The sequence below is a fragment of the Shigella flexneri 2a str. 301 genome (assembly GCF_000006925.2).
GTDB lineage: Bacteria > Pseudomonadota > Gammaproteobacteria > Enterobacterales > Enterobacteriaceae > ECMA0423.
Genome location: NC_004337.2, coordinates 2,216,151 through 2,273,821 on the forward strand (window position 1 = coordinate 2,216,151; position 57,671 = coordinate 2,273,821).

Consider the following 57,671-nt stretch of genomic DNA (forward strand, 5'->3'; position numbering starts at 1 on the left):
TCGCGGCGTTATTCATCCCGATACCGATCCGATTCTGCTAACGTTGATAGACACATTAGCGGGTGACGGATTCGGTAAACTTGCCCCTTCTACGCCACAACCGCCTCTGCCAAAAGATGTCACTTGCGAACTGGAACGTACCGCAATCTCTCTTCCGGCGGAGCTTACCTTAAATCGCTTTAACCCCAATGGACTAGCGCAAAGTCAGGTGTTACATCGGCTGGCAATACTGGAGATCCCAGGGATTGTACGCCAGCAGGGAAGCACACTGACACTTGCAGGCAACGGTGAAGAACGCTGGAAATTAACCCGCCCGCTTAGCCAGCATGCGGCATTGATTGAGGCCGCCTGCTTTGGTGCCACACTCCTGGAAGCCGCACGCCATAAATTAGAAGCCGATATGCTGGACGCGGGTGGAATCGGCAGCATTACCACATGTCTTAGCCAAGCGGCGTCAGCGGGTCTGGCGTCCTTCAGTCAACAATTACTGGAGCAACTCACATTATTAATCGCCCAGGAAAATCAATTTGCCGAAATGGGCCAGGCGCTGGAAGTGCTATATGCCTTATGGCGGCTGGATGAAATTAGCGGTATGCAAGGCGCGCAGATATTACAAACGACGTTATGCGCGGCTATCGATCGCACGCTGTGGCTGTGTGAATCCAACGGCAGACCGGATGAAAAGGAGTTTCACGCTCACTTGCATAGCTGGCAAGCGTTGTGTCATATCCTGCGCGATCTACATAGCGGTGTGCAACTCCCCGGCGTTTCGCTTTCTGCGGCGGTAGCCTTGCTGGAGCGACACAGTCAGGCGATTCATGTCCTGGCACTGGATCGCGGCGCGACTCTTGGTGCGCTGATGCGTCTGGAACATCCCAACGCTAGTGCCGAAGCGGCGCTGACGATGCTGGCGCAGTTATCCCCGGCACAATCCGGCGAGGCGCTGCACGGTTTGCTGGCATTAGCCCGTCATCAACTGGCCTGTCAGCCGGCATTTATCGCCGGTTTCAGCAGTCATTTAAATCAACTAAGTGATGCCGATTTTACCAATGCCCTGCCCGATTTACGCGCGGCAATGGCCTGGCTACCGCCACGAGAACGCGGGACGCTGGCGCATCAGGTGCTTGAGCATTATCAACTGGCGCAACTTCCCGTTTCGGCACTGCAAATGCCGTTGCATTGTCCACCGCAAGCCATTGCACATCATCAACAACTCGAACAGCAGGCACTGGCATCGCTGCAACACTGGGGAGTTTTCCATGTCTGAACTGAACGATCTTCTGACCACCCGTGAGCTACAACGCTGGCGATTAATTCTTGGCGAAGCGGCAGAAACGACGCTTTGTGGGCTGGATGACAACGCCCGGCAGATAGATCACGCGCTGGAGTGGCTGTATGGGCGCGATCCTGAACGGCTCCAGCGTGGTGAACGCTCTAGTGGATTAGGTGGCTCAAATCTCACCACTCCTGAGTGGATCAACAGTATTCACACGCTGTTTCCGCAACAGGTGATTGAGCGGCTGGAAAGCGATGCCGTACTGCGCTACGGCATTGAAGATGTGGTGACAAATCTCGACGTGCTGGAACGTATGCAGCCTTCCGAAAGCCTGCTACGCGCCGTTTTGCACACCAAACATCTGATGAACCCCGAAGTACTGGCTGCCGCCCGCAGGATTGTGCGCCAGGTTGTGGAAGAAATTATGGCGCGACTGGCAAAGGAAGTTCGTCAGGCTTTTTCTGGTGTCCGCGATCGTCGTCGCCGCTCATTTATTCCACTGGCGCGAAACTTTGATTTCAAAAGTACTCTGCGCGCCAACCTGCAACACTGGCACCCGCAACACGGCAAGTTGTATATCGAATTCCCCCGCTTTAACAGCCGCATTAAACGCCAAAGCGAGCAATGGCAACTGGTCTTACTGGTTGATCAAAGCGGATCGATGGTCGATTCGGTGATCCACTCTGCGGTGATGGCGGCCTGTTTATGGCAGTTACCCGGCATTCGTACCCATCTGGTGGCGTTTGACACAAGCGTCGTTGATCTCACGGCAGACGTTGCCGATCCGGTAGAGTTATTAATGAAAGTGCAATTAGGCGGCGGAACCAATATCGCCAGTGCCATGGAGTATGGTCGGCAACTTATTGAACAACCTGCAAAAAGCGTCATTATCCTCGTGAGCGATTTTTATGAAGGGGGTTCATCATCATTGCTGACGCACCAAGTGAAAAAGTGTGTCCAGAGCGGCATCAAAGTGCTGGGACTGGCAGCGCTCGATAGCACAGCAACACCTTGCTATGACCGCGATACGGCCCAGGCGCTGGTTAATGTCGGCGCACAAATAGCCGCCATGACACCGGGCGAGCTGGCATCATGGCTTGCGGAGAATCTTCAGTCATGAATTCACTACGTCCGGAATTATTAGAACTGACACCGCAGGCACTGACGGCGTTAAGCAATGCCGGTTTTGTTAAGCGCAGCCTTAAGGAACTGGAAAATGGCAACGTCCCGGAAATCAGCCATGAGAACAGCGCTTTAATCGCCACCTTCAGTGACGGTGTCCGTACCCAGCTGGCGAACGGCCAGGCACTGAAAGAGGCTCAGTGCACCTATGGGGCCAGCGGCATGTGCCGTCATCGCGTGATGCTGGTGTTAAGTTATCAACGACTTTGTGCTACCGCCCAGCCTACGGGAAAAGAAGAGGAATGGGATCCGGCAATCTGGCTGGAAGAACTGGCTACCCTTCCCGATGCCACCCGCAAACGCGCACAGGCGCTGGTCGCTAAAAGCATCACCATTGAGTTGTTCTGTGCGCCGGGTGAAATTCCCTCTGCCCGCTTACCGATGAGCGATGTGCGTTTTTATTCCCGCAGCAGTATTCGTTTCGCCCGTTGTGATTGTATTGAAGGCACACTTTGCGAACATGTCGTACTGGCAGTACAGGCCTTTGTCCAGGCAAAAGCGCAGCAAGCGGAATTGACTCATTTAATCTGGCAGATGCGCAGCGAACACGTCACATCATCTGACGATCCGTTTGCCAGCGAAGAAGGCAAAACGTGTCGTCAATATGTTCAACAACTAAGCCAGGCATTATGGCTGAGCGGCATCAGCCAGCCGCTTATTCACTACGAGGCCGCTTTCAGCCGCGCGCAGCAAGCAGCGGAACGCTGCAGCTGGCGATGGGTGAGTGAATCGCTACGGCAACTGCGCGCCAGCGTTGATGCCTTCCACGCCCGCGCCAGCCACTATCATGCCGGAGAATGCTTACGTCAGCTTGCGGCATTAAACAGTCGATTAAATTGCGCACAAGAGATGGCCCGGAGCGACAGTGTTGGTGAAGTTCCTCCTGTGCCGTGGCGCACGGTCGTTGGCTCTGGCATTGCCGGAGAAGCAAAGCTTGATCATCTGCGGCTGGTGTCTTTAGGTATGCGTTGCTGGCAGGATATTGAGCATTATGGTTTACGCATCTGGTTTACCGATCCCGACACCGGCAGTATTTTGCACCTTTCGCGCAGTTGGCCGCGAAGTGAACAGGAAGACTCACCGGCAGCTACGCGTCGGCTGTTTAGTTTTCAGGCTGGCGCACTGGCGGGTGGGCAAATTGTTTCACAAGCAGCAAAACGCAGTGCCGATGGCGAGCTGCTGTTAGCTACCCGCAACCGCTTAAGCAGCGTTGTACCGCTGTCGCCTGATGCCTGGCAAATGTTGAGCGCGCCGTTACGCCAGCCGGGCATTGTGGCTTTGCGGGAATATTTACGCCAGCGTCCCCCCGCCTGCATACGGCCTCTTAATCAGGTCGATAACTTATTTATTCTGCCGGTCGCTGAGTGTATTTCGCTCGGTTGGGATAGCAGCCGCCAGACGCTGGATGCGCAGGTAATCAGCGGCGAAGGTGAAGATAATCTGCTGACGTTATCACTGCCAGCCTCAGCCAGCGCGCCTTATGCCATTGAACGCATGGCGGCGCTTTTGCAACAAACAGACGACCCCGTGTGTCTGGTTTCTGGCTTTGTCAGTTTTGTTGATGGGCAATTGACACTGGAACCACAGGTAATGATGACAAAGACTCGTGCCTGGGCGCTGGACGCAGAAACTGCGCCTGTGGTGGTATCACTACCTTCTGCCAGCGTTCTGCCTGTGCCGTCTACTGCTCATCAGTTGCTGATGCGCTGCCAGGCGTTACTTATTCAACTGCTCCATAACGGCTGGCGCTATCAGGAACAGAGCGCTATTAATCAGGCAGAGTTGCTGGCGAATGACCTCACCGCGGTGGGTTTTTATCGGCTGGCACATGTGTTGGCACAATTTCGTAATACAGAAAGCGAGGCACGGGTAGAAGCAATGAATAACGGTGTTTTGCTTTGCGAACAATTATTCCCCATGCTTCAGCAACAAGGATGAAATAGTGCTTTTTACTAAGAGTTCTACTCCAGTTCCGGACTGCTCACGCCACGGTATTAGGCATATCCTATATAGCCCCTGGTGAGAGTCACCAGTTGGTAATGACTCCAACTTACTGATAGTGTTTTATGTTCAGATAATGCCCGAATGCAGCTCCACCGATTTTGAGAACGACAGTGACTTCCGTACCAGCCTTGCCAAATGTTGTCTCAGATTCAGATTATGTCGCTCAATGCGCTGAGTGTAACGCTTGCTGATAACGTGCAGCTTTCCCTTCAGGCGTGATTCATACAGCGGCCAACCATCCGTCATCCATACCGCGACCTCAAAGGCCGACAGCAGGCTCAGAAGACGCTCCAGTGTGGCCAGAGTGCGTTCACCGAAAACGTGGTCCACATCCGTCCTCCGTATCTTGTCATAGGTGTCAACCAGCCAGCGCTGACGTTTTTTAGCACAAAAATAGCCCCAATGTTCGTCCATTTCAGCGCAGACAATCACATCAGTGCCCGGTTGTATGCGCGAGGTTACCGACTGCGGCGTGAGTTTTTTAAGTGACGTAAAACCGTGTTGAGGCCAACGCCCATAATGCGTGCACTGGCGCGACATCCGACGCCATTCATGGCCATATCAATGATTTTCTGGTGCGTACCGGGCTGAGAGGCGGTGTAAGTGAACTGTAGTTGCCATGTTTTACGGCAATGAGAGCAGAGATAGCGCTGATGTCCGGCAGTGCTTTTGCCGTTACGCACCACGCCTTCAGTAGCGGAGCAGGAAGGACATCTGATGGAAATGGAAGCCACGCAAGCACCTTAAAATCACCATCATACACTAAATCAGTAAGTTGGCAGCATTACCCACCAGTTTCTTGATTAAATAAAATGGAGTTTTACATGAAGGCTTTCAATAAGCTGTTTTCCCTCGTTGTTGCATCTGTTCTGGTTTTCTCTCTTGCTGGCTGCGGTGACAAAGAAGAATCGAAGAAATTCAGCGCCAATCTGAACGGCACTGAAATTGCCATTACCTATGTCTACAAAGGTGACAAGGTGCTTAAGCAATCTTCTGAAACCAAAATTCAATTTGCCTCCATTGGTGCAACCACCAAAGAAGATGCTGCCAAGACACTTGAGCCGTTAAGCGCCAAATACAAAAACATCGCGGGTGTTGAAGAAAAATCAACCTATACCGATACCTACGCGCAGGAAAACGTGACTATCGATATGGAAAAAGTGGATTTTAAAGCCCTGCAGGGTATTTCAGGAATCAACGTTTCTGCTGAAGATGCCAAAAAAGGTATCACTATGGCGCAAATGGAACTGGTGATGAAAGCCGCTGGTTTTAAAGAAGTGAAATAATCTGTCGGCGGCCATGTTTCGCATGGCCGCCATACCCGTCTTAGCTTTTCTTCACATGCTGGCGCGCTGCCAGTCCACGCAGAAAATAACGTAAAAATTGATCGCCGCATTCGCGGAAGTTTTTATGATCCGGTGCGCGCATCATCGCTGTAATTTCCGGCATCGAAACGCGGAACTGCTGTTCGGTGAGGATAGCCAGAATGTCGGTAATGACTCCAACTTACTGATAGTGTTTTATGTTCAGATAATGCCCGATGACCTTGTCATGCAGCTCCACCGATTTTGAGAACGACAGTGACTTCCGTACCAGCCTTGCCAGATGTTGTCTCAGATTCAGATTATGTCGCTCAATGCGCTGAGTGTAACGCTTGCTGATAACGTGCAGCTTTCCCTTCAGGCGTGATTCATACAGCGGCCAGCCATCCGTCATCCATACCACGACCTCAAAGGCCGACAGCAGGCTCAGAAGACGCTCCAGTGTGGCCAGAGTGCGTTCACCGAAGACGTGCGCCACAACCGTCCTCCGTATCCTGTCATACGCGTAAAACAGCCAGCGCTGACGTGATTTAGCACCGACGTAGCCCCAATGTTCGTCCATTTCAGCGCAGACAATCACATCACTGCCCGGTTGTATGCGCGAGGTTACCGACTGCGGCCTGAGTTTTTTAAGTGACGTAAAACCGTGTTGAGGCCAACGCCCATAATGCGTGCACTGGCGCGACATCCGACGCCATTCATGGCCATATCAATGATTTTCTGGTGCGTACCGGGCTGAGAGGCGGTGTAAGTGAACTGTAGTTGCCATGTTTTACGGCAATGAGAGCAGAGATAGCGCTGATGTCCGGCAGTGCTTTTGCCGTTACGCACCACGCCTTCAGTAGCGGAGCAGGAAGGACATCTGATGGAAATGGAAGCCACGCAAGCACCTTAAAATCACCATCATACACTAAATCAGTAAGTTGGCAGCATTACCAGAATGTCATCGGTTTTCAGCGAAAACGCGATGCGTAATTTTTTCAGCACGATGTTGTTATTAATGCGACGTTCCGGCTCCAGTGCCGGAGCAGACTCATCCTTGCCGCGTTTTTCATAAATCAGGCCATTGAGGAATGACGACAAAACAATGTCCGGACAACGCTGAAAACCCTCTTCGTCTTCTTTACGTAGCCAGACGGCGATCTGTTCCGCGGTGGCTTCGACATTATCCAGCGCCAGAATACGCACCAGGTCATTATTATTGGCTTTCAAAATGTAGCGCACGCTGCGCAGAATATCGTTACTTATCATGAGGCCTTCAGGTGTTGATGAGGCAAAAAGCCATTTTAGCAGTCTTTTACAGGCCAATCGCCTCTTTTAAGCTTTTCAGATAACGGCGGCTGACCGGCACGGTTAAGCCATTACGCAAAATCAACTCGGCCTGGCCGTTATCTTCCAGACGAATCTCCTGTAAATGCGCGAGGTTAACCAGATACTGACGATGGCAGCGCAGTAGTGGTGTACGACTTTCCAAGGTACGTAATGTCAATTCGGTAAAGCCCTCTTTCCCTTCGTGGCTGGTAACGTAGACACCGCTCATCCGACTGCTGACAAATGCCACATCTTTCATTTGCAGCAAATAAATCCGACTATGCCCCGTACAAGGGATAAATTTCAGCGCCTGTTGATTTTCCGGTAACAGCGAAACATCCTGCTTGCTGCGCTCCTGACGCAATCGCGCCAGCGTTTTCTCCAGTCGCGCTTCATCAATTGGCTTCAGCAGATAATCAAAGGCATGTTCTTCAAAGGCTTTAATAGCGTATTCGTCAAACGCAGTGAGAAAAACAATATACGGGCGATGTTCCGGGTCAAGCATCCCCACCATTTCCAGACCACTGATGCGCGGCATCTGGATATCGAGAAACAGCACATCCGGGCGCAGTTTATGCACCGCGCCGATCCCTTCCACGGCGTTTGAACACTCTCCAACGATTTCAATATCGCTCTGCTCCTGCAAAAATATACGCAGGTTCTCCCGTGCTAACGGTTCATCATCGACAATTAAGACTTTAATCATGCCTCGTCCCTCCATGGTAGTCGTAACGTTATTCGGGTGTAACTATCAGGCTCACAGGCGACGCTTATTCCATAGTCATCGCCAAACCGTTCACGTAAACGCTTATCCACCAGATTCATCCCCAGCCCACTGGCATTGGTTACCGGTTGATACAAACCGGCATTGTCTTCGATCTCCAGCATCAAATGTTGCCCCTCACGTCGGGCGCTGATTGCCACTCGCCCTGTATCCAGCAGTTGTGATGTCCCATGTTTAATGGCGTTTTCCACTATCGGTTGCAGGGTAAACGCGGGCAATTGCTGCTGGGATAATTCTTGCGGAATAGCAATGTTGACCTGCAACCGCGACTGGAAGCGCGCCTTTTCAATTTGCAGATAAGCGTTCACATGTTCAATTTCGTCGGCGAGAGTAACAAACTCCGAAGGCCGCTTTAAGTTTTTGCGGAAAAAAGTGGAAAGATACTGCACCAGCTGGCTGGCCTGTTCGCTGTCGCGGCGGATCACCGCTTTAATGGTGTTAAGCGCATTAAACAAAAAATGAGGATTCACCTGGGCGTGAAGCAGTTTGATTTCTGACTGGGTGAGCATCGCTTTTTGCCGCTCATATTGCCCTGCAAGAATCTGCGCCGAAAGCAGTTGCGCAATCCCCTCGCCCAGCGTGCGGTTTATTGAACTGAATAACCGGTTTTTGGCTTCATACAATTTGATGGTGCCCATCACGCGCTGATTTTCGCCACGCAACGGAATTACCAGCGTCGACCCCAGTTTGCATTGCGGATGCAAAGAGCAACGATAAGGTACTTCGTTGCCATCAGCGTAGACCACTTCACCGGTTTCAATCGCTTTTAAGGTGTAAGTCGAAGAAATCGGTTTGCCGGGTAAATGGTGGTCGTCACCAATTCCGGTAAAGGCCAGCAATTTCTCTCGATCGGTAATCGCGACTGCACCAATATCCAGCTCCTGATACAGTACCTGAGCCACTTTCATGCTGTTCACTTCGTTAAACCCCTGTCGCAAAATGCCTTCCGTCGAGGCTGCCACTTTCAGCGCAGTGGCAGAAAAAGCCGAAGTGTATTTTTCAAACATCGCGCGTTTATCGAGCAATATACGCATAAACAGCGCCGCGCCGACGGTATTGGTGACCATCATTGGCGCAGCAATATTACTCACCAGACGCACCGCATCTTCATAAGGTCGGGCGATCGCAAGGATGATCAGCATTTGCACCATTTCAGCGACGAACGTGACGGCACCGGCGGTAATGGGGTTAAAGACTTTATCAGTGCGCCCGCGACGGATCAGGATGCTGTGTACCAGGCCGCCGAGCAATCCTTCAACGATGGTTGAGATCATGCAACTTAGCGCGGTCATGCCCCCCATCGAATATCGATGTAAGCCGCCGGTCAGACCAACCAGCCCACCGACGACCGGACCGCCGAGTAAGCCGCCCATTACCGCGCCTATCGCACGGGTATTGGCAATAGAATCGTCAATGTGCAACCCAAACCAGGTGCCCATGATGCAGAAGATGGAAAAGACGATGTAGCAGAGAAATTTATGCGGCAGACGAACCGTGACCTGCATTAACGGTATGAATAATGGCGTTTTACTCATTAACCACGCAATGACTAAAAAAACGCACATCTGCTGAAGCAGCAGCAACACCAGATTAAAATCGTACATACCCGCAAACCACACTTCCCTTTAAAACGCGTAACATACATTGCCTGCGTTTAACTTTCTTTGAACTCTTGCAGAAAAATGAGAATTCGTGAGTACGATCACTCAAAATCGCCTGGCAAAAATAAAATCACCCTATAGATGTAATGCCGATCAGTTAAGGATCAGTTGACCGATCCAGTGGCTGTGTAAGAATCCGGAAACGCTCACTTGTTTCCGGATTTTTTTATGCACATTGGACAGGCTCTTGATCTGGTATCCCGTTACGATTCTCTGCGTAACCCACTGACTTCTCTGGGGGATTACCTCGACCCCGAACTCATCTCTCGTTGCCTTGCCGAATCAGGTACTGTAACGCTACGCAAGCGCCGTCTTCCCCTCGAAATGATGGTCTGGTGTATTGTTGGCATGGCGCTTGAGCGTAAAGAACCTCTTCACCAGATTGTGAATCGCCTGGACATCATGCTGCCGGGCAATCGCCCCTTCGTTGCCCCAGTGCCGTTATTCAGGCCCGCCAGCGCCTGGGAAGTGAGGCTGTCCGCCGCGTGTTCACGAAAACAGCGCAGCTCTGGCATAACGCCACGCCGCATCCGCACTGGTGCGGCCTGACCCTGCTGGCCATCGATGGTGTGTTCTGGCGCACACCGGATACACCAGAGAACGATGCAGCCTTCCCCCGCCAGACACATGCCGGGAACCCGGCGCTCTACCCGCAGGTCAAAATGGTCTGCCAGATGGAACTGACCAGCCATCTGCTGACGGCTGCAGCCTTCGGCACGATGAAGAACAGCGAAAATGAGCTTGCTGAGCAACTTATAGAACAAACCGGCGATAACACTCTGACGTTAATGGATAAAGGTTATTACTCACTGGGACTGTTAAATGGCTGGAGCCTGGCGGGAGAACACCGCCACTGGATGATACCTCTCAGAAAGGGAGCGCAATATGAAGAGCTCAGAAAACTGGGTAAAGGCGATCATCTGGTGAAGCTGAAAACCAGCCCGCAGGCACGAAAAAAGTGGCCGGGACTGGGAAATGAAGTGACAGCCCGCCTGCTGACCGTGACGCGCAAAGGAAAAGTCTGCCATCTGCTGACGTCGATGACGGACGCCATGCGCTTCCCCGGAGGAGAAATGGCGGATCTGTACAGTCATCGCTGGGAAATCGAACTGGGATACAGGGAGATAAAACAGACGATGCAACTGAGCAGGCTGACGCTGAGAAGTAAAAAGCCGGAGCTTGTGAAGCAAGAGCTGTGGGGTGTCTTACTGGCTTATAATCTGGTGAGATATCAGATGATTAAAATGGCGGAACATCTGAAAGGTTACTGCCCGAATCAACTGAGTTTCTCAGAATCATGCGGAATGGTGATGAGAATGCTGATGACATTGCAGGGCGCTTCACCGGGACGTATACCGGAGCTGATGCGCGATCTTGCAAGTATGGGACAACTTGTGAAATTACCGACGAGAAGGGGAAGGGCCTTCCCGAGAGTGGTAAAGGAGAGGCCCTGGAAATACCCCACAGCCCCGAAAAAGAGCCAGTCAGTTGCTTAACTGACTGGCATTACCCTATAGATGCACAAAAAACGGGCAAAACTACCTGGTTCGCAAAACTGCGTCTAAAGTTAAACTGGGACCTCGCGAGCAAGGGTGAGACGATGGCGCTTTACACAATTGGTGAAGTGGCGTTGCTTTGTGATATTAATCCTGTCACGTTACGCGCGTGACGCAACATTTTTAAAAATCGACGAAGATCGTCCAGGAGCGCCGTTTTTCAAGGGTTGGATAGATGATTCGTTTACCATGTCGACGAACTTCGACGAATTTCGCCGATAAAAAGTGTCCCATACATGCCCCATTGATGCCCCATAAACAATATCAGGAATTGACACTGGTTATCCATACAGATAAAAATAACACCTGTACATAACTACAGTTACAGGAGGGTGTTATGCGTGTTGAGATCTGTATCGCTAAAGAAAAAATCACTAAAATGCCAAACGGTGCTGTGGATGCGTTAAAGGAAGAATTAACCCGACGCATCAGTAAACGTTATGACGATGTAGAGGTGATCGTAAAAGCCACCAGCAACGATGGCCTTTCTGTTACACGCACCGCAGATAAGGATTCTGCAAAAACATTTGTTCAGGAGACTCTGAAAGATACCTGGGAGTCTGCTGACGAGTGGTTTGTTCACTAATAAACACGTAAAATCGGTAACGGCTGGAAATCATTCAATACTCGCACTATCGAAAGTTTACCAGCCAACCGCAGCACGTCCTGCATACGTCGTGTCTGCGGTTTTTCTTTTTCGCTTACATTGTGTCTGGTTCTTCCGGCCACTCAATATCAGGTGCAGTTGATGTATCAACACGGTTCAGCAACACCCGATACTTCTTCCAGGCTTCCAGCAACGAGTTTTCTTCCTCCGTTGCGATCTCCAGATCTACAGCATCCTGAAGTGGCGCAATATGCTCACTGAATCCCTGGATGTAGAACTGTGTGGTGACGGTCTTCCAGCCATTCGGCTCCTGCTGTATCGAAGCATACCAGGCTATTTCAATATCGCTATGCTGCGGCAGCATTTAACCCCTTGTAATTCATCGCCATAATTGATTTAATTCACAAATAAAACTATAATATGGTGAAATTAATGAAAAAAAACACAGATGATGGGGCTAAAATTTACACACCACTTACCCTAAAGCTTTATGACTGGTGGGTTTTGGGAGTATCAAATCGGCTTGCATGGGGATGTCCTACAAAGGAACACCTTCTTCCACACTTTCTGGAACATTTAGGTAACAACCATCTGGATATTGGTGTTGGAACTGGGTTTTACCTTACTCACGTACCTGAGAGTAGTCTGATATCTTTAATGGATTTGAACGAAGCTAGCCTGAACGCGGCATCTACAAGGGCTGGGGAATCAAAAATTAAACATAAAATTAGCCATGATGTTTTTGAACCTTATCCTGCGGCGTTACATGGTCAATTTGATTCCATTTCCATGTTTTACCTTCTTCACTGCCTGCCTGGAAATATATCTACAAAAAGCTGTGTAATACGCAATGCGGCGCAGGCCTTAACTGATGATGGAACTCTATACGGAGCCACAATTCTTGGCGATGGAGTTGTGCACAATAGCTTCGGTCAAAAACTGATGCGCATTTACAATCAGAAAGGCATCTTTTCAAACACAAAAGATTCCGAAGAAGGCTTAACACATATACTCTCAGAGCATTTCGAGAATGTTAAAACCAAGGTTCAAGGTACTGTAGTAATGTTTTCCGCTTCAGGGAAAAAATAGCATCCAACCGCAGCACGTTCTTGCTTAAGACGTGCTACGGTTTCCTTTACGATTTGGGGTTGCGACTTTACCTCTATTGATAATGCATTCCGGCAGAACGTTCAAATATGAACGTACGATATTTAACTAACCGAAAAACAAAATATAGCACAGGCGAGACATTTACCATCTAAGAAAATAGTATCGTTTTTTTACAGTTAAATCAACATCACTTCCTTAAAATGAAAACAATAAATTTCAATCCTGAAACATTTTATTTCAGCTTATTATTCCCCAGTATCACATTTTATCAGGATATCCTTCTGCGAGGTTATTATGCTTCCTGTAAATAATCCCCCCCTATCCACTGGAAACGTCTCTTTTTACAGAACTACATCAATCGACAATGTTCACAATAATTATCTCTCCGAATGGGTTGAATGGACTAAAAACAGCATTTCCGGAGAAAACAGGGAAACTGCTTTTACCCGGCTCCAATTATGTCTGGAGAACAGTGAAACATCGTTGGACTTATCTTGTTTAGGTCTCAGATCTCTACCACGATTGCCTGACAATCTTGATGAAATTAATGTAAGCAATAACCAACTATCAATGCTCCCCGAGCTACCAAGGGCATTGAAAGAGCTGAATGCAAGCAGTAATCAATTATCTGCACTTCCTGAATTACCAGTGTCGCTGGAATATATAAATGTGAGTGATAACCATTTGTTCGCACTTCCTGAATTACCTGCGTCACTAGAATATATTAATGTAAGTGACAATCACCTGTCTGTACTTCCGAGGTTACCAATGTCATTGGAATTACTTGATGCAGCCAGAAATGCTTTGGAAGTAATACCAGATTTTCCAGAAAGAGATGATCATATTATAAGAATATTCTGGCTTAATCAGAACCGGATCACGGCAATTCCGGAAAGCATACTTGGCCCTGATGAATCCCCTAATGATTTTTATCAAAATCATTAAGTTAAGGTAGATACACATCTTGTCATATGATCAAATGGTTTCGCCAAAAATCAATAATCAGACAACAAAATGTGCGAACTCGATATTTTACACGACTCTCTTTACCAATTCTGCCCCGAATTACACTTAAAACGACTCAACAGCTTAACGTTGGCTTGCCACGCCTTACTTGACTGTAAAACTCTCACTCTTACCGAACTTGGCCGTAACCTGCCAACCAAAGCGAGAACAAAACATAACATCAAACGAATCGACCGATTGTTAGGTAATCGTCACCTCCACAAAGAGCGACTCGCTGTATACCGTTGGCATGCTAGCTTTATCTGTTCGGGCAATACGATGCCCATTGTACTTGTTGACTGGTCTGATATCCGTGAGCAAAAACGGCTTATGGTATTGCGAGCTTCAGTCGCACTACACGGTCGTTCTGTTACTCTTTATGAGAAAGCGTTCCCGCTTTCAGAGCAATGTTCAAAGAAAGCTCATGACCAATTTCTAGCCGACCTTGCGAGCATTCTACCGAGTAACACCACACCGCTCATTGTCAGTGATGCTGGCTTTAAAGTGCCATGGTATAAATCCGTTGAGAAGCTGGGTTGGTACTGGTTAAGTCGAGTAAGAGGAAAAGTCCAATATGCAGACCTAGGAGCGGAAAACTGGAAACCTATCAGCAACTTACATGATATGTCATCTAGTCACTCAAAGACTTTAGGCTATAAGAGGCTGACTAAAAGCAATCCAATCTCATGCCAAATTCTATTGTATAAATCTCGCTCTAAAGGCCGAAAAAATCAGCGCTCGACACGGACTCATTGTCACCACCCGTCACCTAAAATCTACTCAGCGTCGGCAAAGGAGCCATGGATTCTAGCAACTAACTTACCTGTTGAAATTCGAACACCCAAACAACTTGTTAATATCTATTCGAAGCGAATGCAGATTGAAGAAACCTTCCGAGACTTGAAAAGTCCTGCCTACGGACTAGGCCTACGCCATAGCCGAACGAGCAGCTCAGAGCGTTTTGATATCATGCTGCTAATCGCCCTGATGCTTCAACTAACATGTTGGCTTGCGGGCGTTCATGCTCAGAAACAAGGTTGGGACAAGCACTTCCAGGCTAACACAGTCAGAAATCGAAACGTACTCTCAACAGTTCGCTTAGGCATGGAAGTTTTGCGGCATTCTGGCTACACAATAACAAGGGAAGACTCACTCGTGGCTGCAACCCTGCTTACTCAAAATCTATTCACACATGGTTACGTTTTGGGGAAATTATGAGGGGATCTCTCAGTACTTGGCCTCAGTTCTGATAGCGTTGTCAATCTTAGAGAAAATCAACTATCTCCCAGAATAATGCAAACTTTGTTACAACAAACCGCCCAACCGGACTACCACGGCCCACGGATTTACTTCTCCATGAGTGACGGACAACAGAATACACTCCATCGCCCCCTGGCTGATGCCGTGACAGCATGGTTCCCGGAAAACAAACAATCTGATGTATCACAGATATGGCATGCTTTTGAACATGAAGAGCACGCCAACACCTTTTCCGCGTTCCTTGACCGCCTTTCCGATACCGTCTCTGCACGCAATACCTCCGGATTCCGTGAACAGGTCGCTGCATGGCTGGAAAAACTCAGTGCCTCTGCGGAGCTTCGACAGCAGTCTTTCGCTGTTGCTGCTGATGCCACTGAGAGCTGTGAGGACCGTGTCGCGCTCACATGGAACAATCTCCGGAAAACCCTCCTGGTCCATCAGGCATCAGAAGGCCTTTTCGATAATGATACCGGCGCTCTGCTCTCCCTGGGCAGGGAAATGTTCCGCCTCGAAATTCTGGAGGACATTGCCCGGGATAAAGTCAGAACTCTCCATTTTGTGGATGAGATAGAAGTCTACCTGGCCTTCCAGACCATGCTCGCAGAGAAACTTCAGCTCTCCACTGCCGTGAAGGAAATGCGTTTCTATGGCGTGTCGGGAGTGACAGCAAATGACCTCCGCACTGCCGAAGCCATGGTCAGAAGCCGTGAAGAGAATGAATTTACGGACTGGTTCTCCCTCTGGGGACCATGGCATGCTGTACTGAAGCGTACGGAAGCTGACCGCTGGGCGCAGGCAGAAGAGCAGAAATATGAGATGCTGGAGAATGAGTACCCTCAGAGGGTGGCTGACCGGCTGAAAGCATCAGGTCTGAGCGGTGATGCGGATGCGGAGAGGGAAGCCGGTGCACAGGTGATGCGTGAGACTGAACAGCAGATTTACCGTCAGCTGACTGACGAGGTACTGGCCCTGCGATTGCCTGAAAACGGCTCACAACTGCACCATTCATAATCACATCGCATAAACCACAGACCGGACTGACTCCGGAAAAACGGAGGCCCGCCCCCGGGCCTCCCCTGATTCATCCGTTTCCCTGTTCAGCCTGACAGCACGCCCCGGCTGCCGGATGACAGACTCCGCTTCGGTAAGCAAAGCGGTCTTCTGTGATTCCGCCAGTTGCGGCTTATTCATTACTCAACGTCAAACGCCCGAATTGAAGCCAAATCATCCAGACCGCTCAGCTCCTCTTTCATTTCACGCTGACGGCGATAAATCTCATCGTTGCGATCGACCTGCGCCTGCACCATTGCTGCCGCCAGTTCTTCCAGTTCCGGCATCGACAGTTTCACCTGCTGATTATCGGCATCGCTCCACGCCATATGTGTTTGTGCTGTGACAGATTTTGCCAGCATGACTACCGGGGACAGGCGGCCCAGTGAGTCGGGGCCAGCATTCCAGATACGACCGTTCCATTCAAACGTGAACGGCTTCGCCTCCTGTTCTGTGCGCCATGCTTCAATTTCCTGACGTCTGGCCTCTCTGGCCGCTTCCAGCATTTCTGGTGTCACAGTGAATGGGGCTATCTCACCCCATTTGCCACTTTGCAGTTCCTGCCAGATTTGCTGACCCGTCGGTGCGACATCATCAGCGGTGGCTGTGTAGGGGACTGCCTGGTCCCTGTCGTCAAAAAAAAACGTCACAGTCTACTGCGCCACTTTCGGTATAACGGGGATTAATGATTTTTTTAATTTCCACGGTGCATTCCTCTCGATGTGCGAATAAAAAGCCCGGGCATTGCGCCAGAGACATGTGCATCCGGCACCCCGGACAGGGCGCAATATGACCCCGGTAATGAATGCTCTGAACATCCCGTAATGAAAAATTGTGGGGATACTATATACGTTCCGGTGGGAGTACTGGGCACTGAAATCCCCACCGGTCCCAGTCGTGAGCCTCTGTATGACTGCCCCCTGACAAGTCTGATGACTTTATCACCGTCAGCTTCTCCCTGGTACGCAGCAATAATCAGCCCGCCAATGTCAGGGTCTCCCCATCTGTTGCGGACAGAGCTCGCCACGATTCTGTAAATAATATCTTCTGTGGTTATATTTATTTTCACCCAGCCAGTCAGTCTGGATATGGGCCAGTAGCAGTAGCGGGTGTGATAAATGGGGCCGTTAATGCCGTAAAAAGTAAGGGATTTGGCTCTGTACCGCGGTTCTGTTGTCTCAGGGCGTGCATCAGTCCACCGGATGCTGAGCACCCCTTCAAACCGTGTGTCGGGTATGATGATGCCGTAGGGGCCAGCAACGGAATATTCACCTGGCAGCGCATTCCTTACCCAGGCCAGGAAATCACTCTTAGTGTCAAAACGGATAACATCTTCAGGCAGAAAAGCACACCCAAAGCCGAATGCGCCGGGTATCGCCAGACGGCCTTTTGTCCGGTCGTAAATGTCGCTCTGTGCTTCCATCGTGGCCGCACTTTTCAGCCCCAGATTATCCCGGGACTTCTGTTGTGCCTTTTCGCCTGCTGCTGCGGTTTCAGACAGATGGTTAGCCGTTTTCAGAGTGCCGGTCAGCGCAGCATCAATGTCATTTTTGGCCTGCTCTGCTGCGCGGGCATAACCTGCGGCTGCCGCCACATCCTGCGCCGTCTGCTGTGCGTTTCCGGCTGCGGCCCCGGCGCTCTGCTGCGCCTGCGCCACCATTTCCTCAAAGCGTTTGACGACATCCGGTTTCAGGTCGCCCTCATCAGGAGCAATCAGAAAGTCATTCAGCGTGCCGGGCTTTGAGTCCTCATATACAGCAATGTCGCCAACGTTGTACTCGTTGCGCCAGTCCTGTTTCAGATACACACCATATTTTCCAGTCCGCGCATGGAAACAGTATTCACCATCGTTTCCTGCCATCACATCAGCAACAGTGTTCATCACCACTTCCGGGGTGTTTACCCGGGATTTCAGAATAATATGGTATCCGGACATGGGGATACCTGCGCCATCAGTCAGCGCACCTGATATCACTACAGACATTGTTTTTCTCGCGATAAATTAAATCAGGAAGAACCTTCCGGAGAGGCGGGCCATTCAATGGCGTTGTATGAGGATTTATCAGTGATGGTGCTGAAATCCATCGCCTGCAGCGATTTCGCGTAAATACGACAGGCTTTCAGCTTTTCTTTATCTTCGTCGCTGATTAACCCCAGCAGCAGGTCTTCTTCCCATTCCCCTGTCCGGGCACTGACCTGAGCCAGAAGGGCATCACGCTCATCTTCCGCTTTGAGTCTGTAGTCAAAGACAAATTCATCATTGCGGTAAAACCAGTAACCCGGCGCGGTAATCCGTCGGTTAGCGGTAATATCCGGAACTTCGATAACGCTGGCATTGCGTGGCTCGATGCCTGTCACATCCTTACCGACCCACACCACGCGACCATCTCCGGTGTAAGCTATTTTTATTGTGTCGCTGGCGAAATTCTTCAGCTCTTCATACCAGTTTTTTCCGTCTTCTGAAAAAAGCCAGGTGACCGAATATCGTTTTGTCATCTGATATTGTTCTGCTGTTTTCGGATTACCCGCAGTAATATTTTTTAAATGCAACATTGTTAAATACTCGCTACGTTATACCAGGTGCCATTAATCAGTTTTTGCAGTGGTCGGTAATACACACCGTCAACGTTATCCGCTGAGTTACGGCCGGTATCCGATATCGCCATCCCTGACAGCCCGTGTCCCGAAGGTGCGCAAAATCTCCACGAAACGGTGTTACTGCCGGGGCTGTAATACATTTCATGGCCATACCGTACATCCTGTACCCCCTCTGTTCGATATTTATAGCGGGCATCGAAGTTTCCGTAATTTAACGGAATTACCTGTCCGTTAACAGTGAACACTATGCTGTTATCCGGGTTTCTCTGGCTGAAAAAATGCCAGCCTGAATCATCACCAAGCTCTGCAACAACAGGCCTGGATGGATTACCCCACAAATAAAACGCTGCATTTTTCGGTAATGCTGCCAACTTACTGATTTAGTGTATGATGGTGATTTTAAGGTGCTTGCGTGGCTTCCATTTCCATCAGATGTCCTTCCTGCTCCGCTACTGAAGGCGTGGTGCGTAACGGCAAAAGCACTGCCGGACATCAGCGCTATCTCTGCTCTCATTGCCGTAAAACATGGCAACTACAGTTCACTTACACCGCCTCTCAGCCCGGTACGCACCAGAAAATCATTGATATGGCCATGAATGGCGTCGGATGTCGCGCCAGTGCACGCATTATGGGCGTTGGCCTCAACACGGTTTTACGTCACTTAAAAAACTCAGGCCGCAGTCGGTAACCTCGCGCATACAACCGGGCAGTGATGTGATTGTCTGCGCTGAAATGGACGAACATTGGGGCTACGTCGGTGCTAAATCACGTCAGCGCTGGCTGTTTTACGCGTATGACAGGATACGGAGGACGGTTGTGGCGCACGTCTTCGGTGAACGCACTCTGGCCACACTGGAGCGTCTTCTGAGCCTGCTGTCGGCCTTTGAGGTCGTGGTATGGATGACGGATGGCTGGCCGCTGTATGAATCACGCCTGAAGGGAAAGCTGCACGTTATCAGCAAGCGTTACACTCAGCGCATTGAGCGACATAATCTGAATCTGAGACAACATCTGGCAAGGCTGGGACGGAAGTCACTGTCGTTCTCAAAATCGGTGGAGCTGCATGACAAGGCCATCGGGCATTATCTGAACATAAAACACTATCAGTAAGTTGGAGTCATTACCGAAGTACTGTGCATAAATGCACTTTTGTTTTTAGTCCTCAGGTAATAAAACAGCGGCAGTTTTCCGGACCGCACTATAAGGTTGACTCCATCAGGGAGTCATGGACAAGTATCTTAAAACGCGCAGGTCTGAGACACAGAAAATCGTATCAATCCAGGCATACCTATGCATGCTGGTCACTTGCCGCAGGAGCTAATCCTAGTTTTATCGCAAGCCAGATGGGCCACACAAACGCACAAATGGTATTCAATGTTTACGGAGCATGGATGAAAGACAACAATCACGAACAGATAGAACTTCTTAACAGAAGACTATCTGAAAGTGTCCCATGCATGCCCCATAAGAAAGCGGGGTAAAATAAAAACTTGCAAAATCAATTGGTTTACCTTTAATCCCTGTCACGTTACGCGCGTGGCAGAGGCGTTACGGATTGCTGAAACCGCAACGGACAGACGGCGGTCATCGGCTGTTCAACGATGCCGATATTGACCGGATCCGCGAGATCAAACGCTGGATCGACAACGGCGTGCAGGTCAGCAAAGTTAAAATACTGCTCAGTAATGAAAATGTTGATGTGCAGAACGTCTGGCGCGATCAGCAAGAAACATTACTGACTTACCTGCAAAGCGTGAACCGCCCCGGGAATCCTGGAGACTAAACTTCCTGAGAAAGAGGTAAACAGGATGACTAAAAATACTCGTTTTTCCCCCGAAGTCCGTCAACGGGCAGTCCGTATGGTTCTGGAAAGTCAGGGCGAATATGACTCACAATGGGCGACAATTTGTTCCATTGCTCCAAAGATTGGCTGTACGCCGGAGACTCTGCGTGTCTGGGGTCGCCAGCATGAGCGGGATACCGGGGGCGGTGATGGAGGGCTCACCACCGCTGAACGTCAGCGTCTGAAAGAGCCGGAGCGTGAAAATCGTGAACTGCGCCGCAGTAACGATATCCTTCGCCAGGCTTCCGCTTATTTTGCGAAGGCGGAGTTCGACCGCCTCTGGAAAAAATGATGCCACTGCTGGATAAGCTGCGTGAGCAGTACGGGGGCGGACCGCTATGCAGCGAACTGCATATTGCCCCGTCAACGTATTACCACTGTCAGCAACAGCGACATCATCCGGATAAATGCAGTGCCCGTGCGCAGCGCGATGACTGGCTGAAGAAAGAGATACAGCGCGTATACGATGAAAATCACAAGGTATACGGTGTAAAGTCTGGCGTCAGTTGTTACGGGAAGGTATCAGAGTGGCCAGATGCACTGTGGCACGTCTCATGGCGGTTATGGGACTTGCCGGTGTTCTCCGGGGTAAAAAGGTCCGTACGACCATCGGCCGGAAAGCCGTTGCCGCAGGCGACCGCGTAAACCGTCAGTTCGTGGCAGAACGACCTGACCAGCTGTGGGTGGCTGATTTTACTTACGTCAGCACATGGCGGGGCTTCGTCTATGTGGCGTTCATCATTGATGTGTTTGCCGGATACATCGTGGGGTGGCGGGTCTCATCGTCCATGGAAACGACATTCGTGCTGGATGCACTGGAGCAGGCGTTATGGGCCCGTCGACCGTCCGGCACGGTCCATCACAGTGATAAAGGTTCTCAGTATGTATCGCTGGCCTACACACAGCGGCTTAAGGAAGCCGGATTACTGGCATCAACAGGAAGTACAGGCGACTCGTATGACAACGCGATGGCGGAGAGCATCAATGGTCTTTACAAAGCGGAGGTAATACACCGTAAGAGCTGGAAAAACCGTGCAGAAGTGGAACTGGCCACACTAACGTGGGTGGACTGGTATAACAATCGACGATTGCTGGAAAGGCTGGGCCACATCCCTCCGGCAGAAGCAGAAAAAGCTTATTATGCTTCCATCGGAAACGATGATCTGGCAGCCTGAGTTCACAGATAAAACACTCTCCAGGAAACCCGGGGCGGTTCAGCGGCAATCTACATAGCCTGCGAACGTGGATCAAAGAGCGCGGTCAGGATTACCCCGCCCAGACACTCACCACACATCTGTTTATTCCTCTGCGCCGACGGCTTCAGTGCCAACAACCGACTCTCCAGGCGCTGCTGGCGATCCTCGACGGCGTACTGATCAACTACATCGCCATTTGTCTGGCTTCGGCACGTAAAAAACAGGGTAAAGATGCGCTGGTGGTTGGCTGGAATATTCAGGATACCACCCGTCTGTGGCTGGAGGGCTGGATTGCCAGTCAACAAGGATGGCGCATTGATGTCCTCGCTCGCCCACTCGCTCAATCAACTACGCCCTGAACTATTCGAAGGCCGTACATTGCTGGTGTGGTGCGGTGAAAATCGAACCTCCGCCCAACAGCAGCAACTCACCAGTTGGCAAGAACAAGGCCATGATATTTTCCCACTCGGTATTTAATGATTCGTTAACAAATGCGCTTTACTGTACAATCCTTTCGTTAACATAAGGAGTGCATTATGCGCATAGCTAAAATTGGGGTCATCGCCCTGTTCCTGTTTATGGCGTTAGGCGGAATTGGTGGCGTCATGCTCGCAGGTTATACCTTTATTTTGCGTGCTGGCTAAGCGCCTGCACCAGCCTTTCAAACAGGCGGTCTGCGATGATCGCCGCCAGTGCCACCAGTAACGCCCCCTGGATCACATACGCGGTATTAAATCCGCTAAGCCCGATGATGATGGGCGTACCCAGCGTACTGGCCCCTACCGTTGAGGCGATCGTCGCCGTACCAATGTTGATAATCACCGAAGTTCGCACGCCCGCCAGAATCACCGGAGCCGCCAGCGGTAGCTCGACCTTACGCAGTCGCTGACCTCGACTCATTCCCATACCTTTCGCAACTTCTGTCACGCTGGGATCAATCGCTCCCAGCCCGGCAAGTGTCACCTGCAGGATGGGCAGCACACCGTAAAGGATCAAGGCGATAATCGCTGGTTGCAGACCAAAGCCGATCACCGGAACGGCAATCGCCAGCACTGCGACAGGCGGAAAAGTCTGTCCAACGGCGGCAATAGTTTCCACCAGTGGGCGAAATTCCGCGCCCCACGGGCGAGTAACAGCAATTCCAGCACCTGTGCCAATGATCACCGCAAACAAACTCGAAATTCCCACCAGCCAGAAATGAGCCAGTGCCAGAGCTGCAAAACTTTCTTGCTGATAAACGGGTCGTGGCAGTTGTGGGAACAAGGCAGCAAACAGCGGCTGGCTGTAAGGCAGCCAGAAAATCAGCGCCACAAAAAGAGCAATGAGCCAGAACAGCGGATCGCGCAACATCTTCATACGCTTACGCCTCCACCAGCAGATCCTGAAAATGCAGCGTGCCGCAAGGCTGGCCCTGCGTGTTCACCACCGGCAGCACCTCGCATCCCCGCGCGACAAACAGGGAGAGCGCATCGCGTAGCGTCATCTCTTCTGCCAGTGCCTCACCTTCTGCCCGTTCTTCGCGACGCACGTAATCCGCCACGCTACGTAACGAAAGCAGGTGCACCCCCAGTTCACTACGTCCAAAAAACTGGCGGACAAAATCATTCGCCGGACGAGTCAGCATCGTCAGCGGATTCCCCTGCTGCACCACTTCACCGTGATCCATCAATACCAGATGTTCTGCCAGCCGTAGCGCCTCATCAATATCATGAGTGACCAGCACAATAGTGCGCCCCAGCAAACGGTGAATGCGCGTCATCTCTTGTTGCAACGCGCCGCGCGTTACCGGGTCCAGTGCGCCAAAAGGTTCATCCATCAGTAAGACTTGCGGATCGGCAGCCAGTGCACGCGCCACTCCCACACGTTGCTGCTGACCACCGGAAAGCTGATGCGGATAACGCTCACGCAAATTTGACTCCAGCCCCAGTAGCGCCATTAATTCGTCGATACGATCGTCAATCCGCGCCCGCGACCATTTTTGTAATTGCGGCACGGTAGCGATGTTTTGCGCCACGCTCCAGTGGGGGAACAGGCCAATAGATTGAATGGCATAGCCCATCCGGCGGCGCAACTCCAGTACTGGCAGCGAGCGAATTTCTTCTCCGGCAAAGCGGATCACTCCGCTGTCATGCTCCACCAGGCGGTTAATCATTTTCAGGGTGGTGGATTTGCCGGAGCCAGATGTGCCAATCAGCACCGAAAAACTCCCTTCCTGAAAATTGAGATTGAGATCGTTAACGGCTTTTTGTGCGCCGAACAGTTTGCTGACATGGCTAAATTCAATCATTACGTTTCACCTTCAGCAGTGCGATAAGCAAATCGAACAGCGCGTCGGTAAGCACCGCCAGAACAATTACCGGGATCACCCCCAGCAACACTAAATCAATGGCGCTGCTTAGCAGCCCCTGGAAAACCAGCGCACCAAAACCGCCTGCGCCGATTAACGCCGCAATCACCGCCATACCTACAGTTTGCACCATCACCACCCGCAGGCTGCGCAGAAATACCGGTAACGCCAGCGGTAACTGAACATGCAGGAAACGCTGCGCCCCGCTCATCCCCATCGCTCTGGCGCTCTCCAGCACATCGCGCGGGATCTGGTTCAAACCGACTACCACGCCTCGCACCAGCGGCAGCAAGGCATAGAGCACCAGCGCAATCAGTGCGGGTGTCATTCCGGTTCCTGCTATGCCGAGCTTCCCCAGCCACGGAAAGGCCGTAACCAGCGCGGCAAGCGGCGCAATCAACAGGCCAAAGAGCGCCACCGAAGGCACGGTCTGAATGACATTGAGCAGAGAAAAAATTGCCCCCTGCCGCGCAGTGGAAAAGTAGCACCAGATGCCCAACGGCACACCAATCACTAACGCAGGCAGCACCGCACCAAACAGCAACGTCAGATGTTGTGCCAGCGCGTCGTCAAACACATCCTGACGGTTGGCGTATTCTTTCATTAGTGAGAGATCGTTAAGCGTGCCGGAGTACAGCAACCACAGCGGAATAATGGCAATCTGCATATGCAACAACCAGCGCCACAGCGGATGCGTGGAGATTCGGCGGATGGCATCGCTACAGGCCAGCAATGCCAGCGCCGCAGCCAGCCAGAAACCTCTGCCGAGGCTGGTACGCGCCAGCGCACTGCCATTTTGCGCCAGTTGGGTCGCCGCCTTTCCAGCTCCCCACACCAACAATACGAAGACGAATTGCGCCAGAATGAGTGCAAAAATGCTGCCTTTTTTAGCGGGGACAAAACAGGCTGTCAGCCAGGCGCAACCAACGCCCACCAGCATCCAGATCGTTTGCGGCCACAGTTGCCAGAGATGAAGCCCTTCACCCGAGACTAAACGATTAGGCGCGTAACTGATAAACGGCAGCGCCGCTGCGATTGCCGTCAGCAACAACAGCAGCGCCAGAACAGGATTAATACGTAGATAAGTCACGGGAAATTACTTCGCCCACCCTTTTTGTTTCAGGTAGTCGGCAGCCACTTTTTTGGCATCCAGTCCTTCCACTGCAATGCTGGCATTCAGTTGCTGCAATGTTTTTGCATCGAGGCTGGCGAAGACTGGCTGTAGCCACTGTGCCATTTGCGGATACTCCTTCAACACCGATTCACGCACCACTGGTGCAGGCGCGTAGATAGGTTGCACGCCTTGCGGATCGCTTAAGGTTTGCAGCCCCAGCGCCGCGACCGGACCGTCAGTGCCGTAAGCCATTGCGGCATTAACGCCAGAGGTTTGCTGGGCAGCGGCTTTAATCGTCACCGCCGTGTCGCCACCAGCCAGTGACAGCAACTGATCCTGACCGAGCTTAAAGCCATAGGCTTTTTCAAACGTGGGTAACGCATCGGCGCGTTCGATAAACTCTGCCGAGGCTGCCAGTTTGAAGGTGCCGCCCTCTTGCAGATAACGACTCAGGTCGGCAAGCGAAGTGAGTTTGTTTTTCTCTGCCACATCCTGACGCACGGCGATAGTCCAGGTGTTATTTGCAGGCGCGGGCGTCAGCCAGATTAACTTGTTGTGCTCCGCATCGAGCTTTTTGACTTTCTCGTAGCCCTGCCCGGCATTTTTCCACGCTGCATCGTTTTCATCTTTAAAGAAGAAAGCGCCATTGCCGGTATATTCCGGATAGATATCCAGTTCATCGGAAGTAATCGCCCCGCGCCCCACAGGAGTCGTTCCGAGTTGCACTTTATTCACCGTCGGTACGCCGTGGCTTTCGAGTACCTGCAAGATGATGTTGCCGAGCAGCGCGCCTTCGGTATCGATTTTTGAACCGACTTTAACGGGGGAAGCCGCCTGTAGCGGCAGGCTCACGGCTGCCAACATAACCAGTGAACCTGCCCAGAGCTTTAAGAGTGGCATGATGCTTTCCTCATTCTTTTACTGTTGTTTTCAGCGAATTAAGAGAAAAGCATAGTTGATAATGACAGAGTTAGCCTGAGCGGAAGGATTCAGTTGCAGAATCAGATAAATACTTAAGAGGCATATTCGGTCCGGCGTTTCCTGCCGGATGCGGCGCGAGCGCCTTATCCGGCCTACAAAGGGCGAAAATTCAGCAAGTTAAGATATGAACATCAGGCAAAGGGCGCAAACGTCGCGCCCTTACTAAAGCATTACAGCAACTCAAACTCGCCTTTCTTAACGCGTGCGGAATCAGTGCCGATAAATACATTGAACTTGCCAGGCTCGGCGTCATATTTCATCTGTTGATTCCAGAACTTCAGCGCCTCAATATCGATCGGGAAGCTGACAGTCTGAGTTTCGCCCGGTTTCAGGGTGATTTTCTCAAAGCCTTTCAGCTGTTTCACAGGGCGACTCATGGAAGCCGTCACATCCTGCAAGTACATCTGCACTACCGTGGCCCCCTCGCGCTTACCGGTGTTCGTCACCTGCACGCTGGCCGTCACTTTGCCGTCACGCTTCATGGTCGGCGCAGAAAGTTTCACATCAGAGACGGTGAAAGTGGTATAGCTCAGACCATAGCCGAACGGATAAAGCGCTCCGTTAGCTTCATCAAAATAACGCGAAGTATATTTGTTCGGCTTGTCGGCATTATACGGACGACCGGTGTTCAGATGGCTGTAGTACACCGGGATCTGCCCGACAGAACGCGGGAAGGAAATTGGCAGCTTGCCGGACGGGTTGTAATCGCCAAACAATACATCGGCAATTGCATTACCGCCTTCAGTCCCCGCAAACCAGGTTTCCAGAATCGCATCAGCCTGCTGATCTTCTTTCACCAGCGCCAGCGGACGCCCGTTCATCAGCACCAGCACCAGCGGTTTACCGGTGGCTTTCAGCGCCGCAATCAAGTCACGTTGGCCTTGCGGAATAGTGATATCGGTCCGGCTGGAGGCTTCGTGCGCCATCCCCTGTGCTTCACCGACTACAGCCACCACCACATCAGATTGTTTCGCCGTCTGCACCGCTTCATCAATCATCTCTTGCGGCGAACGCGGATCGACTTTGACCGCTTCTTCATACTGATTCAGGAAATCGATAATGCCTTTGTCACTGGTAACGTTCGCCCCTTTGGCATACAGCACTTTACCGTTTTCACCGACGGAATTTTTAATCCCGGTCAGTACGGTCACGGATTGATCGGCAACACCGGCTGCGGACCAGCTGCCCATCACGTCACGTTTACTGTCCGCCAGTGGCCCAACCACCGCAATGGTGGCCGATTTTTTCAGCGGTAACGTTTCGAGACGGTTTTTCAGCAACACCAGGCTTTCGCGCGCCACTTCACGCGCTTCTTTACGGTGCAGGCGGCTTTCGGCATTGGTATCCACCGGGTCAGACTCTTTCGGCCCCAAATGGCTGTATGGGTCGTTAAACAACCCCATATCATATTTAACGTTCAGTACATGGCGGGCAGCATCGTCCAGCTCTGCCATGGTCACTTTGCCGGATTTAATCAACCCAGGCAGATACTTCGAGTAGTACTCGTCGCTCATACTCATGTTGATTCCGGATTTCAGCGCCACGCGCACCGCATCTTCCGGGTCTGCCGCCGTGCCATGTTTAATCAGCTCTTTGATTGCACCGTGATCGGAAACGGTGATGCCTTTAAAGCCCCACTGGTCGCGCAGAACATCTTTCAGCAGCCAGGAATCGGAGGTGGCTGGCGTGCCGTTCAGCGAGTTCAGCGCCACCATCACCGCGCCGCTGCCTGCGTCCAGCCCCGCTTTGTACGGCGGCATATAATCATTAAACAGGCGCTGCGGACTCATATCGACGGTGTTGTACTCTTTACCGCCTTCTACCGCGCCGTATGCGGCAAAGTGTTTGACGCTGGTCATCACCGAGTAACGATCTGCCGGGCTTTTACCCTGCATCGCTTCCACCATGGTTTTACCCATTATTGAGGTGAGATACGTATCTTCGCCAAAACCTTCGGAAGCACGTCCCCAGCGCGGATCGCGCGAGACATCGACCATCGGTGCCCAGGTCATATTCAGGCCATCATCTGCCGCTTCATAAGCAGAGACACGCCCGACCGTTTTCACCGCATCGAGGTTAAAAGACGAGGCCAGACCGAGGCTAATCGGGAACACCGTGCGCTGACCGTGCAGCACGTCGTAAGCAAAGAAAAGAGGAATTTTCAGGCGGCTTAATTCCATCACCTGATCCTGCATGGCGCGGATATCCTGACGGGTTACGGTGTTGAAAATCGCCCCAACCTGACCGTCTTTGATCATCTCGCGGATCGCCTCTTTCGGATTATCCGGGCCTACGCTGATTAAGCGCAGCTGACCAATTTTCTCATCAACCGTCATTTTCTTGAGCAGATCGGTGACGAACGCATCCCGCGCTTCAGGCGTTAATGGATGGTTACCGAATAAATCATCCGCCAGTGCTGGCTGCAGGACCAGACTCACCGCGATTCCTACTGAACATAGCCATTTCATATGGATTTTTCTTCCTTTGTTGCCCGACGTGGCAGCGAAAATGGTGCAAAAACCGTAGTTTGCCATAAGCATGATGGAGAGAGAAAAAGAATGCTCAGTTTATTGTCTGAATTTTCAAAATATTCACTCGCTGAATTGTCATACAAGGCGCTATTCTAGTTTGTGATATTTTTTCGCCACCACAAGGAGTGGAAAATGTCTTCCATGACAACAACTGATAATAAAGCCTTTTTGAATGAACTTGCCCGTCTGGTCGGTCATTCACACCTGCTCACCGATCCCGCAAAAACGGCCCGCTATCGCAAGGGCTTCCGTTCTGGTCAGGGCGACGCGCTGGCTGTCGTTTTCCCTGGCTCACTACTGGAATTGTGGCGGGTGCTGAAAGCCTGCGTCACCGCCGACAAAATTATTCTGATGCAGGCTGCCAATACAGGCCTGACCGAAGGATCGACGCCAAACGGTAACGACTATGATCGCGATATCGTGATCATCAGCACCCTGCGTCTCGACAAGCTGCACGTTCTCGGCAAGGGCGAACAGGTGCTGGCCTATCCGGGCACCACGCTCTATTCGCTGGAAAAAGCCCTCAAACCGCTGGGACGCGAACCGCATTCGGTGATTGGATCATCGTGTATAGGCGCATCGGTCATCGGCGGTATTTGTAACAACTCCGGCGGCTCGCTGGTGCAACGTGGCCCGGCGTATACCGAAATGTCGTTATTCGCGCGTATAGATGAAGATGGCAAACTGACGCTGGTGAACCATCTGGGGATTGATCTGGGCGAAACGCCGGAGCAGATCCTTAGCAAGCTGGATGACGATCGCATCAAAGATGACGATGTGCGTCACGATGGTCGTCACGCCCACGATTATGACTATGTCCACCGCGTTCGTGATATTGAAGCCGACACGCCCGCACGTTATAACGCCGATCCGGATCGGTTATTTGAATCTTCTGGTTGCGCCGGGAAGCTGGCCGTCTTTGCGGTACGTCTTGATACCTTCGAAGCGGAAAAAAATCAGCAGGTGTTTTATATCGGCACCAACCAGCCGGAAGTGCTGACCGAAATCCGCCGTCATATTCTGGCTAACTTCGAAAATCTGCCGGTTGCCGGGGAATATATGCACCGGGATATCTACGATATTGCGGAAAAATACGGCAAAGACACCTTCCTGATGATTGATAAGTTAGGCACCGACAAGATGCCGTTCTTCTTTAATCTCAAGGGACGCACCGATGCGATGCTGGAGAAAGTGAAATTCTTCCGTCCGCATTTTACTGACCGTGCAATGCAAAAATTCGGTCACCTGTTCCCCAGCCATTTACCGCCGCGCATGAAAAACTGGCGCGATAAATACGAGCATCATCTGCTGTTAAAAATGGCAGGCGATGGCGTCGGTGAAGCCAAATCGTGGCTGGTGGATTATTTCAAACAGGCCGAGGGCGATTTCTTTGTCTGTACGCCGGAGGAAGGTAGCAAAGCGTTTTTACACCGTTTCGCCGCTGCGGGCGCAGCAATTCGTTATCAGGCGGTGCATTCCGATGAAGTCGAAGACATTCTGGCACTGGATATCGCTCTGCGGCGTAACGACACCGAGTGGTATGAGCATTTACCGCCGGAGATCGACAGCCAGCTGGTGCACAAGCTCTATTACGGCCATTTTATGTGCTATGTCTTCCATCAGGATTACATAGTGAAAAAAGGCGTGGATGTGCATGCGTTAAAAGAACAGATGCTGGAACTGCTACAGCAGCGCGGCGCGCAGTACCCTGCCGAGCATAACGTCGGTCATTTGTATAAAGCACCGGAGACGTTGCAGAAGTTCTATCGCGAGAATGATCCGACCAATAGCATGAATCCGGGGATCGGTAAAACCAGTAAACGGAAAAACTGGCAGGAAGTGGAGTAAAAATTACGGATGGCAGAGTATCGCCATCCGAATTCACTTAATCGTTCTGTGCCGTCTGCCCCGCCGCCGCCATTTGGGCGGCTTTTTGTTTTTTATAGCTCAACGCTGCTGCCGGCACAGGCATCACTTTACCGGTTTCAATCCAGGTACGCAGGCGGCTGGCATCGGCAAAATGGGTATATTTGCCAAACGCGTCCATCACTACCAGCGCCACCGGTTTATTATTGATAACCGTACGCATCACCAGACAATGGCCCGCCGCATTGGTAAAGCCGGTTTTGGTTAACTGAATATTCCAGTTATCGCGATACACCAGATGATTAGTATTGCGGAACGGCAGCGTATACGTCGGGTTAGAGAAGGTTGCCATATCTTCCCGGGTAGTACTTAACTGCCCGATCAACGGATATTGTTTGCTGGCAATGAGCAGTTTGGTTAAGTCACGGGCAGTTGAAACGTTATGCACCGACAATCCGGTAGGTTCAACAAAGCGCGTGTTGTTCATTCCGAGCGATTTCGCTTTCGCATTCATTGCCTTAATAAAGGCTTTGTAACCACCGGGATAATGGTGCGCAAGGCTTGCCGCCGCGCGGTTTTCTGAAGACATCAGCGCCAGCAACAGCATATCTTTACGGCTGATTTCGCTATTCAGTCGTACGCGCGAATAGACCCCTTTCATCTCCGGCGTCTGGCTGATATCCACTTTTAGTTTTTCATCCAGCGGCAGTCGTGCATCCAGCACAACCATCGCGGTCATTAATTTGCTGATAGACGCAATCGGACGCACCAGATCCGGGTGGTTCGAATAGATCACTTTGTTGGTATTCAGATCAACAATCATCGCGCTACCGGAGGCAATTTCCGGTTGTGAAGCGGTGGTAGCGGCTGCCGTTTTCGCAACGGCCTGCGGTGCAAAAGGCACAGCCAGCATCAGGGCCAAGCTAAATAAAGAAACTCGAAATTTCGGCATGATGAGCATTCAGATAGTGGTTCACGCGCACGGGTTGCGCACCGCCGGAGTAAGGATTTACTGAGGCTAGCGACGCCATCATAACGAGCAAAAAGTGCGATCGTCAAAGGAGAATCGTGAGTAAATGCTGCATTGCTGACATTTACGCCAGCAATGCAACGTCAAAGAACTTTCTAGAACAAACGATAACCGTAGCCCCATAGTATAACGGTTAGGGTGAGCAGCACTTCCAGTACCAGCACGCCAATCGCCAGCGTCGAACTGGAGAAGCTAAGGCCTTCCTCTTTGTTGATATTCAGGAAGCTCGGAATACCAAGGTAAAGCAGGTAGCCGGTGTAAAACAGCGCCACCGTGCCGACCAGCGCACACAACCAGACCAGTGGATAAAGCGCCACCAGACCGCTTAAAAACAGCGGAGTTGCAACGTAGCCCGCGAAGACCATGCAATGCGCAAGAGACGGACGCTGCGGGTAATTGCGCGCCATCCACCAGATGACCCGCCCCATCACCGCAACCCCAGCCAGCATAACGCCGTAAAACAAGACAGCCAGCGCCAGTCCGGTAAACCAGGATAACTTCAGGATAGTGCCATCGCCAAAATTCCAGCCAATCTGTGTAGTGCCAATGAAGGCGCAAATCACCGGAATCGCCGCCATCAGCAAAACGTGGTGGGTGTAATGGTGAGAAATCGTTTCGTTTTCGCGATTAATCACCTGCATTTCACGATCGGGATGGGAAAACAGTCCCCAGACATGGCTCATACCGCCCCCTTGTTGTGAGTTCATGAACCTGACAGTTCAAGTATAAGCCAGCTTGTGATTATTTTTTGTTCATCCATGTAATTTGCACCGTCTGATGTATGTCCTTTTTCAGCGTGAATGATTCACAGGGTGTATGCTTACAGGCAACCAAAGGGAGACAAACTGGCCTATGGATCTCAATACACTCATCTCACAATATGGTTATGCCGCGCTGGTTATCGGTAGCCTGGCGGAAGGTGAAACCGTGACTTTGCTGGGAGGCGTTGCGGCACATCAGGGGCTATTAAAGTTCCCACTGGTGGTACTTTCTGTGGCGCTTGGTGGCATGATTGGCGACCAGGTGCTCTATCTGTGCGGGCGGCGGTTTGGCGGCAAGCTGTTACGCCGTTTCTCGAAACATCAGGATAAAATTGAGCGGGCACAGAAACTTATCCAACGCCATCCGTATCTGTTTGTCATTGGTACGCGCTTTATGTATGGCTTTCGGGTGATTGGCCCGACGCTGATTGGTGCCAGCCAGCTGCCGCCGAAAATCTTTCTGCCGCTGAATATTCTCGGCGCATTTGCCTGGGCGTTGATTTTTACCACTATTGGTTACGCTGGTGGTCAGGTGATTGCGCCGTGGTTGCACAATCTCGACCAGCATTTGAAGCACTGGGTCTGGTTGATTCTGGTCGTGGTTCTGGTGGTGGGCGTGCGCTGGTGGCTGAAACGGCGCGGGAAGAAAAAGCCGGATAATCAGGCGTAAAGCAGTTGCCACAGATAAGCATTCACTCCACATCCGGCACCGGGTGTTCCATGCCTGATGCGACGCTGGTGTCTTATCTGGCCTAACCCATTGAAATATCCACGCACCTCACTGCGCTATTCTGGGTTGAACTGCGGATTCGCCAACATAAAGCCGCCATCCACTATCAACGACTGCCCTGTCGTGTAATTTGCGCCCTCCGAACAAAGCCACACCACCAGGCTGGCAATCTCATGCGTTGCGCCAAAACGCCGTAGAGGAATCGAAGGCTCCGCGTCGGGCTTCACGTCGCTATCATCCATGCTGTTCATTGGCGTGGCTATCGCCCCAGGCGCGACTGCGTTCACCAAAATCTTATGCCTGACCAACTCCAGCGCCATCGTTTTGGTTAACCCGCCGAGCGCATGTTTAGCGGCTGTGTAGGCGCTGGCATCCGGCAGCGGCGTATGTTCATGTACCGACGTAATGTTGATGATGCGACCGCCCTGCCCTTATTTCACCATCTGACGAGCCGCAATTTGCGAGCATAAAAATGCACCATCAACATCAACGGTAAAAATCTTGCGCCACTCATCAAAAGCCATATCAAGAAACGGCGCTTTGGTCATTGCACCCGCATTATTCACCAGCACATCAATACGCCCAAATCGCTGGATGAGTGTCTCCAGCGCCTGCGCACCTTCTGGCAGATTGCCGAGATCCAGTTGCACGATCTCCGCACGTACGCCGTGGGTAACCACCTCACGCGCGGTATCTTTTGCCCCTTCTTCATCTGAGTGCCAGGTAATGCCAATATCAAACCCCTGCTGCGCCAGTAATAACGCGCACTCTTTGCCGATCCCCGAATCGGAAGCGGTAATTATCGCGACCTATGCCATCGAGTTCTCCACTTAACGCTGAATAAACGTTAAGTATAGAAGGCGCATATCATCAGCGTTTGTAACCCCCGCCCAGCGCACCGGTGAGTCGAATGGAGGCATCCAGCCACTGCCCTTGCAATAACAGGCCATTGGCCCGCTCACGCAGCGCCGGGATTCTGGCTTCGCTGACGCGGGAACCAGCAATGATGCCCGCGTTAAAGCGGGCCTGCGCAAGACCTACCACACGCAAGGCATCGCGCTCAATTTGCGCCTGATGCTGGTTTTTCTCCGCCAGTGTCTGAACCTGACTGGCTGCCCGCGCCACGTCATTCACTGCTTCAACCACCGCTTTGTTGTAGCTGGCGATAGACAAGTTGCTTTCGGCTTTTGCGATATCGAGATTGGCGTTAAGACGACCACTATCGAAAATAGGTAGCGTCAGGCCTGCCGTAACGCCCATTTGCTGCGCGGAATGACGGAACAGATCGCTTAAGTGCAACGCATCCTGTTGCAGGAAGGCCATCAGGTTGATGTCAGGATAAAATGCCGCTTTTGCCGCATCAATAGTGCTTAACGATGACTCAACGTACCAGTGCGCCGCCTGCAAATCTGCCCGCCGGGCCAGTAAGGAGTACCCCAGTTCATCAGGAAGCTGGCTTGCCACTTTCGGCAACGCGACCGGTTTAAGCTTCAATGACTTAGTCTGGTGATTTGTGAGTGCATTTAACCGTGCCTCAATAATTTTCATTTTCCCCGCGACATCGTTGAGCTGCTGCCGGGTTTTGCTGGCATTAATATCGGTTTCCACACCGTCAACTGAAGAAGTAATCCCGTTCTGATATAGCTGGCGATCGGTCGCGATAATGGTGTTCTGCTCTTTTTCTATTTGCTGCAAGACCGTGTTTAACGCCGCCTGGGTTTGCCACTCCCAGTACAGGCGGGCTACGCTGCCAGCCAGCAATTGGCGGGTTTGCTCGCGTTCCGCCGCCCGTGCTTTAACCGTACCCAGGCGGGCAGTAACCTCCGCCCGATTCTTTCCCCAGATATCGAGATGCCAGCCCGCCGTTAAGCCAAAAGTTCCGTTGGTGTACCACGGACCGGTCGTACCTGCGGCCGGATCGTTCAGAGCAAACGGCCCCATTAGCCCTTCTGCCGACATTTTTTGCCGCTCCATATCCGCCGAAAAGTCGATCTGCGGACCATCCTGAGTGGCAACTGCCTTCGCCTGGGCTTCAGCTAGCTAAATGCGCTGTTCAGCCACCTGCATATCCGGTGCGTTCTGTAGTGCATTGTTAATTAATGAAGTGAGCTGATTATCGTGATACTCCAGCCACCATTGGCTGTCTGGCCAACCATTTTTCAGCGCCGTGGGTAATGCGGTGTCAACTTGTGCAGCGGGCGTTTGCTGGCTTAACGCCTGGCGGGTTTCATGCATAGGCGCACACCCGGCCAGCATCAGTAACAGCGGAAAACAGGCGATGGCTGGATAAAAGGAATCACGATTCATGGGGGAATAATCAGGTAAGAAACGGTGCGCGGAGATTACCGTGTGTTGCGATATATTTTTTAGTTTCGCGTGGCAATACATCAGTAGCAATAAAACGACATACCCAGAAAAATATAGACTAAGTAAATGATATCTTCCGATTTATCTTAATCGTTTATGGATAACGGCAAAGGGCTTCGTTTTTTCCTATACTTATTCAGCACTCACAAATAAAGGAACGCCAATGAAAATTATACTCTGGGCTGTATTGATTATTTTCCTGATTGGGCTACTGGTGGTGACTGGCGTATTTAAGATGATATTTTAAAATTAATTAATGTCATCAGATCCGAAAATAACGAGAATATTTCAGTCTCTCATCCTGTTGCGCTCCTGTCATGTGCATTGCTTCATATAATCACTGGCGCAAGGAGCGCGCAGGGGGCGACCAATCGCCGCCGCCCCCTGCCCCCCCGGGCTCTGGCGAACAAAATCGCCGCTGCGCGGTGCCCTCGGCTTATCCCTTACGGCTACCGGGTCGGGCGCGAGGTAACATCCCTGTAAAACGCGCCCTCAGCCCACATCCATGTGGGCTGCCCCGGCCTTCAGGGAACGCCTCGGCGATTTTGACGCCACCAAACAACCGTGCGGCCTATTGATAAAGAGCTAACACATTGTCAAAAACATCACTATGGTTTTTAGAGTTTCTCGATATCAATTGCCTGAATAGCCCTTGCAATATCAGGGGAGTTATTCAACACCCGAACATGCTGAAATAATTCCGTTGCTTCATCGTATTCTTTACGCAAATAACTCAACCACTGTTTAATCCGCGCAACGTGATATAACCCGGTATCGCCCTGCTTTTCCAGACGGGTATATTTTTGCAGCAAAGCAACCACCTCCGGCCACGGCATTCGCGGTTCGTTATATTTTACCACCCGGCTCAGGTTGGGAATATTGAGCGCCCCGCGACCAATCATCACTGCGTCGCAGCCGCTGATCGCCATGCATTGTTGCGCGCTCTGCCAGTCCCAGATTTCACCGTTGGCAATCACCGGAATATTCAGCCGCTGGCGAATCTCGCCAATCGCCTGCCAGTCAATATGCTCCGCGCGGTAACCCTGCTCTTTCGTCCGCCCATGCACCACCAGCTCCGTAGCGCCAGCCTGTTGAACCGCATCGGCGATTTCAAATTTCTTCTCACCGCTGTCCCAGCCCAGACGCACTTTCACGCTGACAGGCAAATGCGCCGGTACAGCTTCACGCATCGCTTTTGCCCCCTGGTAGATGAGTTCAGGATCTTTGAGTAACGTCGCCCCGCCGCCGCTACCGTTAACCGTTTTCGACGGGCAGCCGCAATTGAGATCCACGCCCCAGAAACCTAACTCCACCGCACGGGCGGCGTTCTCTGCCAGCCATTGTGGGAACTGACCTAACAACTGCACGCGCACCAGCGTACCAGATGGTGTCCGGCTGGCGTTTTGTAGCTCAGGGCAAATGCGATGAAAGACTTTTACCGGCAGCAGTTGATCCACCACGCGGACAAACTCGGTGATGCACAGATCGTAGTCGTTAACTTCGGTCAGCAATTCACGCACCAGAGAGTCAAGCACTCCCTCCATCGGTGCCAGTAACACACGCATATCATCACCCGCAAAAAAATGAGGCGCTATGTTAGCGCCTATGGTCAGCGGATTAAAGGTCTGCAAAGAGGGATTGCTGCAAACTGCAATCCCTCTCTATGCTTGATGTATGCCTGAGTTCGCTGCTCATTGCGTAATACCGGGTAGCGAAAAAATAAGCGCTGATTTCTTAATGTGATCGGTAGCACGTTTTACGAATTAATTGTATGATGAATCCATCTCATCTGGGGTGTTGATTATGAGTAAGACACTGAACATTATCTGGCAATATTTACGCGCTTTCGTCCTGATTTATGCCTGCCTGTATGCAGGCATTTTCATTGCTTCCCTGCTACCGGTAACCATTCCGGGCAGCATCATCGGGATGCTGATCCTGTTTGTCCTGCTGGCCTTGCAAATTCTTCCGGCGAAATGGGTCAATCCGGGGTGCTACGTACTGATTCGCTATATGGCGCTATTGTTTGTGCCGATTGGCGTAGGCGTCATGCAATATTTTGATTTGCTCCGCGCGCAGTTTGGCCCGGTAGTGGTTTCCTGTGCTGTCAGTACGCTGGTGGTTTTTCTGGTGGTGAGCTGGAGTTCACAACTGGTACACGGTGAACGTAAAGTCGTAGGTCAGAAAGGATCAGAAGAATGATGGCGAATATCTGGTGGTCATTACCGCTGACGTTGATTGTCTTTTTTGCCGCCCGCAAACTGGCGGCACGGTATAAGTTTCCCCTGCTTAACCCGTTGCTGGTAGCAATGGTGGTGATCATTCCTTTTTTAATGCTGACCGGCATCTCTTACGACAGTTACTTTAAAGGTAGCGAAGTGCTAAACGATCTGCTGCAACCGGCGGTCGTCGCGCTGGCCTATCCTTTATATGAGCAGCTACACCAGATCCGCGCGCGCTGGAAATCGATCATCACCATCTGTTTTATCGGCAGCGTGGTTGCGATGGTGACGGGGACTTCCGTGGCATTGTTGATGGGCGCTTCACCGGAAATCGCCGCGTCAATCCTGCCGAAATCAGTCACCACGCCTATTGCAATGGCGGTTGGCGGCAGTATTGGCGGTATTCCGGCAATCAGCGCAGTTTGCGTGATTTTCGTCGGCATCCTCGGCGCGGTATTTGGCCATACATTGCTTAATGCGATGCGTATTCGTACCAAAGCTGCGCGCGGTCTGGCAATGGGGACTGCCTCGCACGCCCTCGGTACGGCGCGCTGCGCCGAGCTGGATTATCAGGAAGGTGCATTTAGTTCGCTAGCGCTGGTGTTATGCGGGATAATTACTTCGCTGATCGCACCGTTCCTTTTCCCGATTATTCTGGCAGTAATGGGCTAAAATTTGCGATACGTCGCGCATTTTTGATGTAAGTTTCACGTGTTGCATAATTAATGAGATTCAGATCACATATAAAGCCATAACGGGTTCGTAAACTGTTATCCCATTACATGATTATGAGGCAACGCCATGCATCCACGTTTTCAAACCGCTTTTGCCCAACTTGCGGATAACTTGCAATCTGCACTGGAACCTATTCTGGCAGACAAGTACTTCCCCGCTTTGTTGACCGGGGAGCAAGTCTCATCGCTGAAGAGCGCAACGGGACTGGACGAAGACGCGCTGGCATTCGCACTACTTCCGCTGGCGGCGGCCTGTGCGCGTACGCCATTGTCGAATTTTAATGTTGGCGCAATTGCGCGCGGTGTGAGCGGAACCTGGTATTTTGGTGCCAATATGGAATTTATTGGTGCAACAATGCAGCAAACCGTTCATGCCGAACAAAGCGCGATCAGCCACGCTTGGTTGAGTGGTGAAAAAGCGCTTGCAGCCATCACCGTTAACTATACGCCTTGTGGTCACTGCCGTCAGTTTATGAATGAACTGAACAGCGGTCTGGATCTGCGTATTCATTTGCCGGGCCGCGAGGCACACGCGCTGCGTGACTATCTGCCGGATGCCTTTGGGCCGAAAGATCTGGAGATTAAAACGCTGCTGATGGACGAGCAGGATCACGGCTATGCGCTGACTGGTGATGCGCTTTCTCAGGCGGCGATTGCAGCGGCAAACCGTTCGCACATGCCTTACAGTAAGTCACCAAGCGGTGTCGCGCTGGAATGTAAAGACGGTCGTATTTTCAGCGGCAGCTACGCTGAAAACGCCGCATTCAACCCGACTCTGCCGCCGTTGCAGGGGGCGTTAATTCTGTTGAATCTCAAGGGTTATGATTACCCGGATATCCAGCGCGCGGTTCTGGCAGAAAAAGCCGATGCGCCGTTGATTCAGTGGGATGCCACCTCCGCAACGCTGAAAGCTCTCGGCTGTCACAGTATCGACCGCGTGCTTCTCGCTTAAGCCTGGTGCCGGATGCGGCGTGAACGCCTTGTCCGGCTTGCCAGCCCTCTCCTGGTGTCGAAATTCCCGGCAAACAGTTTGCCGTTTCTTGCGCAAAACCAGCGGGTAAAGTAGCCTGATGGAAATTTTCCTTAGCTCGAGTCTCCTGCATGTTAAAGCGCGTGTTCCTCAGCCTGTTAGTCCTGATCGGCTTGCTGCTGTTGACTGTGCTCGGCCTCGATCGCTGGATGAGCTGGAAAACCGCGCCTTATATCTACGACGAATTGCAGGATCTCCCCTACCGCCAGGTCGGCGTGGTGCTCGGCACAGCAAAATATTATCGTACCGGCGTTATTAATCAGTATTATCGCTACCGCATTCAAGGAGCGATTAATGCCTATAACAGCGGTAAGGTAAATTATCTATTACTGAGCGGCGATAACGCATTGCAAAGTTATAACGAGCCGATGACCATGCGCAAAGATTTAATCGCTGCTGGTGTCGACCCATCAGATATTGTTCTCGATTACGCAGGCTTTCGTACGCTGGATTCCATCGTGCGTACACGCAAAGTTTTCGATACTAATGATTTCATTATTATCACCCAACGTTTCCACTGTGAGCGAGCATTATTTATTGCGCTGCATATGGGGATTCAGGCTCAGTGTTATGCCGTACCGTCACCGAAAGATATGCTGTCAGTACGTATTCGCGAATTTGCCGCCCGTTTCGGTGCGCTGGCTGACCTTTATATTTTTAAACGTGAACCGCGTTTTTTAGGGCCGCTGGTCCCTATTCCGGCTATGCACCAGGTGCCGGAAGATGCGCAGGGGTATCCCGCCGTTACACCCGAACAGTTACTTGAATTACAAAAGAAACAAGGAAAGTAGTTATGGATGTACAGCAGTTTTTTGTCGTTGCCGTTTTTTTCCTTATCCCGATATTTTGTTTCCGCGAAGCATGGAAAGGCTGGCGCGCAGGCGCGATTGATAAACGGGTTAAAAATGCACCGGAACCGGTGTATGTCTGGCGAGCAAAAAATCCCGGACTCTTCTTCGCTTATATGGTGGCATATATTGGCTTCGGAATTTTATCTATCGGCATGATTGTTTATCTTATTTTCTATCGTTAATATTTTCTCTTTTCTGTTAATTATTGAGAATAATTATTACTTCACTCAATAAGCTGCGGATATAACATTCTGAACCGCAGCTATTTGTGAATCCTTTCACAGCTTAAATTTCCCCACGCGCATAGCCTTAATATCAGCACGCAATATTTATTTAGCGTTCGCCATAATTACTCATAGCATTAAGGAAGATCACATGCCGCAACAAAATTATCTGGATGAACTCACTCCGGCTTTTACGCCGTTACTGGCGATTAAAGAAGCCTCTCGCTGTTTATTATGTCACGACGCTCCCTGTAGTCAGGCTTGCCCGGCACAGACCGATCCGGGGAAATTTATTCGCTCAATCTACTTTCGTAATTTTAAAGGCGCTGCCGAGACAATTCGCGAAAATAATGCCCTCGGTGCCGTTTGTGCCAGAGTGTGCCCGACGGAGAAATTATGCCAAAGCGGTTGTACCCGTGCCGGTGTTGATGCTCCCATTGATATCGGCCGCTTACAGCGTTTTGTTACTGATTTTGAACAACAAACCGGGATGGAAATTTATCAGCCCGGTACTAAAACGCTCGGCAAAGTCGCGATTATTGGCGCAGGTCCTGCCGGATTGCAGGCCAGTGTGACACTGACAAACCAGGGTTATGACGTCACGATTTATGAGAAAGAAGCGCACCCCGGTGGCTGGTTGCGTAACGGTATTCCGCAATTCCGGTTACCGCAATCAGTGCTGGATGCAGAGATCGCCCGTATTGAAAAAATGGGCGTGACCATTAAGTGCAATAACGAAATCGGTAAAACACTCACCCTGGAGCAACTGAAAGCGGAAAACCGCGCGGTACTGGTCACCGTGGGGTTATCAAGCGGTTCCGGGCTACCGCTGTTTGAGCATAGCGACGTTGAGATTGCCGTCGACTTCCTGCAACGTGTACGACAGGCGCAAGGCGATATCAGCATTCCACAAAGCGCATTAATTATCGGCGGCGGTGATGTCGCGATGGACGTAGCCAGCACGCTGAAAGTTCTCGGCTGTCAGGCGGTAACTTGCGTAGCACGTGAAGAGTTAGATGAGTTTCCGGCAAGCGAAAAAGAGTTTGCCAGCGCCCGGGAGCTGGGCGTTTCGATCATCGATGGATTCACGCCAGTAGCCGTGGAAGGCAATAAAGTCACGTTTAAGCATGTACGGTTATCAGGCGAACTGACGATGGCGGCAGATAAAATTATTCTCGCCGTCGGTCAGCATGCCAGACTGGATGCCTTTGCGGAGTTAGAGCAGCAGCGTAACACCATCAAAACACAAAATTATCAGACCCGCGATCCGCAAGTCTTTGCTGCTGGCGATATTGTTGAGGGTGACAAAACCGTGGTCTATGCCGTGAAAACCGGGAAAGAAGCCGCCGAGGCGATTCATCACTATTTAGAGGGAGCTTGCTCATGTTAACGAAAGATCTTTCGATTACTTTTTGCGGCGTGAACTTTCCCAACCCGTTCTGCCTCTCTTCTTCGCCGGTAGGCAACTGCTATGAGATGTGTGCCAAAGCCTACGACACAGGTTGGGGCGGTGTGGTGTTTAAAACGATCGGCTTTTTTATCGCCAACGAAGTCTCGCCGCGTTTTGATCATCTGGTGAAAGAAGATACCGGTTTTATCGGCTTCAAAAATATGGAGCAGATTGCTGAACATCCGTTGGAAGAGAATCTGACCGCCCTGCGTCGGCTGAAGGAAGATTACCCGGACAAAGTATTGATCGCTTCGATCATGGGGGAAAATGAGCAGCAATGGGAGCAGCTGGCGCGGATATGATCGAGTGTAACTTCTCCTGTCCGCAAATGACTTCTCATGCGATGGGTAGCGATGTCGGGCAGTGAAACGGGGTTCCACGCTGCCAATGCTGGCGAAGATGACGCCGAATATCGGTGATATGTGCGAAGTGGCGCTGGCGGCGAAGCGCGGCGGCGCAGATGGCATTGCGGCAATTAACACCGTTAAATCCATCACCAATATCGATCTTAATCAGAAAATCGGTATGCCGATCGTTAACGGTAAATCGAGTATTTCCGGATATTCCGGTAAAGCGGTAAAACCGATCGCCCTGCGCTTCATTCAGCAAATGCGCACCCATCCAGAACTGCGCGATTTCCCAATCAGCGGTATCGGCGGCATTGAAACCTGGGAAGATGCGGCGGAGTTTTTATTGCTCGGCGCAGCAACGTTACAGGTCACCACCGGCATTATGCAGTACGGCTATCGCATCGTAGAAGATATGGCGAGCGGGTTATCGCATTATCTCGCCGATCAGGGATTTGATTCGTTGCAGGAGATGGTAGGTCTGGCGAATAACAATATTGTCCCGGCGGAAGATTTAGACCGCAGTTATATTGTCTATCCCCGTATCAATCTTGACAAATGTGTTGGCTGTGGACGCTGTTATATTTCCTGTTACGACGGCGGTCACCAGGCGATGGAATGGAGCGAGAAAACCCGCACACCGCATTGTAATACCGAGAAATGTGTGGGTTGTCTGCTTTGTGGTCACGTCTGCCCGGTGGGTTGTATTGAGCTCGGGGAAGTGAAGTTTAAGAAAGGCGAGAAAGAACACCCGGTAACGTTGTAAAACCAGAGACGCATCCGGCAATATCCGCAATCACATCACTTCTTACGCGCGTATTTCAGTGAATCCAGCGCTACGGCGAAGATAATAATCGCCCCTTTGATGATGTACTGCCAGTATGGGTTTACGCCGATATACGTCAGGCCATAGTTGATGACGGTAAAAATAATTACCCCGGTCACCACGCCAATCACCGTCCCCACACCGCCGCTGAACGATACACCGCCTACCACGCACGCCGCGATAGCATCCAGCTCATACATAAAGCCGAGGTTGTTGGTGGCAGAGCCGATACGTCCGGCTTCTAACATCCCGCCAAAGGCATAGAACACGCCAGACAACGCGTAGATCATCAGCAGGTTCAGGCCGACGTTGACACCAGATATTTTTGCCGCTTCCGGGTTACCGCCAATGGCAAAAATGTTCTTACCGAAGCGGGTTTTGTTCCACAACACCCAGACGAACGCCACCGCAATCAACGCGTAGAAGGTGATGTAAGAGAGACGGAAACTCCCCAGCGCGACAAAGCCCTGAGCAAAGGTAGAGAAGCCACTGTCAAAACCAGAAATTGGCGACGCCCCGACAAAGTCGTAATAGAGCGAGTTGATGCCATAGACGATGATCATCGTGCCGAGCGTGGTAATGAACGGCGTCACGTTGAGATAAGCGATAATCAGACCGTTGATCAAACCGATCACCGCACCAATGGCACAGACAATCAGAATAACCAGCGCAATCGGCATCGTCGCCATTTCCGGGAACACTTTGTTGGCGTTATCCATGGACTGCAATAATGTCGCAGCCACCACTGCCGCCAGCCCTACCTGACGACCAGCAGAAAGATCGGTCCCCTGGGTGACAATTAACCCTGCCACACCGAGCGCGATAATAATACGCACCGATGACTGGGTGAGAATATTACTTAAGTTCAACAGACTTAAAAATGTTGGGTCCTGGAAAATAATAATCGCCAGCAAAACTAAAAGAACGACGTAAATACCGCCCTCTTTCAGGTAAGTAAGAAAACTTTTCTTATTTAACGCACTCATGGGAAGCCCCTAATCTTAAAGGTGCAAAGACGCAAGACGCAGAATTTCGTTTTGCGTTGTTGTTTTTGTATCGACAATTCCGGAAACGAGACCATTGCTCATGACCAGAATACGGTCTGTTATCCCTAACAACTCAGGCATTTCAGAGGAGATAATAATAATCCCCTTGCCTTTCTTCGCCAGTTCGGCAATTAACTGATAAATTTCAAACTTCGCCCCGACATCAATACCGCGCGTCGGTTCATCGAGCATTAATATTTCTGGTTGCGTTAGTAGCCAGCGACCAATAATCACCTTTTGCTGATTACCACCGGAGAGCGAACCAATTTGCGTCCGATGACCCGGCGTTTTTACCCGCATCGAATCAATCACCCACTGGGTATCGCTTTTCATCCGCGAGTTATCCAGTAAACCAACTTTATTTTTGTAGTTGCGAATATTGGAAATTAACGAGTTAAAACCAATATCCAGATAGGCATAAATTCCCGTTGAGCGGCGCTCCTCAGTTACCAGTGCAAATCCGTGGTTTATGGCTTCGTTGGCATTATGGTTATTGATCTGTTTGCCGTGCAACGTAATGGTGCCAGCCGATTTCTCGCGAATACCAAATAACGTCTCAACAATATCGGTACGTTTCGCCCCCACCAGCCCGGCAATACCGAGGATCTCCCCTTTATGCAGATCAAACGAGACATCGCGAATCGACGGCTGGCGCAGTGACGTTAGGTTACGCACCTCGAGGATGACTTCGCCCGGCTTGTTTTCTTTGTCAGGAAAACGCTGATTAAGAGAACGCCCAACCATCATGGCGATGATCTTGTCCATCGTCAGTCCTGCCAGCGGTTCGGTGGCGATCCACTGACCGTCGCGCAATACGGTAACTTCATCACATAACTGGAAGATTTCTTCCATTTTATGCGAGATATAAACAATACCGCAGCCGCGCTCTTTTAATTTACGAATAATAGTGAACAGATGATTGACCTCTTTTTCGGTTAACGAAGAAGTCGGTTCATCCATAATCACAATTTTCGCGTTATAGGAAAACGCTTTGGCGATTTCGATCATCTGCATTTGCGAAACGGATAATGTGCCGACGCGCGCACGCGGATCGATATCAATATCCAGTTCATCAAAAATCGCTTTGGTTTCGCGGTACATTTTGTCCTGATCGACAAACATGCCTTTGGTGGGATATCGCCCCAGCCACATGTTATCCATCACCGAACGTTGTAATACCAAGTTTAACTCCTGGTGTACCATCGAAATACCATTTTCCAGTGCCTCTTTGGCGGAATGGAAATCGATCTCTTTACCCTGGAATAAAATGGTGCCGGAGTCTTTTTGATAAATACCAAACAGGCATTTTAATAATGTCGATTTTCCTGCACCGTTTTCCCCCATTAATGCATGGATAGAATGTGGCCGGACTTTTAAATTAACGTTATCAAGTGCCTTAACACCAGGAAAGGACTTGTTGATACCGCTCATTTCCAACAAGTATTCCCCGGAAGACGGAGTCGTTGAGCTGACCATATAATTTTACCTTGTTGGCCATACAATAAGGGCGCAGTAAACGACTGCGCCCAATCAGTCTTATTTCTTGCTGAATTCAGCCAAGTTGTCTTTATCTACGCCAACATAAGGTACGCGGACCACTTTGTTGTCGATTTTCCAGTTGGTGCCATCAGCCGCACCTTTGCCATCGGCCAGGTTTTTCGCCAGATCAAAGGTCGCTTTCGCCTGGTTGTTAGCATCGTTCAGTACTGTGCCCGCCAGTGCACCGGATTTCACCAGCGCCAGCGCTTCTGGCAGCGCATCGACGCCAAACACCGGAATGCTGGACTTGTTGTGTGCTTTCAGTGCTTCTACCGCGCCCATTGCCATCGCATCGTTGTTGGCGATAACCACTTCGATTTTGTTGGCGTTCGGGCCAGACAGCCAGGCGTCCATCTTATCTTTCGCCTGAGCGGTGTCCCACATTGCGGTATCTAACTGTAACTGTTCAGTTTTGATGCCTTTATCGTTCAATTCTTTAATCACGTAAGTGGTACGTGCTTCTGCATCCGGATGGCCCGGTTCACCTTTCAGCAGTACGAACTGAATCTGACCGTCTTTGTTCAGATCCCAACCCTGATTCGCCGCCCAGTGTTTAGCAATCAAATCGCCCTGAATAATGCCGGACTCTTTGGAGTCAGTGCCAACGTAGTAGGCTTTGTCGTAGCTATCCAGCGCCTTACGAGACGGTTCTTTGTTGAAGAAAACCACCGGCACGTTTTGCCCACGCGCTTTCTCAATCACCGTACCCGCAGCTGCCGGGTCAACCAGGTTGATTGCCAGTGCCTTCACCCCTTTCGCCAGCAATACGTCGATCTGATCGTTCTGCTTGGACTGGTCATTCTGAGAATCATTCATCAGCAGCTGAACATCTGGCGCGGCTTTCGCATCTTGCTCAATAGCCTTGCGCACTACAGACATAAAGTTATCGTCGTACTTATAGATTGTTACACCAATGCGAGTATCAGCAGCGTGTGCAGCGGCACCGAATAACATGCTGGCCATCACAGCAGACAGGGTTAACACCTTCTTATTCATGGTATCTCCGGTTTTTCTTATGCAGGGTAGTGCTTGAGATAAATGCTCGGCGGGGCAGTAGAGTTAATGAAGTGTTACTGAACGCCGAAGCTCACTTTTTAAAATTCGTTCTTCCATGCCCGGTAACGCTCCAGAAAACGGCTTTAATTGTTGTTATGACGCTATTACCTCGGTGAAAGTGATTATTCACTGTTACATACGGGTTACAACATTAAAACGGTGCAATCATAGCTATCACATTGTTAAGATACTGTGAAATCACTCACAGATTGAAAGCGGTTACATCGCCTGATTTGTTGAGTTAGTGATCGCCGCCGCATTCTGGCGCGTTGCGACAGAATGGCGACGCACTAACGTCGGCATAAAACAGTGGCTGGCACGAGGATCAATATTGCCTGCTGCCCCCTGCAAGGCCAGTTCGGTGGCTAATTTAGCCATTGAAGCAATGGGATAACGCACGGTCGTTAATTGCGGGTCGGTGTAACGGGCGATGGGAATATCATCGAAACCGATGATTGAGAGATGTAACGGAATCGCAATGCCATTATCTTTTAATGCTGTCAGTGCGCCAGCGGCCATATTGTCGTTATAAGCAAATACAGCGGTAAGTTGTAGATTGCGCCCCAGCAGTTCAACCATCGCCGCCTCACCGCCCGGCATGTCCGGCGTACCAGTGCCAATCCAGCTTTCCGGCGGAATAATATCCTGCTCTTTCAACGCACTCATCCAGCCTGCTTTACGCATGGCGTCATCTTCAATGCCGTGGCTGGAAGAAAGATAACCAATACGTTGATGACCGTTATTCAGCAACATGCGCGTCGCCATTCGGGCACCGCTGAGATTATCCAGGCAAACGCAACGATGGGCGTACCCCGGCACAACGCGGTTGATTAACACCATACCGGGAATGTTATCCATAAATTGCGCCAGTTCATCGTCACTCAATGCTTTTGAGTGAACAATCAACGCATTACAACGCTGGCGAATTAACACCTCAATGGCGTGACGCTCTTTTTCCGCTTCATGATAGCTATTGCCGATTAGCACGTATTTCTGATGCTGCTGGGCGACCAGATCCACCGCTTTTACCAGCGCGCCGAAAAACGCATCAGAAACGTCCATCACCACCACGCCAATGGTGTCGCTAACCTGAGTTGCCAGCGCCTGGGCATTGGCGTTTGGCCGATAATCCAGCTCACTCACGGCTTTCATTACTGCTTCACGCGTGTCGGCACTGACCAGCGTGCTGTTATTGAGCACCCGGGAAACCGTTGCCACAGAGACGCCAGCCTGACGCGCTACATCACGAATGGTGATCATATTCACTACCTGTTATGAGATTGCAGTAAATGACTGCTTGCTGGCGGCTATTTTGTCAGCACTGAATACAGGACTTCGTGAATCGAGTCACAGCAATGGAAACGGTTACAGCCGTTTTGTTAACGAATGTAATCCAGATCGTTATCTTGATGTTTTAGATATTGCCGGTCCGGCAGCACGCAAAGTTAACTGACGCCAGAGCCATTCCACCGGCCCCTGGCGGAAGTAACGCAGCCAGATAACAGAGAAGAGGATATTCGCCAGCCATACCGGAATAACAAACGCCAGCAGCTCCAGGCGGTCAAAATGCATAAACAAACCGAGGTGGTAAAAAAGCGTGGTACAAATCAGCGTTTGCAATAGATAGTTGGTCAGCGCCATCCGTCCGACGCAGGCGATCGCAAGCACCAGCTTAAAGCGGCTCAATTGCGGCCAGAAGCCATAAAACAGCGACGCATAGCCAATCGCCTGAAACGGCGCACTCAGTTCCCGCGGCATTTGAAGTAAGAAGGCACACCAGCGATACGCCCAGTCCAGCTGCCATTGCAGGGCGATGGCAGGAAGGTTAATGGTCACCCCAATCGCCACCAGCACAAAACCAGTACGACGATAGTGACGTAAGCTGAACTGCCCTTTCAGCCAGCCGCTGCGCATCAGCGCCGCACCAATGAGCATCATCCCTGCCAGTTGCCAGCCATACTGTGCGCCCAGTGCCAGTAAACTGTTGCCAACACCATCGGCACGATTACTGATCGCTTCAACGCCGCCGTGAAGCTTCCAGTATTTTTCATACAAAATAGCCGATGCATCCGGCGTCCAGGCGCGGCTGGTCTGGCTGTCGGAAATCAGCCCCAATAACAGCAAAACGCCAAGCCCCACCAGCCCGTAAGCCAGCAGAATATCGCCGTCCCAGAACAATAAACCGTGAATAAAGCCCAACAAGACTAACAGCGTTAACCGCGACTGGATCCAGCGTCTGCCACGGGGCAGCAACATTTGCAGGCCAGCACCAAACAGCAGCGCAAAAAGCGTGAGGAATTTCACCTGGCCGATGAGATCGAGAAATGCCCAGGTCCATGCATCCTGCGGCGTAATAGCATCGTACCAGGCGGGATTGAGATAAGCCGCCTTTGGTAGCCCAAAGGCGCTGATGTTTAATAGCAGGATCCCCAGAATGGCGACGCCGCGAACAAAATCGAGCGTGACGTTGCGCTCCATGGTTCCTGCCTTTTAATCAGTTGTGATGGCGCACAGCGCGCAGAAACTCGTGGCGCGTATTCTGACTGGATTTGAACAATCCACCAAGAGAGGTCGTTGTCGTGGCACTGGTTGCATCGCGGATGCCACGCGCCTTCACGCAGTAATGCACCGCGTCGATCGAGACAGCCACGTTATTGGTGCCCAGCAGCGTTTGTAGCGCAATAAGAATTTGCTGCGTCAGACGTTCCTGCACCTGCGGACGCTGGGCAAAGAACTGCACGATACGGTTAATTTTTGACAGACCGATCACCGAATCTTTCGGGATATAAGCCACCGTCGCTTTGCCATCGATGGTAACAAAATGGTGTTCACAGGTACTGGTCAGAGTGATATCGCGCACGGTGACCATTTCATCGACCTTCATTTTGTTTTCAATGAGGGTGATTTTCGGGAAATTGGCGTAATCCAGACCGGAGAAAATTTCATCGACATACATTTTAGCGATGCGATGCGGCGTTTCCATCAAACTGTCATCAGCCAGGTCGAGATTCAGCAGCTGCATGATTTCGGTCATATGACCAGCAATAAGGCTTTTGCGCGTTTCGTTATCCATTTCATGCACGGGCGGGCGCAGCGGTGTTTCCAGTCCTCTCGCAACTAACGCTTCATGAACCAGGGCCGCTTCTTTACTGAGTGATGGCATTTATGATTTCTCCTGCAGGTGTGACGCCTCCACCCTGCGTGGGGGCAAAGTTATTAAGCTGATTTACAGCTTGATTATTGTGCGTGAGGCGGCGCACATAATCCAGTATTCACAGCGATAATTATTGTAATTGCCGCTGCCTTTCATCAGCAGATGTTAAAACATCGTTATGCAAATACGGAAGTGAAAGTTACTCACAGCACATTGAATAAACGGTATGATGAAGAAATTGCAAACAACACAACAAGGAGCCACGCATGGAAATGCTCGAAGAGCACCGCTGTTTTGAAGGCTGGCAGCAACGCTGGCGACACGACTCCAGTACCTTAAACTGCCCGATGACGTTCAGTATCTTTCTCCCCCCCCCCCCTCGTGATCACACCCCGCCACCAGTGCTGTACTGGCTTTCCGGATTAACCTGCAATGACGAGAACTTCACCACCAAGGCGGGTGCCCAGCGGGTAGCGGCGGAACTGGGGATTGTACTGGTGATGCCAGACACCAGCCCGCGCGGCGAAAAGGTTGCCAACGACGATGGCTACGATTTAGGCCAGGGCGCAGGCTTTTATCTTAATGCCACGCAACCGCCGTGGGCGACGCATTACCGGATGTATGATTATCTGCGCGATGAATTACCGGCGCTGGTTCAGTCGCAATTTAATGTCAGCGACCGCTGCGCCATTAGCGGTCACTCAATGGGTGGTCACGGTGCGCTGATTATGGCGCTGAAAAATCCGGGTAAATACACCAGCGTTTCGGCCTTTGCGCCCATTGTGAATCCGTGCAGCGTCCCGTGGGGAATCAAAGCGTTTAGCACCTATTTAGGTGAGGACAAAAATGCATGCTGGAATGGGATAGTTGCGCGCTGATGTATGCCAGTAACGCGCAGGATGCGATCCCGACGCTTATCGATCAGGGCGATAATGATCAGTTTCTTGCCGACCAGTTGCAACCTGCGGTATTGGCAGAAGCCGCGCGCCAGAAAGCGTGGCCGATGACGCTGCGTATTCAGCCGGGATATGATCACAGTTACTACTTCATCGCCTCTTTTATAGAGGATCACCTGCGCTTCCATGCGCAGTATTTACTGAAGTGAAAGTCCGCCCGGTTCGCCGGGCATCTTCTCATCAGAAGCGATAATCCACTGCCATAAAGTAACGACGTCCGTCTTCGTTATAGCTGTAGTCGTCACGACTGAGATCCTTGTCGCCAAGGTTCAGCACGCCTGCGCGCAGTTTGACGTCTTTAGTCACCTGCCAGGCCGCGCCGGTATTCCAGATGGTATAACCGCCCGGTGTTTTAGCCGTCGCGCTGTCGGCGCGTTTCTGCCCGGTATAGTGACCAGAAACATAGAATGACCAGTCTTCCAGCGCCAGCGGTTTCCAGTCCAGCGTACCGTTAGCAGTATGGAACGGCAGATCGGATAGCGGTTTGTTTTCGCCGTTGCTGACATCACGACCATCGTTGTAGGTGTAGTTGATCGACAGTTTCCATTCATCGTTGAACGGAATTTTCAGTTCGGTTTCCACGCCCTGAATACGAGCTTTGTTAACGCTGTAGTAGCTAAATACCGGTATGCGCCGTCCGTTAGCGCCCGTCTCAAAACCAACAAAGTTTTGGTAGCCCGGTGCAGCGTTGACGTCAGACGTACGGCTGATGCTGATACGATCTTTCACATCGTTACGGAAAACGATAACGCTGGATTCACCCCCTTCCAGCCAGCCTTCTTCACCCATGTAGTAAAGCCCCAGCTCCCAACTTTCGCTGGTTTCTGGTTTCAGATCCGGGCTACCCACAATCTTACATGCGCCACGGCAGGAATTGCTCGTCCAGTCAGGGCTAAGTTGCAACAGAGAAGGTGCTTTAAATGCCGTCGCCCAGCCCCCTTTCACCGTTACGGTGTCGGTGGCGTTATAAACCATGTAGGCACGCGGACTCCAGTGTTCACCGTAGGTTTCGTGATCGTCCATACGCACGCCGGTCGTCAGCGCCAGCGGCTCGAAGATCCGCCATTCATCTTCCACAAACAGCGCGTACTGGCTGGCAGACGTTTTGGAGCTGGTTCCCCCGGTCAGGTTCACCGCATCGCTAAGTTTGTCGTGACGCCATTCACCGCCAACCGTGAGAAACTGATTAATCGCCGTCAGCGGCAACGTGTATTTGCCGTCGACCGTATTGCTTTCGGAAGTTATCGGGCTGCTGTTGCCAGGGTTTTTGTTCTCGACTTTCTCACCGTAGGATTTCAGTTCGCTGGTGCCGTAATCCCAACGCCCATTATGGCTGACGCAGTAGTTCTGGCGTTCCAGGCGGTTTTTGTCCAGCGAATCGGAATCACGATCCTGACGGTCGAAACCGTATCCGGCAGTAAAATCGTGATTTTGATTCGGTGTCTAGGCAAATTCGACATTGCCGTCGCGGCTGGAGAATCCTTCAATACGCGGCGTTTCTCCGGTATCGGTGGTCGTTGAGTTTTGCGGGTCATCCTTTTCACGTTTTGCCAGGCTGCCGTAAGCTTTCATTCCCAGCACACCATCAATTAATGGTCCACTGGTAAAGAACTGACCGTTATAGGTATCACCGCGATCGCGATGTTCCTGAATGGTGGTATCGACGGTAACGGTACCCGACCATTTCTGACCGATTTTTTTGGTGATGATATTCACTACACCGCCGAGCGCATCGGAGCCGTATAGCGACGACATCGGGCCACGAACCACTTCAATACGTTCGATGGAATCGACCGGGATCCAGTTCAGATCGAAATCATTGTGGCGGAAGACGGCATTGCGGGAGTTAACGCGTTTACCGTCGACAAGAATCAGGGTGTAGCTGCTGTCCAGACCACGAATACTAACGCCCTTACGGTTATCCCCTTCGTTCGTCAGTTGTACGCCAGGCACTTCTTTGAGGACATCCTTCAGATTCTGTACCGGTTTTCGCTGCAGGTCTTCCTGGGTAATGACGCTGATACTGGCGGGTGCATCTTTAAGATTTTGTTCCACGGAAGATGCAGTGACAACCATCGTTTCGCCATCATCATCGACCGCTAACACAGGCCATGCACAAGAAATAGCGGACAAACACAGCCCGACCCGTACGAAAGGGTTCAACCTAAACATTCCATATCTCCATGAGGTAACTACGAAAATAAAATGGGTATCGCTCACATCTTCTTTACGTCCCCTTGCGTACGGCAGCATCGCGGTGGACTTATTTGTATGCAGGTGATCATCCCAGAAAGCCGGAACAGCCTCTGATTTGTCAGCCTTTTTTGATTGCGTCGTAACGATAATGCAAACGATAACAATTATCAATCCAAATGTTAAATTTTATATCCGCATGATTTGTCAGGGAAATGGAATTGAAAAAGCCCTCTCGGTTGAGAGGGCTTAGCAAGGAAGGGAGGAAACTTATTTCTTATCGTTCTGCGGGAACTTCATTTCGCTGTAGCGTACGAAGTGAGTTCCTTTAATCAGCTTGTAGCCGAACCAAATAATCAGGAACAGCGGGATACCAATATACGTTGCCGCTACGCCGCCCCAGTCAATGGTATCTTTCAGGAACGCTTCGTAGTTCTGGCCCAAAGTGATAATCAGACACAGAATGAATGCGAAGATCGGCCCCAGTGGGAAGAAACCTGAACGGTACGGCAGATCGTTAATGTCGTGTCCCTGCAATACGTAACCGCGACGGAAGCGATAGTGGCTAATGGCAATCCCCAGCCAGGCGATAAAACCCGTCATCCCGGAGGTGTTCAGCAGCCACAGGTATACCGTCTGGTTGCCAAACATGGAGGTCAGGAAGCACAAACCGGCAATCACCGTCGTCGCATACAGCGCATTACGCGGCACGCCACCACGCGACAATTTAGCGAAAATGCGCGGCGCTTTACCGTCACACGCCAGGGTGTACAGCATACGAGTAGACGCATACATACCGGAGTTACCTGCTGACAGCACCGCCGTCAGAATAACTGCGTTCATCACCGCCGCCGCAGAGAGCAGACCCGCGTGCTGGAACACCAGGGTGAACGGACTGACGCTGATGTCTTTAACATCGTTACGCAGCAGGCTCGGATCGGTATACGGAATAATCAGGCTGATAATCAGGATCGCGAACACATAGAACAACAGGATTCGCCAGAATACCTGACGTACCGCGCGTGGAATGTTTTTCGCCGGATCTTCGGACTCGCCTGCAGCAATACCGATCAGCTCGGTTCCCTGGAAAGAGAAGCCGACAATCATAGCTACGCCGATCATCGCCGCAAAACCACCAGCAAACGGCGCTTCGCCGATTGTCCAGTTGCTCCAGCCCGCAGGCTGCGCGCCTTTGAAGATACCGATAATCATCAGCACGCCAACGATGATAAAGACAATAACTGTCGTGACTTTGATCAGTGAGAACCAGTATTCCGCTTCACCAAAGCCGCGAACAGAGATGTAGTTCAACAGGAAGATAACGCCGAGGAACAACGCACTCCAGATCCAGCCCGGTGTATCCGGGAACCACCAGCTCATGACCAGCTGTGCTGCAACCAGGTCAACGGCAATAGTCACCGCCCAGTTGTACCAGTAGTTCCAGCCCAGCGCGAAGCCAAAGCCTTCTTCAACATAGTTCTGACCGTAAGTGGCAAACGAACCGGAAACCGGCATATATGCAGCCAATTCACCGAGACTGGTCATCAGGAAGTAAACCATCAGGCCAATCAGCATATACGAGAGCAATGCCCCGCCCGGACCTGCCTGAGAAATCGTTGCGCCAGAGGCAACAAAAAGACCTGTACCGATGGAACCGCCAATGGCAATCATCGTCAGGTGACGCGCCTTTAATTCACGGCGTAAGCCCGGCGCTTCTGTAGTTTTAGTTTCGGAACCCATACAAAAATGCTATCCATCTTAAAAATGATGGCGCGATTGTAGCAGACGATTGGCAATCCTTCCGGCAGAAATACACGGTTATAAGACACCTTCATGATCGCCCAGGGATTATAAGTAAAGCAGCCAATCTCTTTTCTGGCGAATGCATGCTGAAGGCGCTGCGTCACGAAATCGACACAGCACCAGCATGTTCTTGTACAGCAACTTAACGCGGCACATTTGCGGGATCGCAATAGTCCAGAAAGCGCCGTAGCGCGTTGGAAAGGTGTTTTTGCCGATGATGTATACGCCACAACGTACGCATCAGGCGCGGCAGAGGGACCGCAACTTCACTTAATGTGCCTGCCTGCAATTGATCTTCAATCACACGTCGCGACAGGCAACTAATTCCCAACCCATGACGCACCGCATGTTTGATTGCCTCGGAGTTACCTAATTCCATCGCCATCTCAAACTTCGGTAAATGTGACAGCAACAGATAATCGACAATATCCCGCGTGCCGGAACCGCGTTCACGCAGGATCCACGGCGCAGCGGCCAGCTGTTCTAAGGTGACCGGACCACGAGCCAACGGCGAAGTCGGCGCGGCGAAAACCACCAGCTCGTCTTCCAGCCACGGTTCAGAAATGATTTCAGTGCTGTGGCACGGTCCTTCAATAAAGCCAATATCAACGCGGAAATCCAGCACCGCTTGCATCACGTCCTGGCTGTTCCCAACGCTAAGTTCAATCGGCAACTGCGGATAATCATGGCGATAACGGGCGATAACTGCAGGCAGAATGTAGTTACCGATGGTACTACTGGCATAGATACGAATCGCGCCGTTGTCTTCGCGAAACAGTTGTTCGATTTCAACCGCCTGTTCAAGCAGTGCCAACGCTCGCGGATAGAGCAGCCGCCCGTGTTCATTAACAACCAGTCTTTTCCCCACGCGATCAAACAGTTGAACGCCAAGCTGCCCTTCCAGGTCAGTCAAGGCTGCGCTCACTGCTGATTGCGACAACGCCAGCATCACCGACGCCTGGGTGGTTGATCCACTTTTCAATACTTCTGCAAAAACTTCCAACTGCCGGAGGGTGATGTGCATAGTCGCTTACCACTTATAAAGATTAATTATAAATATATAATCAATTTTATTTTTAAACCAGTTAGTCGTAACCTTATGCCCGGTTAAAGGAGAGGGTTATGACGAATATCACCTTACAGAAACAACATCGTACACTGTGGCATTTTATTCCGGGGTTAGCCCTGAGTGCAGTTATCACCGGGGTCGCCCTGTGGGGTGGTTCCATTCCCGCGGTTGCGGGTGCCGGGTTTAGTGCCCTCACCCTCGCAATCTTGTTGGGGATGGTTTTAGGCAACACCATCTATCCGCACATCTGGAAAAGCTGTGACGGTGGTGTGCTGTTTGCCAAGCAATATTTATTACGTCTGGGTATCATTCTTTATGGCTTCCGTCTGACGTTCTCGCAAATTGCCGATGTCGGTATCAGTGGGATCATCATTGACGTGCTGACGCTGTCCAGTACCTTCCTGCTGGCTTGCTTCCTGGGGCAGAAAGTGTTTGGTCTGGATAAGCACACCAGTTGGTTGATCGGTGCCGGTAGCAGTATCTGTGGTGCTGCCGCGGTACTGGCGACTGAGCCGGTAGTGAAAGCGGAAGCCAGTAAAGTAACCGTGGCTGTTGCAACCGTTGTTATCTTCGGGACCGTCGCGATTTTCCTCTACCCGGCGATATATCCGCTGATGTCTCAATGGTTTAGTCCGGAAACTTTCGGTATCTACATTGGTTCTACTGTGCACGAAGTGGCGCAGGTGGTGGCGGCAGGTCATGCCATCAGCCCGGATGCAGAAAACGCAGCAGTTATTTCCAAAATGCTGCGCGTGATGATGCTGGCTCCGTTCCTCATCCTGCTGGCGGCGCGTGTTAAACAGCTGTCTGGGGCGAACAGCGGCGAGAAAAGCAAAATCACTATTCCGTGGTTTGCCATCTTGTTCATCGTAGTTGCCATCTTTAACTCGTTCCACCTGTTACCGCAGAGCGTGGTGAACATGCTGGTAACGCTGGATACCTTCCTGCTGGCAATGGCGATGGCGGCGCTGGGTCTGACCACTCACGTCAGCGCGCTGAAAAAAGCTGGGGCGAAACCTCTGCTGATGGCACTGGTACTGTTTGCCTGGCTGATTGTTGGTGGTGGTGCGATTAACTATGTGATTCAAAGCGTCATCGCATAAACCACTACTTCTTGCTCCTGTTAACCCGCTATCATTACCGTTTTCCTCCAGCGGGTTTAACAGGAGTCCTCGCATGAAATACATTGGAGCGCACGTTAGTGCTGCTGGCGGTCTGGCAAATGCCGCAATTCGCGCCGCCGAAATCGACGCAACCGCGTTTGCCTTGTTCACCAAAAACCAACGTCAGTGGCGTGCCGCACCGCTCACGACGCAAACCATCGATGAATTCAAAGCCGCCTGTGAAAAATATCACTACACATCGGCGCAAATTCTTCCCCACGACAGTTATCTGATCAACCTCGGACATCCGGTCACTGAAGCTCTGGAAAAATCGCGCGATGCCTTTATAGATGAAATGCAGCGTTGCGAACAACTGGGGCTTTCTTTGCTCAACTTCCACCCTGGCAGCCATCTGATGCAGATTTCAGAAGAGGATTGCCTTGCGCGTATTGCCGAATCCATCAACATTGCGCTGGATAAAACTCAAGGTGTAACAGCGGTGATTGAAAACACCGCCGGTCAGGGCAGTAACTTAGGGTTTAAATTCGAACATCTCGCGGCGATTATCGACGGCGT

General features: G+C 51.2%; 46 protein-coding genes, 8 pseudogenes and 13 other annotated features (2 of these 67 cut by a window edge). Of the genes and pseudogenes, 25 read left to right on the plus strand and 29 right to left on the minus strand.

All coding sequences use genetic code 11. The annotated features are described in order from the left end of the window. The 3 genes in view from yehM to yehQ are tightly spaced (each overlapping or abutting the next) and all read left to right on the plus strand, a layout consistent with a single transcriptional unit that may run on beyond the window. On the plus strand, nucleotides 1-1,267 hold the 3' portion of the coding sequence (gene yehM / locus SF2189) for a hypothetical protein (RefSeq protein NP_708008.2). It extends 1,013 nt beyond the left edge of the window; 1,267 of the gene's 2,280 nt are visible here — the last part of the coding sequence; the start codon falls outside the window, past its left edge; it ends in the stop codon at nucleotides 1,265-1,267. Further along, nucleotides 1,260-2,396 carry a hypothetical protein gene (yehP, locus tag SF2190; RefSeq protein NP_708009.2) on the plus strand — a complete coding sequence of 379 codons (1,137 nt, stop codon included), beginning with the start codon at nucleotides 1,260-1,262 and terminating at the stop codon, nucleotides 2,394-2,396. The genes yehM and yehP overlap by 8 nt, the downstream gene beginning before the upstream one ends. Next, the gene (gene yehQ, locus SF2191; RefSeq protein NP_708010.2) at nucleotides 2,393-4,396 is read left to right on the plus strand and encodes a hypothetical protein; all 2,004 of its coding nucleotides are present in this window, start codon (nucleotides 2,393-2,395) and stop codon (nucleotides 4,394-4,396) included. Before yehP ends, yehQ begins: the two co-directional genes overlap by 4 nt. A gap of 97 nt (nucleotides 4,397-4,493) precedes the next feature. Then, nucleotides 4,494-5,251, minus strand: a mobile genetic element. Here the strand turns inward: yehQ and insB (SF2192) are convergent. Then, entirely contained in the window at nucleotides 4,529-5,002 is a 474-nt protein-coding gene (gene insB, locus SF2192; RefSeq protein NP_708011.1) for an insertion element IS1 protein InsB, read from the minus strand. (Overlaps the previous feature by 474 nt.) Before the next feature lie 35 nt (nucleotides 5,252-5,286). Here insB (SF2192) and yehR point away from each other — a divergent pair. Next, nucleotides 5,287-5,748: a hypothetical protein gene (gene yehR, locus SF2193; protein ID NP_708012.2), complete on the plus strand. Its 462-nt coding sequence runs from the start codon at nucleotides 5,287-5,289 to the stop codon at nucleotides 5,746-5,748. A gap of 205 nt (nucleotides 5,749-5,953) precedes the next feature. Further along, nucleotides 5,954-6,721: a mobile genetic element, on the minus strand. Here the strand turns inward: yehR and insB (SF2194) are convergent. The 5 genes from insB (SF2194) to yehU form a co-directional block, all read right to left on the minus strand. Beyond that, nucleotides 5,969-6,364, minus strand: a complete 396-nt coding sequence (gene insB, locus SF2194; RefSeq protein NP_708013.1) for an insertion element IS1 protein InsB — start codon at nucleotides 6,362-6,364, stop codon at nucleotides 5,969-5,971. (Overlaps the previous feature by 396 nt.) After that, a complete protein-coding gene (gene insA / locus SF2195) occupies nucleotides 6,391-6,666 on the minus strand; it encodes an insertion element IS1 protein InsA (RefSeq protein NP_708014.1) in 276 nt (91 codons plus the stop codon). Its footprint lies within the feature at nucleotides 5,954-6,721. Beyond that, nucleotides 6,700-7,092 carry a hypothetical protein gene (gene yehS, locus SF2196; RefSeq protein ID NP_708015.1) on the minus strand — a complete coding sequence of 131 codons (393 nt, stop codon included), beginning with the start codon at nucleotides 7,090-7,092 and terminating at the stop codon, nucleotides 6,700-6,702. Then, nucleotides 7,082-7,801: a two-component response-regulatory protein YehT gene (gene yehT / locus SF2197; protein NP_708016.2), complete on the minus strand. Its 720-nt coding sequence runs from the start codon at nucleotides 7,799-7,801 to the stop codon at nucleotides 7,082-7,084. The genes yehS and yehT overlap by 11 nt, the downstream gene beginning before the upstream one ends. Continuing rightward, nucleotides 7,798-9,483 (minus strand): 2-component sensor protein, encoded by a 1,686-nt coding sequence (yehU, locus tag SF2198; protein NP_708017.2) that lies wholly within the window; start codon nucleotides 9,481-9,483, stop codon nucleotides 7,798-7,800. The genes yehT and yehU overlap by 4 nt, the downstream gene beginning before the upstream one ends. 140 nt (nucleotides 9,484-9,623) lie before the next feature. After that, nucleotides 9,624-11,050, plus strand: a mobile genetic element. Then, nucleotides 9,691-11,036, plus strand: a sequence feature (Similar to Shigella flexneri conserved hypothetical protein ref: NP_085397.1 (448 aa). BLAST with identity of 77% in 448 aa. This CDS contains an in-frame stop codon. The sequence has been checked and is believed to be correct.). It overlaps the preceding feature by 1,346 nt. Here yehU and SF2199 point away from each other — a divergent pair. Both SF2199 and SF2200 read left to right on the plus strand, forming a co-directional pair. Continuing rightward, a pseudogene (locus tag SF2199) lies at nucleotides 9,691-11,036 on the plus strand. (Lies within the feature at nucleotides 9,624-11,050; overlaps the previous feature by 1,346 nt.) A 383-nt stretch (nucleotides 11,051-11,433) precedes the next feature. Further along, complete coding sequence (locus SF2200) at nucleotides 11,434-11,682, plus strand: DNA-damage-inducible protein (protein NP_708018.1); 249 nt, start codon at nucleotides 11,434-11,436, stop codon at nucleotides 11,680-11,682. Nucleotides 11,683-11,797: 115 nt separating this feature from the next. On the opposite strand, the gene SF2200a is transcribed toward SF2200, so the two are convergent. Beyond that, on the minus strand, nucleotides 11,798-12,067 hold the full coding sequence (locus tag SF2200a; protein ID YP_008439265.1) for a tail fiber assembly protein: 270 nt from the start codon (nucleotides 12,065-12,067) through the stop codon (nucleotides 11,798-11,800). A 56-nt stretch (nucleotides 12,068-12,123) separates the two neighbouring features. On the opposite strand from SF2200a, the gene SF2201 reads away from it, so the two are divergent. After that, complete coding sequence (locus SF2201; protein NP_708019.1) at nucleotides 12,124-12,792, plus strand: hypothetical protein; 669 nt, start codon at nucleotides 12,124-12,126, stop codon at nucleotides 12,790-12,792. Between the two features lie 315 nt (nucleotides 12,793-13,107). Further along, nucleotides 13,108-16,089, plus strand: a sequence feature (Similar to Shigella flexneri IpaH9.8 gb: AAC23714.1 (545 aa). BLAST with identity of 77% in 994 aa. This CDS has been disrupted by insertion. The sequence has been checked and is believed to be correct.). Next, nucleotides 13,108-16,089: pseudogene (gene ipaH_6, locus SF2202) on the plus strand. (Overlaps the previous feature by 2,982 nt.) Then, nucleotides 13,721-15,049, plus strand: a mobile genetic element. Its footprint overlaps the pseudogene before it by 1,329 nt. Further along, nucleotides 13,828-15,036: an insertion element iso-IS10R transposase gene (locus SF2203; protein NP_708020.1), complete on the plus strand. Its 1,209-nt coding sequence runs from the start codon at nucleotides 13,828-13,830 to the stop codon at nucleotides 15,034-15,036. Its footprint overlaps the feature before it by 1,209 nt. The pseudogene ipaH_6 and the gene SF2203 overlap by 1,209 nt, the downstream one beginning before the upstream one ends. A 179-nt stretch (nucleotides 16,090-16,268) precedes the next feature. Genes SF2204 through SF2206 form a run of 3 tightly spaced genes read right to left on the minus strand, consistent with a single transcriptional unit; the run spans nucleotide 16,269 to nucleotide 18,624 of the window. Next, nucleotides 16,269-16,778: a bacteriophage protein gene (locus tag SF2204; protein ID NP_708021.3), complete on the minus strand. Its 510-nt coding sequence runs from the start codon at nucleotides 16,776-16,778 to the stop codon at nucleotides 16,269-16,271. Nucleotides 16,779-16,822: 44 nt separating this feature from the next. After that, entirely contained in the window at nucleotides 16,823-18,112 is a 1,290-nt protein-coding gene (locus SF2205) for a tail fiber protein (protein NP_708022.2), read from the minus strand. A 23-nt stretch (nucleotides 18,113-18,135) separates the two neighbouring features. Continuing rightward, a complete protein-coding gene (locus SF2206) occupies nucleotides 18,136-18,624 on the minus strand; it encodes a tail fiber assembly protein (RefSeq protein NP_708023.1) in 489 nt (162 codons plus the stop codon). 459 nt (nucleotides 18,625-19,083) lie between these two features. Beyond that, nucleotides 19,084-19,851, plus strand: a mobile genetic element. Here SF2206 and insA (SF2208) point away from each other — a divergent pair. The 4 genes and pseudogenes from insA (SF2208) (at nucleotide 19,139) to SF2212 (ending at nucleotide 21,744) form a co-directional block, all read left to right on the plus strand. Further along, nucleotides 19,139-19,414 carry an insertion element IS1 protein InsA gene (insA, locus tag SF2208; protein ID NP_708025.1) on the plus strand — a complete coding sequence of 92 codons (276 nt, stop codon included), beginning with the start codon at nucleotides 19,139-19,141 and terminating at the stop codon, nucleotides 19,412-19,414. (Overlaps the previous feature by 276 nt.) Continuing rightward, nucleotides 19,441-19,836: an insertion element IS1 protein InsB gene (gene insB / locus SF2209; RefSeq protein ID NP_708026.1), complete on the plus strand. Its 396-nt coding sequence runs from the start codon at nucleotides 19,441-19,443 to the stop codon at nucleotides 19,834-19,836. It lies within the feature at nucleotides 19,084-19,851. A gap of 394 nt (nucleotides 19,852-20,245) precedes the next feature. Further along, nucleotides 20,246-22,242 (plus strand) — a sequence feature (Similar to Escherichia coli K12 transcriptional regulator gi: 1788448 (244 aa). BLAST with identity of 98% in 666 aa. This CDS has been disrupted by insertion. The sequence has been checked and is believed to be correct.). Continuing rightward, nucleotides 20,481-21,786: a mobile genetic element, on the plus strand. It overlaps the preceding feature by 1,306 nt. After that, nucleotides 20,535-20,861, plus strand: coding sequence for an insertion sequence element IS629 protein (locus tag SF2211; protein NP_708027.1), 327 nt, complete (start codon nucleotides 20,535-20,537; stop codon nucleotides 20,859-20,861). It overlaps the preceding feature by 327 nt. Continuing rightward, nucleotides 20,861-21,744, plus strand: a pseudogene (locus tag SF2212). Before SF2211 ends, SF2212 begins: the two are co-directional and overlap by 1 nt. Nucleotides 22,243-22,389: 147 nt before the next feature. Here the strand turns inward: SF2212 and yehW are convergent. The 5 genes from yehW to bglX form a co-directional block, all read right to left on the minus strand. Further along, on the minus strand, nucleotides 22,390-23,121 hold the full coding sequence (gene yehW, locus SF2213; protein ID NP_708029.1) for a transport system permease: 732 nt from the start codon (nucleotides 23,119-23,121) through the stop codon (nucleotides 22,390-22,392). Between the two features lie 4 nt (nucleotides 23,122-23,125). Then, entirely contained in the window at nucleotides 23,126-24,052 is a 927-nt protein-coding gene (yehX, locus tag SF2214) for an ABC transporter ATP-binding protein (protein ID NP_708030.1), read from the minus strand. Next, nucleotides 24,045-25,202 carry a transport system permease gene (gene yehY, locus SF2215; RefSeq protein NP_708031.2) on the minus strand — a complete coding sequence of 386 codons (1,158 nt, stop codon included), beginning with the start codon at nucleotides 25,200-25,202 and terminating at the stop codon, nucleotides 24,045-24,047. Before yehY ends, yehX begins: the two co-directional genes overlap by 8 nt. Before the next feature lie 6 nt (nucleotides 25,203-25,208). Continuing rightward, complete coding sequence (gene yehZ, locus SF2216) at nucleotides 25,209-26,126, minus strand: transport system permease (RefSeq protein NP_708032.1); 918 nt, start codon at nucleotides 26,124-26,126, stop codon at nucleotides 25,209-25,211. 251 nt (nucleotides 26,127-26,377) lie between these two features. Continuing rightward, complete coding sequence (bglX, locus tag SF2217; protein NP_708033.1) at nucleotides 26,378-28,675, minus strand: beta-D-glucoside glucohydrolase; 2,298 nt, start codon at nucleotides 28,673-28,675, stop codon at nucleotides 26,378-26,380. Between the two features lie 195 nt (nucleotides 28,676-28,870). Here bglX and dld point away from each other — a divergent pair, with 195 nt between their 5' ends. Continuing rightward, nucleotides 28,871-30,586 carry a D-lactate dehydrogenase gene (dld, locus tag SF2218; protein ID NP_708034.1) on the plus strand — a complete coding sequence of 572 codons (1,716 nt, stop codon included), beginning with the start codon at nucleotides 28,871-28,873 and terminating at the stop codon, nucleotides 30,584-30,586. 37 nt (nucleotides 30,587-30,623) lie between these two features. On the opposite strand, the gene pbpG is transcribed toward dld, so the two are convergent. Together pbpG and yohC are read right to left on the minus strand one after the other, a co-directional pair. Then, nucleotides 30,624-31,556 carry a penicillin-binding protein 7 gene (gene pbpG, locus SF2219; RefSeq protein NP_708035.3) on the minus strand — a complete coding sequence of 311 codons (933 nt, stop codon included), beginning with the start codon at nucleotides 31,554-31,556 and terminating at the stop codon, nucleotides 30,624-30,626. A 173-nt stretch (nucleotides 31,557-31,729) separates the two neighbouring features. Then, complete coding sequence (yohC, locus tag SF2220) at nucleotides 31,730-32,317, minus strand: hypothetical protein (RefSeq protein ID NP_708036.2); 588 nt, start codon at nucleotides 32,315-32,317, stop codon at nucleotides 31,730-31,732. Nucleotides 32,318-32,450: 133 nt separating this feature from the next. Between yohC and yohD the strand changes: the two genes are divergently transcribed. Beyond that, nucleotides 32,451-33,065, plus strand: a complete 615-nt coding sequence (gene yohD, locus SF2221; protein ID NP_708037.1) for a hypothetical protein — start codon at nucleotides 32,451-32,453, stop codon at nucleotides 33,063-33,065. A 116-nt stretch (nucleotides 33,066-33,181) separates the two neighbouring features. Further along, nucleotides 33,182-33,943: a sequence feature (Similar to Escherichia coli K12 oxidoreductase gi: 1788459 (254 aa). BLAST with identity of 95% in 253 aa. This CDS contains an in-frame stop codon. The sequence has been checked and is believed to be correct.), on the minus strand. Here yohD and yohF read toward each other — a convergent pair. From yohF to yohI, 3 genes and pseudogenes are all read right to left on the minus strand, one after another. Then, nucleotides 33,182-33,943, minus strand: a pseudogene (gene yohF / locus SF2222). (Overlaps the previous feature by 762 nt.) 52 nt (nucleotides 33,944-33,995) lie before the next feature. Next, nucleotides 33,996-35,432, minus strand: a pseudogene (locus SF2223). Nucleotides 35,433-36,109: 677 nt separating this feature from the next. Then, a complete protein-coding gene (yohI, locus tag SF2225; protein ID NP_708040.2) occupies nucleotides 36,110-37,057 on the minus strand; it encodes a tRNA-dihydrouridine synthase C in 948 nt (315 codons plus the stop codon). A gap of 238 nt (nucleotides 37,058-37,295) precedes the next feature. Here yohI and yohJ point away from each other — a divergent pair, with 238 nt between their 5' ends. The 7 genes and pseudogenes from yohJ to yeiA all read left to right on the plus strand — a co-directional run bounded on the left by yohJ (nucleotide 37,296) and on the right by yeiA (nucleotide 43,116). Then, complete coding sequence (gene yohJ, locus SF2226; RefSeq protein NP_708041.2) at nucleotides 37,296-37,694, plus strand: hypothetical protein; 399 nt, start codon at nucleotides 37,296-37,298, stop codon at nucleotides 37,692-37,694. Then, entirely contained in the window at nucleotides 37,691-38,386 is a 696-nt protein-coding gene (yohK, locus tag SF2227; protein NP_708042.1) for a hypothetical protein, read from the plus strand. The genes yohJ and yohK overlap by 4 nt, the downstream gene beginning before the upstream one ends. Nucleotides 38,387-38,515: 129 nt before the next feature. Then, complete coding sequence (cdd, locus tag SF2228; protein NP_708043.1) at nucleotides 38,516-39,400, plus strand: cytidine deaminase; 885 nt, start codon at nucleotides 38,516-38,518, stop codon at nucleotides 39,398-39,400. Between the two features lie 149 nt (nucleotides 39,401-39,549). Continuing rightward, entirely contained in the window at nucleotides 39,550-40,269 is a 720-nt protein-coding gene (gene sanA / locus SF2229; RefSeq protein ID NP_708044.2) for a vancomycin high temperature exclusion protein, read from the plus strand. 2 nt (nucleotides 40,270-40,271) lie between these two features. Continuing rightward, nucleotides 40,272-40,511 (plus strand): hypothetical protein, encoded by a 240-nt coding sequence (locus SF2230; RefSeq protein ID NP_708045.1) that lies wholly within the window; start codon nucleotides 40,272-40,274, stop codon nucleotides 40,509-40,511. 193 nt (nucleotides 40,512-40,704) lie between these two features. After that, nucleotides 40,705-41,943, plus strand: a complete 1,239-nt coding sequence (locus tag SF2231; protein NP_708046.1) for a dihydropyrimidine dehydrogenase subunit A — start codon at nucleotides 40,705-40,707, stop codon at nucleotides 41,941-41,943. After that, nucleotides 41,931-43,116, plus strand: a sequence feature (Similar to Escherichia coli K12 oxidoreductase gi: 1788469 (414 aa). BLAST with identity of 98% in 395 aa. This CDS contains an in-frame stop codon. The sequence has been checked and is believed to be correct.). It overlaps the preceding gene by 13 nt. Then, nucleotides 41,931-43,116 (plus strand): annotated as a pseudogene (yeiA, locus tag SF2232). (Overlaps the previous feature by 1,186 nt.) The gene SF2231 and the pseudogene yeiA overlap by 13 nt, the downstream one beginning before the upstream one ends. Before the next feature lie 35 nt (nucleotides 43,117-43,151). Here yeiA and mglC read toward each other — a convergent pair. The 6 genes from mglC to folE form a co-directional block, all read right to left on the minus strand. Continuing rightward, nucleotides 43,152-44,162, minus strand: a complete 1,011-nt coding sequence (gene mglC / locus SF2233; protein NP_708047.1) for a methyl-galactoside ABC transporter permease — start codon at nucleotides 44,160-44,162, stop codon at nucleotides 43,152-43,154. A gap of 15 nt (nucleotides 44,163-44,177) precedes the next feature. After that, nucleotides 44,178-45,698, minus strand: coding sequence for a galactose/methyl galaxtoside transporter ATP-binding protein (gene mglA / locus SF2234; protein NP_708048.1), 1,521 nt, complete (start codon nucleotides 45,696-45,698; stop codon nucleotides 44,178-44,180). Between the two features lie 60 nt (nucleotides 45,699-45,758). Next, entirely contained in the window at nucleotides 45,759-46,757 is a 999-nt protein-coding gene (gene mglB, locus SF2235; protein NP_708049.1) for a methyl-galactoside ABC transporter substrate-binding protein MglB, read from the minus strand. 279 nt (nucleotides 46,758-47,036) lie between these two features. Then, complete coding sequence (gene galS / locus SF2236) at nucleotides 47,037-48,077, minus strand: DNA-binding transcriptional regulator GalS (RefSeq protein ID NP_708050.2); 1,041 nt, start codon at nucleotides 48,075-48,077, stop codon at nucleotides 47,037-47,039. Nucleotides 48,078-48,218: 141 nt separating this feature from the next. Beyond that, entirely contained in the window at nucleotides 48,219-49,295 is a 1,077-nt protein-coding gene (yeiB, locus tag SF2237) for a hypothetical protein (RefSeq protein ID NP_708051.1), read from the minus strand. A 16-nt stretch (nucleotides 49,296-49,311) separates the two neighbouring features. Then, a complete protein-coding gene (gene folE / locus SF2238; RefSeq protein NP_708052.1) occupies nucleotides 49,312-49,980 on the minus strand; it encodes a GTP cyclohydrolase I in 669 nt (222 codons plus the stop codon). A 257-nt stretch (nucleotides 49,981-50,237) separates the two neighbouring features. Beyond that, nucleotides 50,238-51,076, plus strand: a sequence feature (Similar to Escherichia coli K12 esterase gi: 1788477 (279 aa). BLAST with identity of 98% in 280 aa. This CDS ontains frameshift. The sequence has been checked and is believed to be correct.). Between folE and yeiG the strand changes: the two are divergent. After that, nucleotides 50,238-51,076 (plus strand): annotated as a pseudogene (yeiG, locus tag SF2239). (Overlaps the previous feature by 839 nt.) A 31-nt stretch (nucleotides 51,077-51,107) precedes the next feature. Next, nucleotides 51,108-53,099: a sequence feature (Similar to Escherichia coli K12 outer membrane receptor for iron-regulated colicin I receptor; porin; requires tonB gene product gi: 1788478 (664 aa). BLAST with identity of 99% in 663 aa. This CDS contains an in-frame stop codon. The sequence has been checked and is believed to be correct.), on the minus strand. Here yeiG and cirA read toward each other — a convergent pair. The 3 genes and pseudogenes from cirA to yeiE all read right to left on the minus strand — a co-directional run bounded on the left by cirA (nucleotide 51,108) and on the right by yeiE (nucleotide 55,947). Next, nucleotides 51,108-53,099 (minus strand): annotated as a pseudogene (gene cirA / locus SF2240). It overlaps the preceding feature by 1,992 nt. 291 nt (nucleotides 53,100-53,390) lie before the next feature. Next, nucleotides 53,391-54,860 carry a lysine transporter gene (lysP, locus tag SF2241; protein NP_708053.1) on the minus strand — a complete coding sequence of 490 codons (1,470 nt, stop codon included), beginning with the start codon at nucleotides 54,858-54,860 and terminating at the stop codon, nucleotides 53,391-53,393. 205 nt (nucleotides 54,861-55,065) lie between these two features. Beyond that, nucleotides 55,066-55,947: a DNA-binding transcriptional regulator gene (yeiE, locus tag SF2242; RefSeq protein ID NP_708054.2), complete on the minus strand. Its 882-nt coding sequence runs from the start codon at nucleotides 55,945-55,947 to the stop codon at nucleotides 55,066-55,068. A gap of 98 nt (nucleotides 55,948-56,045) precedes the next feature. Between yeiE and yeiH the strand changes: the two genes are divergently transcribed. After that, nucleotides 56,046-57,095 (plus strand): hypothetical protein, encoded by a 1,050-nt coding sequence (yeiH, locus tag SF2243; protein ID NP_708055.1) that lies wholly within the window; start codon nucleotides 56,046-56,048, stop codon nucleotides 57,093-57,095. 73 nt (nucleotides 57,096-57,168) lie between these two features. After that, nucleotides 57,169-57,671 carry the 5' portion of an endonuclease IV gene (gene nfo / locus SF2244; protein NP_708056.1) on the plus strand. It continues 355 nt past the right edge of the window, so only the first 503 of its 858 coding nucleotides appear in the window; its start codon is at nucleotides 57,169-57,171; its stop codon lies beyond the right edge, outside the window.

Bases quoted from the DNA above. Each gene is read 5' to 3' on its own strand.
- yehZ (NP_708032.1), bottom strand. From the start codon at position 26,126: ATGCCACTCTTAAAGCTCTGGGCAGGTTCACTGGTTATGTTGGCAGCC.
- SF2211 (NP_708027.1), top strand. From the start codon at position 20,535: ATGACTAAAAATACTCGTTTTTCCCCCGAAGTCCGTCAACGGGCAGTC.
- yeiB (NP_708051.1), bottom strand. From the start codon at position 49,295: ATGGAGCGCAACGTCACGCTCGATTTTGTTCGCGGCGTCGCCATTCTG.
- SF2200 (NP_708018.1), top strand. From the start codon at position 11,434: ATGCGTGTTGAGATCTGTATCGCTAAAGAAAAAATCACTAAAATGCCA.
- yohK (NP_708042.1), top strand. From the start codon at position 37,691: ATGATGGCGAATATCTGGTGGTCATTACCGCTGACGTTGATTGTCTTT.
- mglB (NP_708049.1), bottom strand. From the start codon at position 46,757: ATGAATAAGAAGGTGTTAACCCTGTCTGCTGTGATGGCCAGCATGTTA.
- yohJ (NP_708041.2), top strand. From the start codon at position 37,296: ATGAGTAAGACACTGAACATTATCTGGCAATATTTACGCGCTTTCGTC.
- SF2200a (YP_008439265.1), bottom strand. From the start codon at position 12,067: ATGCTGCCGCAGCATAGCGATATTGAAATAGCCTGGTATGCTTCGATA.
- yehT (NP_708016.2), bottom strand. From the start codon at position 7,801: ATGATTAAAGTCTTAATTGTCGATGATGAACCGTTAGCACGGGAGAAC.
- SF2201 (NP_708019.1), top strand. From the start codon at position 12,124: ATGGTGAAATTAATGAAAAAAAACACAGATGATGGGGCTAAAATTTAC.
- galS (NP_708050.2), bottom strand. From the start codon at position 48,077: ATGATCACCATTCGTGATGTAGCGCGTCAGGCTGGCGTCTCTGTGGCA.
- bglX (NP_708033.1), bottom strand. From the start codon at position 28,675: ATGAAATGGCTATGTTCAGTAGGAATCGCGGTGAGTCTGGTCCTGCAG.
- yehU (NP_708017.2), bottom strand. From the start codon at position 9,483: ATGTACGATTTTAATCTGGTGTTGCTGCTGCTTCAGCAGATGTGCGTT.
- SF2231 (NP_708046.1), top strand. From the start codon at position 40,705: ATGCCGCAACAAAATTATCTGGATGAACTCACTCCGGCTTTTACGCCG.
- SF2205 (NP_708022.2), bottom strand. From the start codon at position 18,112: ATGTCTGTAGTGATATCAGGTGCGCTGACTGATGGCGCAGGTATCCCC.
- mglC (NP_708047.1), bottom strand. From the start codon at position 44,162: ATGAGTGCGTTAAATAAGAAAAGTTTTCTTACTTACCTGAAAGAGGGC.
- folE (NP_708052.1), bottom strand. From the start codon at position 49,980: ATGCCATCACTCAGTAAAGAAGCGGCCCTGGTTCATGAAGCGTTAGTT.
- yeiH (NP_708055.1), top strand. From the start codon at position 56,046: ATGACGAATATCACCTTACAGAAACAACATCGTACACTGTGGCATTTT.
- sanA (NP_708044.2), top strand. From the start codon at position 39,550: ATGTTAAAGCGCGTGTTCCTCAGCCTGTTAGTCCTGATCGGCTTGCTG.
- yehQ (NP_708010.2), top strand. From the start codon at position 2,393: ATGAATTCACTACGTCCGGAATTATTAGAACTGACACCGCAGGCACTG.
- yehP (NP_708009.2), top strand. From the start codon at position 1,260: ATGTCTGAACTGAACGATCTTCTGACCACCCGTGAGCTACAACGCTGG.
- dld (NP_708034.1), top strand. From the start codon at position 28,871: ATGTCTTCCATGACAACAACTGATAATAAAGCCTTTTTGAATGAACTT.
- lysP (NP_708053.1), bottom strand. From the start codon at position 54,860: ATGGGTTCCGAAACTAAAACTACAGAAGCGCCGGGCTTACGCCGTGAA.
- mglA (NP_708048.1), bottom strand. From the start codon at position 45,698: ATGGTCAGCTCAACGACTCCGTCTTCCGGGGAATACTTGTTGGAAATG.
- SF2203 (NP_708020.1), top strand. From the start codon at position 13,828: ATGTGCGAACTCGATATTTTACACGACTCTCTTTACCAATTCTGCCCC.
- insB (NP_708011.1), bottom strand. From the start codon at position 5,002: ATGTCGCGCCAGTGCACGCATTATGGGCGTTGGCCTCAACACGGTTTT.
- yohC (NP_708036.2), bottom strand. From the start codon at position 32,317: ATGAGCCATGTCTGGGGACTGTTTTCCCATCCCGATCGTGAAATGCAG.
- yohI (NP_708040.2), bottom strand. From the start codon at position 37,057: ATGCGTGTGTTACTGGCACCGATGGAGGGAGTGCTTGACTCTCTGGTG.
- yehR (NP_708012.2), top strand. From the start codon at position 5,287: ATGAAGGCTTTCAATAAGCTGTTTTCCCTCGTTGTTGCATCTGTTCTG.
- yohD (NP_708037.1), top strand. From the start codon at position 32,451: ATGCTTACAGGCAACCAAAGGGAGACAAACTGGCCTATGGATCTCAAT.
- SF2206 (NP_708023.1), bottom strand. From the start codon at position 18,624: ATGACAAAACGATATTCGGTCACCTGGCTTTTTTCAGAAGACGGAAAA.
- yehX (NP_708030.1), bottom strand. From the start codon at position 24,052: ATGATTGAATTTAGCCATGTCAGCAAACTGTTCGGCGCACAAAAAGCC.
- yeiE (NP_708054.2), bottom strand. From the start codon at position 55,947: ATGCACATCACCCTCCGGCAGTTGGAAGTTTTTGCAGAAGTATTGAAA.
- SF2230 (NP_708045.1), top strand. From the start codon at position 40,272: ATGGATGTACAGCAGTTTTTTGTCGTTGCCGTTTTTTTCCTTATCCCG.
- yehW (NP_708029.1), bottom strand. From the start codon at position 23,121: ATGAAGATGTTGCGCGATCCGCTGTTCTGGCTCATTGCTCTTTTTGTG.
- cdd (NP_708043.1), top strand. From the start codon at position 38,516: ATGCATCCACGTTTTCAAACCGCTTTTGCCCAACTTGCGGATAACTTG.
- pbpG (NP_708035.3), bottom strand. From the start codon at position 31,556: ATGCCGAAATTTCGAGTTTCTTTATTTAGCTTGGCCCTGATGCTGGCT.